The organism is Agrobacterium sp. 5Ca39 (assembly GCF_055382365.1).
Genome location: NZ_AP026437.1, coordinates 990,344 through 1,048,014, shown reverse-complemented (window position 1 = coordinate 1,048,014; position 57,671 = coordinate 990,344). Strand labels below are relative to the sequence as shown.

Annotated in this window: 49 protein-coding genes (2 of these 49 running past the window's edge); 8 read left to right on the top strand and 41 right to left on the bottom strand. The window is 59.9% G+C overall.

Going from position 1 to position 57,671, the window contains the following annotated elements; all coding sequences use genetic code 11:
* The 12 genes from ACZ47E_RS18435 to ACZ47E_RS18380 form a co-directional block, all read right to left on the bottom strand.
* On the bottom strand, positions 1-1,567 hold the 5' portion of the coding sequence (locus tag ACZ47E_RS18435) for an ABC transporter ATP-binding protein (protein ID WP_108081335.1). Its footprint begins 245 nt before the window's first position; 1,567 of the gene's 1,812 nt are visible here — the first part of the coding sequence; it begins with the start codon at positions 1,565-1,567; its stop codon lies beyond the left edge, outside the window.
* Positions 1,568-1,571: 4 nt separating this feature from the next.
* A complete protein-coding gene (locus ACZ47E_RS18430) occupies positions 1,572-3,356 on the bottom strand; it encodes a gamma-glutamyltransferase family protein (RefSeq protein WP_112552828.1) in 1,785 nt (594 codons plus the stop codon).
* A gap of 21 nt (positions 3,357-3,377) precedes the next feature.
* A complete protein-coding gene (locus tag ACZ47E_RS18425; RefSeq protein ID WP_162699385.1) occupies positions 3,378-4,250 on the bottom strand; it encodes an ABC transporter permease in 873 nt (290 codons plus the stop codon).
* A 12-nt stretch (positions 4,251-4,262) separates the two neighbouring features.
* The gene (locus ACZ47E_RS18420; protein ID WP_034497866.1) at positions 4,263-5,210 is read right to left on the bottom strand and encodes an ABC transporter permease; all 948 of its coding nucleotides are present in this window, start codon (positions 5,208-5,210) and stop codon (positions 4,263-4,265) included.
* A 67-nt stretch (positions 5,211-5,277) separates the two neighbouring features.
* Complete coding sequence (locus tag ACZ47E_RS18415) at positions 5,278-6,786, bottom strand: ABC transporter substrate-binding protein (protein WP_034497869.1); 1,509 nt, start codon at positions 6,784-6,786, stop codon at positions 5,278-5,280.
* Positions 6,787-6,863: 77 nt separating this feature from the next.
* Positions 6,864-7,625 carry a FadR/GntR family transcriptional regulator gene (locus ACZ47E_RS18410; RefSeq protein WP_034497871.1) on the bottom strand — a complete coding sequence of 254 codons (762 nt, stop codon included), beginning with the start codon at positions 7,623-7,625 and terminating at the stop codon, positions 6,864-6,866.
* A gap of 153 nt (positions 7,626-7,778) precedes the next feature.
* A complete protein-coding gene (locus ACZ47E_RS18405; RefSeq protein ID WP_034497873.1) occupies positions 7,779-8,666 on the bottom strand; it encodes an aldose 1-epimerase in 888 nt (295 codons plus the stop codon).
* Entirely contained in the window at positions 8,653-9,840 is a 1,188-nt protein-coding gene (locus ACZ47E_RS18400; protein ID WP_022563876.1) for a galactarate dehydratase, read from the bottom strand. Before ACZ47E_RS18400 ends, ACZ47E_RS18405 begins: the two co-directional genes overlap by 14 nt.
* Before the next feature lie 42 nt (positions 9,841-9,882).
* Complete coding sequence (locus ACZ47E_RS18395; protein ID WP_162750297.1) at positions 9,883-11,607, bottom strand: ABC transporter ATP-binding protein; 1,725 nt, start codon at positions 11,605-11,607, stop codon at positions 9,883-9,885.
* Positions 11,608-11,615: 8 nt separating this feature from the next.
* Positions 11,616-12,740, bottom strand: coding sequence for an ABC transporter permease (locus ACZ47E_RS18390; protein ID WP_004444561.1), 1,125 nt, complete (start codon positions 12,738-12,740; stop codon positions 11,616-11,618).
* A gap of 9 nt (positions 12,741-12,749) precedes the next feature.
* Positions 12,750-13,736, bottom strand: a complete 987-nt coding sequence (locus tag ACZ47E_RS18385; RefSeq protein ID WP_003521681.1) for an ABC transporter permease — start codon at positions 13,734-13,736, stop codon at positions 12,750-12,752.
* A 121-nt stretch (positions 13,737-13,857) separates the two neighbouring features.
* Positions 13,858-15,807, bottom strand: coding sequence for an ABC transporter substrate-binding protein (locus ACZ47E_RS18380; RefSeq protein ID WP_464017113.1), 1,950 nt, complete (start codon positions 15,805-15,807; stop codon positions 13,858-13,860).
* Between the two features lie 302 nt (positions 15,808-16,109).
* On the opposite strand from ACZ47E_RS18380, the gene ACZ47E_RS18375 reads away from it, so the two are divergent.
* From ACZ47E_RS18375 to ACZ47E_RS18365, 3 genes are read left to right on the top strand one after another with little or no spacing between them, the layout of a single operon-like run.
* Positions 16,110-16,829 carry a FadR/GntR family transcriptional regulator gene (locus ACZ47E_RS18375; RefSeq protein WP_034497880.1) on the top strand — a complete coding sequence of 240 codons (720 nt, stop codon included), beginning with the start codon at positions 16,110-16,112 and terminating at the stop codon, positions 16,827-16,829.
* A 58-nt stretch (positions 16,830-16,887) separates the two neighbouring features.
* Entirely contained in the window at positions 16,888-17,769 is an 882-nt protein-coding gene (locus ACZ47E_RS18370; protein WP_108081331.1) for an SMP-30/gluconolactonase/LRE family protein, read from the top strand.
* A gap of 31 nt (positions 17,770-17,800) precedes the next feature.
* Positions 17,801-18,697: a dihydrodipicolinate synthase family protein gene (locus tag ACZ47E_RS18365; RefSeq protein ID WP_077987579.1), complete on the top strand. Its 897-nt coding sequence runs from the start codon at positions 17,801-17,803 to the stop codon at positions 18,695-18,697.
* A gap of 135 nt (positions 18,698-18,832) precedes the next feature.
* On the opposite strand, the gene ACZ47E_RS18360 is transcribed toward ACZ47E_RS18365, so the two are convergent.
* From ACZ47E_RS18360 to ACZ47E_RS18325, 8 genes are all read right to left on the bottom strand, one after another.
* Positions 18,833-20,485, bottom strand: a complete 1,653-nt coding sequence (locus ACZ47E_RS18360; protein WP_004444565.1) for an OFA family MFS transporter — start codon at positions 20,483-20,485, stop codon at positions 18,833-18,835.
* Between the two features lie 115 nt (positions 20,486-20,600).
* Positions 20,601-20,945, bottom strand: a complete 345-nt coding sequence (locus tag ACZ47E_RS18355; protein WP_004444566.1) for a formate dehydrogenase subunit delta — start codon at positions 20,943-20,945, stop codon at positions 20,601-20,603.
* 71 nt (positions 20,946-21,016) lie between these two features.
* Positions 21,017-23,899: a formate dehydrogenase subunit alpha gene (gene fdhF, locus ACZ47E_RS18350; RefSeq protein ID WP_108081365.1), complete on the bottom strand. Its 2,883-nt coding sequence runs from the start codon at positions 23,897-23,899 to the stop codon at positions 21,017-21,019.
* A 4-nt stretch (positions 23,900-23,903) separates the two neighbouring features.
* The gene (locus ACZ47E_RS18345) at positions 23,904-25,460 is read right to left on the bottom strand and encodes a formate dehydrogenase beta subunit (RefSeq protein ID WP_035209583.1); all 1,557 of its coding nucleotides are present in this window, start codon (positions 25,458-25,460) and stop codon (positions 23,904-23,906) included.
* Positions 25,457-25,936 (bottom strand): formate dehydrogenase subunit gamma, encoded by a 480-nt coding sequence (locus tag ACZ47E_RS18340; RefSeq protein ID WP_035209580.1) that lies wholly within the window; start codon positions 25,934-25,936, stop codon positions 25,457-25,459. The genes ACZ47E_RS18345 and ACZ47E_RS18340 overlap by 4 nt, the downstream gene beginning before the upstream one ends.
* A 114-nt stretch (positions 25,937-26,050) precedes the next feature.
* Positions 26,051-26,974, bottom strand: coding sequence for a LysR family transcriptional regulator (locus ACZ47E_RS18335; protein ID WP_035209577.1), 924 nt, complete (start codon positions 26,972-26,974; stop codon positions 26,051-26,053).
* A 100-nt stretch (positions 26,975-27,074) separates the two neighbouring features.
* Positions 27,075-27,797 carry an aspartate/glutamate racemase family protein gene (locus ACZ47E_RS18330; protein ID WP_035209643.1) on the bottom strand — a complete coding sequence of 241 codons (723 nt, stop codon included), beginning with the start codon at positions 27,795-27,797 and terminating at the stop codon, positions 27,075-27,077.
* A gap of 19 nt (positions 27,798-27,816) precedes the next feature.
* On the bottom strand, positions 27,817-28,446 hold the full coding sequence (locus ACZ47E_RS18325) for a flavin reductase family protein (RefSeq protein WP_022563864.1): 630 nt from the start codon (positions 28,444-28,446) through the stop codon (positions 27,817-27,819).
* Positions 28,447-28,575: 129 nt separating this feature from the next.
* Between ACZ47E_RS18325 and ACZ47E_RS18320 the strand changes: the two genes are divergently transcribed.
* On the top strand, positions 28,576-29,253 hold the full coding sequence (locus ACZ47E_RS18320; protein WP_006700316.1) for a GntR family transcriptional regulator: 678 nt from the start codon (positions 28,576-28,578) through the stop codon (positions 29,251-29,253).
* Between the two features lie 9 nt (positions 29,254-29,262).
* On the opposite strand, the gene ACZ47E_RS18315 is transcribed toward ACZ47E_RS18320, so the two are convergent.
* The 7 genes from ACZ47E_RS18315 to ACZ47E_RS18285 form a co-directional block, all read right to left on the bottom strand.
* Positions 29,263-30,285 carry an ABC transporter ATP-binding protein gene (locus tag ACZ47E_RS18315; RefSeq protein WP_037092940.1) on the bottom strand — a complete coding sequence of 341 codons (1,023 nt, stop codon included), beginning with the start codon at positions 30,283-30,285 and terminating at the stop codon, positions 29,263-29,265.
* Entirely contained in the window at positions 30,282-31,265 is a 984-nt protein-coding gene (locus tag ACZ47E_RS18310; protein ID WP_108081329.1) for an ABC transporter ATP-binding protein, read from the bottom strand. Before ACZ47E_RS18310 ends, ACZ47E_RS18315 begins: the two co-directional genes overlap by 4 nt.
* The gene (locus ACZ47E_RS18305; RefSeq protein ID WP_112766416.1) at positions 31,258-32,751 is read right to left on the bottom strand and encodes an amidohydrolase family protein; all 1,494 of its coding nucleotides are present in this window, start codon (positions 32,749-32,751) and stop codon (positions 31,258-31,260) included. Before ACZ47E_RS18305 ends, ACZ47E_RS18310 begins: the two co-directional genes overlap by 8 nt.
* The gene (locus ACZ47E_RS18300; RefSeq protein WP_037092945.1) at positions 32,751-33,944 is read right to left on the bottom strand and encodes an amidohydrolase family protein; all 1,194 of its coding nucleotides are present in this window, start codon (positions 33,942-33,944) and stop codon (positions 32,751-32,753) included. Before ACZ47E_RS18300 ends, ACZ47E_RS18305 begins: the two co-directional genes overlap by 1 nt.
* Before the next feature lie 5 nt (positions 33,945-33,949).
* Complete coding sequence (locus ACZ47E_RS18295) at positions 33,950-34,897, bottom strand: ABC transporter permease (RefSeq protein WP_464017112.1); 948 nt, start codon at positions 34,895-34,897, stop codon at positions 33,950-33,952.
* Between the two features lie 18 nt (positions 34,898-34,915).
* Positions 34,916-35,884, bottom strand: a complete 969-nt coding sequence (locus tag ACZ47E_RS18290) for an ABC transporter permease (RefSeq protein ID WP_004444583.1) — start codon at positions 35,882-35,884, stop codon at positions 34,916-34,918.
* A gap of 241 nt (positions 35,885-36,125) precedes the next feature.
* Positions 36,126-37,691: an ABC transporter substrate-binding protein gene (locus ACZ47E_RS18285; RefSeq protein ID WP_464017111.1), complete on the bottom strand. Its 1,566-nt coding sequence runs from the start codon at positions 37,689-37,691 to the stop codon at positions 36,126-36,128.
* Positions 37,692-37,850: 159 nt separating this feature from the next.
* On the opposite strand from ACZ47E_RS18285, the gene ACZ47E_RS18280 reads away from it, so the two are divergent.
* Positions 37,851-39,386 carry an amidohydrolase family protein gene (locus tag ACZ47E_RS18280; RefSeq protein WP_464017110.1) on the top strand — a complete coding sequence of 512 codons (1,536 nt, stop codon included), beginning with the start codon at positions 37,851-37,853 and terminating at the stop codon, positions 39,384-39,386.
* Positions 39,387-39,574: 188 nt separating this feature from the next.
* On the opposite strand, the gene ACZ47E_RS18275 is transcribed toward ACZ47E_RS18280, so the two are convergent.
* From ACZ47E_RS18275 to ACZ47E_RS18245, 7 genes are all read right to left on the bottom strand, one after another.
* A complete protein-coding gene (locus ACZ47E_RS18275) occupies positions 39,575-40,639 on the bottom strand; it encodes a porin (protein WP_044458912.1) in 1,065 nt (354 codons plus the stop codon).
* Between the two features lie 452 nt (positions 40,640-41,091).
* Positions 41,092-43,266 (bottom strand): putative bifunctional diguanylate cyclase/phosphodiesterase, encoded by a 2,175-nt coding sequence (locus tag ACZ47E_RS18270; protein ID WP_108081422.1) that lies wholly within the window; start codon positions 43,264-43,266, stop codon positions 41,092-41,094.
* A 230-nt stretch (positions 43,267-43,496) separates the two neighbouring features.
* Entirely contained in the window at positions 43,497-44,432 is a 936-nt protein-coding gene (locus ACZ47E_RS18265) for a 2-hydroxyacid dehydrogenase (RefSeq protein WP_108081326.1), read from the bottom strand.
* 23 nt (positions 44,433-44,455) lie between these two features.
* A complete protein-coding gene (locus ACZ47E_RS18260; RefSeq protein ID WP_004444596.1) occupies positions 44,456-45,187 on the bottom strand; it encodes an amino acid ABC transporter ATP-binding protein in 732 nt (243 codons plus the stop codon).
* Complete coding sequence (locus tag ACZ47E_RS18255; RefSeq protein WP_044458914.1) at positions 45,168-45,827, bottom strand: amino acid ABC transporter permease; 660 nt, start codon at positions 45,825-45,827, stop codon at positions 45,168-45,170. Before ACZ47E_RS18255 ends, ACZ47E_RS18260 begins: the two co-directional genes overlap by 20 nt.
* Positions 45,824-46,528, bottom strand: coding sequence for an amino acid ABC transporter permease (locus tag ACZ47E_RS18250; protein WP_108081325.1), 705 nt, complete (start codon positions 46,526-46,528; stop codon positions 45,824-45,826). The genes ACZ47E_RS18255 and ACZ47E_RS18250 overlap by 4 nt, the downstream gene beginning before the upstream one ends.
* Before the next feature lie 66 nt (positions 46,529-46,594).
* Positions 46,595-47,398: a transporter substrate-binding domain-containing protein gene (locus ACZ47E_RS18245; protein WP_004444612.1), complete on the bottom strand. Its 804-nt coding sequence runs from the start codon at positions 47,396-47,398 to the stop codon at positions 46,595-46,597.
* A 295-nt stretch (positions 47,399-47,693) separates the two neighbouring features.
* On the opposite strand from ACZ47E_RS18245, the gene ACZ47E_RS18240 reads away from it, so the two are divergent.
* On the top strand, positions 47,694-48,014 hold the full coding sequence (locus ACZ47E_RS18240; protein ID WP_006700306.1) for a hypothetical protein: 321 nt from the start codon (positions 47,694-47,696) through the stop codon (positions 48,012-48,014).
* Between the two features lie 172 nt (positions 48,015-48,186).
* On the top strand, positions 48,187-49,209 hold the full coding sequence (locus ACZ47E_RS18235) for a LacI family DNA-binding transcriptional regulator (protein ID WP_035209565.1): 1,023 nt from the start codon (positions 48,187-48,189) through the stop codon (positions 49,207-49,209).
* A 214-nt stretch (positions 49,210-49,423) separates the two neighbouring features.
* On the opposite strand, the gene ACZ47E_RS18230 is transcribed toward ACZ47E_RS18235, so the two are convergent.
* From ACZ47E_RS18230 to ACZ47E_RS18200, 7 genes are all read right to left on the bottom strand, one after another.
* Complete coding sequence (locus ACZ47E_RS18230; protein ID WP_080823122.1) at positions 49,424-50,452, bottom strand: trans-3-hydroxy-L-proline dehydratase; 1,029 nt, start codon at positions 50,450-50,452, stop codon at positions 49,424-49,426.
* Positions 50,453-50,462: 10 nt separating this feature from the next.
* Complete coding sequence (lhpI, locus tag ACZ47E_RS18225; protein WP_108081324.1) at positions 50,463-52,157, bottom strand: cis-3-hydroxy-L-proline dehydratase; 1,695 nt, start codon at positions 52,155-52,157, stop codon at positions 50,463-50,465.
* Positions 52,158-52,268: 111 nt separating this feature from the next.
* Positions 52,269-53,510, bottom strand: a complete 1,242-nt coding sequence (locus ACZ47E_RS18220; protein ID WP_112766415.1) for an NAD(P)/FAD-dependent oxidoreductase — start codon at positions 53,508-53,510, stop codon at positions 52,269-52,271.
* The gene (locus tag ACZ47E_RS18215; protein ID WP_004444624.1) at positions 53,510-54,232 is read right to left on the bottom strand and encodes an amino acid ABC transporter ATP-binding protein; all 723 of its coding nucleotides are present in this window, start codon (positions 54,230-54,232) and stop codon (positions 53,510-53,512) included. Before ACZ47E_RS18215 ends, ACZ47E_RS18220 begins: the two co-directional genes overlap by 1 nt.
* Positions 54,225-54,878 (bottom strand): amino acid ABC transporter permease, encoded by a 654-nt coding sequence (locus tag ACZ47E_RS18210; RefSeq protein ID WP_006700301.1) that lies wholly within the window; start codon positions 54,876-54,878, stop codon positions 54,225-54,227. Before ACZ47E_RS18210 ends, ACZ47E_RS18215 begins: the two co-directional genes overlap by 8 nt.
* 12 nt (positions 54,879-54,890) lie before the next feature.
* Complete coding sequence (locus tag ACZ47E_RS18205) at positions 54,891-55,556, bottom strand: amino acid ABC transporter permease (RefSeq protein ID WP_004444628.1); 666 nt, start codon at positions 55,554-55,556, stop codon at positions 54,891-54,893.
* Between the two features lie 69 nt (positions 55,557-55,625).
* Entirely contained in the window at positions 55,626-56,432 is an 807-nt protein-coding gene (locus ACZ47E_RS18200; RefSeq protein WP_004444630.1) for an ABC transporter substrate-binding protein, read from the bottom strand.
* Positions 56,433-56,876: 444 nt separating this feature from the next.
* Here ACZ47E_RS18200 and ACZ47E_RS18195 point away from each other — a divergent pair, with 444 nt between their 5' ends.
* A protein-coding gene (locus tag ACZ47E_RS18195; protein ID WP_037092545.1) for an Ldh family oxidoreductase crosses the window boundary here: on the top strand, positions 56,877-57,671 show its 5' portion. Its footprint extends 243 nt past the window's final position; only the first 795 of its 1,038 coding nucleotides appear in the window; it begins with the start codon at positions 56,877-56,879; the stop codon falls past the right edge of the window.

Sequence of the window (57,671 nt, the reverse complement as noted above, 5' to 3'; positions counted from 1 at the left end):
CACGATGGCTGACACGCTCCACCACTGCCATGTCATGCGAGATGAACAGAAAGGCGAGGTTGAGGCTCTGTTGCAGGTCGAGCAGCAGGTTGCACACCTGCGCCTTGATCGAGACATCGAGCGCCGACACACTTTCGTCGGCGACGATAACCTTCGGATCGAGGGCGAGCGCACGGGCAATGGCGATGCGCTGGCGCTGGCCGCCCGAAAATTCATGGGGGTAGCGATTGGCCATGTCGGCTGAAAGCCCGACCTTTTCGAGAAGATCGGCGGTCTTTTCCTTCGCCTGTTTCGCGGTGCCCAATTTATGCTTGATGAAGGGTTCGGAAATTGCCGTACCCACCGTCATGCGCGGATTGAGCGAGGAGAACGGGTCCTGAAAGATCATCTGCACGGATTTGCGCATGTTGCGGAGCCCGACCGTATCGAGACGCATCACATCATAACCATCGAGTGACACATCGCCGGACGACGGCTCCACAAGCCGCATGATCGAGCGGCCGGTGGTGGATTTGCCGCAGCCGGATTCGCCCACAAGCGACAACGTTTCACCCTGAAAGAGATCGAAGGAGACGTTTTCAACGGCGTGAACCGCACCCGTCTGGCGCGCCAGCAGGCCGGACCGGATGGGAAAACGCGTCACGAGGTTCTTCACCGACAGGACCGGCGTCTGACCGCTCGCAACGGTCTCCGCCACCTCCTGAGGCTCGGCCGAAAGACCGGTCTTCATGTCGAGCACGGGAAAACGCGTCGGCCATTGCCGGTCACGCATCGAGCCGAGCTTCGGCACCGCCGAAAGCAGCGCCCGTGTATAGGGATGCTTGCCGCGTTTGAATATCTCCTCGGTCGGCCCGGTCTCGACCTCGTCGCCGCGATACATCACGATCGTCCGGTCGGCGATTTCGGCCACGACGCCCATGTCATGCGTGATGAAGAGCACCGACATGCCCTCCTCTTCCTGCAGCAGTTTTATCAGGTCGAGGATCTGGCCCTGGATGGTCACGTCGAGCGCCGTCGTCGGCTCGTCGGCGATCAGCAGTTTCGGTCGTGAGGCGAGCGCCATGGCGATCATCACGCGCTGGCGCATGCCGCCTGAAAACTGGTGCGGATATTCGTCGAAACGGCCCGCCGCGTTGGGAATTCGGACCTTTTCCAGAAGCCGCACCGTCTCGGCCCGCGCCTCGTGTTTCGAAAGCCCCTTATGGCGAATGAGAACTTCCGAAATCTGACGGCCGATGGTGAAGATCGGATTGAGCGACGTCATCGGCTCCTGAAAGATCATCGAGATATCGTTGCCGCGTACACCGCGCATTTCCTTTTCGGAAAGCGAAAGCAGATCGCGGCCGTTAAGGAGCACCTCGCCTTCTATCCGGCTGGAGGCCGGGGCAAGCAGGCGCATCAGCGACAGCGACGTCACGGATTTGCCGGAACCGGATTCCCCGACAATGGCGACGGTTTCACCGGGCGCGACATCAAAGGAGACATCACGCACGACACTCTTCCATGCGCCATCGACAAGGAAGGAGGTGGTGAGGTTGCGGACGGAGAGGACTGGTTTTGTCTCCATGGTTTCACCGTCCTACCGCATAGGCCTGCATCAACCGCGGTGTTGCGGCGGCGCGCAGCAGGCCGTCCGCATCGCGGCGCGCCGCGGTGAGCCGCCCCACCGACCAGGCATCGGCAACGGTAACCCGGTGGCCACGACGGCGAAGCTCGGCGAGCGTTGCCTCGCCCACTGTGCCCTCCACCATGATTTCACCCGGTGAACTGGTGCGCGGATAAAACGAACCCGGAAAATGCGAGGTATGGAACAAGGGCATGTCGATCGACGCCTGCAGGTTCTTGCCGTGGTGGGCATAACGCAGGAAGAAGGGCAGCTGCCACTGGTCCTGCTGGTCGCCACCCGGCGTACCGAAGACCATGGAAGGCCGGCCCTGATGCAGCGCAAGCGAGGGCGTCAATGTGGTGCGCGGGCGTTTACCCGGCGCAAGCGAGGTCGGCAGGCCTTCCTTCAGCCAGAACATCTGGGCGCGGGAATTGAGCGCGAAACCGAGGCCGGGCACTATGGGGGATGACTGCAGCCAGCCGCCCGATGGCGTGGTGGAAACCATGTTGCCCCAGCGGTCGATGACATCGATATGCACGGTGTCACCGCGCTTTTCGGTCAGATGCGACATGGTCGGCTCGTAGACGGTGCCCTTGCCGCTCATTTCCGCCAGCATCGCCATTGTCGCGTCCACCTGCTTTTCGTAACCCGGCACGATGCCTGGGCGCAGCTCCAGCGAGGCCTCGCTGCCAATCAGCGCGCGACGTCCGGCATTATAGCCTTCCGACAGGAGATATTCCGTCGGAATCTGCCCGAATTCCGGATCGCCGTAATAGACTTCGCGGTCAGCAAAGGCGAGCTTCATGGCTTCGACGATGGTGTGGATGAAATCGGGACCGGACGGGTCCATGGCCGCAATGTCGAAGCCCTTCAGCAGCGCAAGCGATTGCAGCAGAACCGGACCCTGCCCCCAGGCTGGCGTCTTGGCAATCGTCCAGTCGTGATAATCGAGCGTCTGCGGCGCTTCCACGGTAGCGCTCCACCCGGCCATATCCTGCGCGGTCAGCACACCCTTGTGCCTTGTGCCGCTGGCATCCATCACCTCTGAAGTGCTGACGTAACTGTCGATGGCTTCCGCAACGAAACCCCGGTAGAAGGCATCGCGCGCCGCCTCGATCTGGTTTTCGCGGCCAGAACGCGCTTCAGCTTCAGTGATGATCCGCTGATAGGTCGCCGCCAGAACAGGATTACGAAAATTGGCGTGGGGCTCCGGTGCGGCCCCGCCCGGCAGCCATGTTTCGTAGGAAGTCGGCCATTCCTTTTCGAAGAAATCGGCTAGCCCCTTGATGGTGGCAGAGACACGCGGCAGCGTCGGATGCCCTTGTTCGGCATAATAGATGGCCGGTTCCAGCACCTCACGAACGGTCATCGTGCCATAGTCGCGCAGCATCAGCATCCAGCCATCGAAGGCGCCGGGAATGACGGTGGCGAGCAGCCCGTCGCCCGGGATGAGTTTCAGACCTTCCGAAGTATAATGTTCAATCGTCGCACCGCTCGGAGCCGGGCCCTGGGCGCAGATGACCTCCACCTTGTCCTTCTGCTTCGAATAAAACACGGCGGGCATATCACCGCCCGGACCGCACAGATGCGGCTCGACGATCTGCAGCACGAAGCCGGTGGCGACGGCGGCGTCGAAGGCATTGCCGCCCTTCTCGAGGATTGCCATGCCAACCGCCGAGGCGATCCAGTGGGTTGAGGTGACGACGCCGAAGGTGCCAAGGATTTCAGGGCGTGTGGTGAAATCAGTCATTCCGATATTCCTTGTAAAAAATCATGCTTCGCGCGGATCGAGCGCATCGCGCAGGCCATCGCCCAGAAGATTGAAACCGATGACGACGAGGAAGATGGCAATGCCGGGCCACATCGTCATCCATGGCGCCTGGCTCAAGAAGTTCTTGGCGGTGTTGAGCATCGAACCCCAGGAAGGTGCGGGCGCCTGCTGGCCAAGGCCGAGGAAGGAAAGGCTCGCCTCCGCGATGATCGCGGTCGCCACCGTCAGCGTCGCCTGCACGATGATCGGGGCAAAGACATTCGGCAGGATGTAGCGGGTCATGATGTCGATGTGGTTGAGGCCGATAGACCTTGCACCCTCGACATAATCCTCCATCTTGACGGCCAGCACCTGCCCGCGCGTCAGCCGCACGAAGATCGGCATGGCGGAAAGGCCGATGGCGATCATCGCATTGGTAAGGCTCGGGCCGAGGAAGGCGGCAAGCGCAATCGCCATGATCAGGAACGGCATGGCCAGCAGCGCTTCGGTAATGCGGGAGATAACCATATCCACCCAGCCGCCAAAATAACCGGAGATCAATCCGAAGGGGACGCCGATCACCACGGCGATCATGACGGAGACGACGCCGGCCATCAGCGAAGCGCGGGCGCCATAGATCATGCGCGAGAGAATATCGCGGCCGAGATCATCCGTGCCGAGCCAATGGGCCGCCGACGGCGCCTTGCGGATGGCCGACCAGCTGGTCGCGACGGGGTCGGCAATCGGCAGTATCGGCGCGGCAATCGCCAGCACGGCGAAAAACACGACGATGATCAAGCCGGCGAGCGCCGACTTGTTGCGCTTCATCTTTTTCCAGGCGCGGCTTTCCTGCCGTGTCGCCGGTATCGAAAGGTTTTGATCCAGAACGGTCATGATATCAGGGCCTTAGATTGTCGCCCTGAGGCGGGGGTTGAGCAGGACATAGGCAATGTCGGCCAGCAGGTTCATGAGGATGAAACCGACGGCGGTGCAAAGCACGATGCCCTGCACGACGGCATAATCACGGGTGAAGACCGCATCCACGGTCATCTTGCCAAAGCCCGGGATCGTGAAAATTTGCTCCGTCAGAACCGCACCGGCCAGCAGTTCGCCGAAGAGCAGCGCCAAGAGCGTGATAACGGGCAGAAGCGCGTTGCGGAAACTGTGAGACAGGATGATTTCGCGCGGGGAAAGCCCCTTGGCGCGGGCGGTGCGGATGTAATCGGAGCTCAACACCGCCACCATCGCCGAACGTGTATGGCGCATCAGCGTCGCCGCCAGTGCATTGCCCAGCACGAAGGCGGGCATGATCATGGTTTCGATGGAGCGGACAGGGTCTACGAAGATCGATTCGTAACCCGATGCCGGCAGCCAGCCGAGTTTCACCGACACCAGCAGAATGAGCATGATGCCGAGCCAGAAATTCGGGATGGACAGGCCGGAAAGCGCCACGATATTGGCCGTGTAGTCAATCCACGTATTCTTCTTGACGGCGGCCAGAATGCCGATGGGAATGCCGATGATCATCGCAAAGAACATCGCCATGACAGCCAGCTGAATGGTCACCGGCAGCTTCTGGCCAATCAGTTCCAGAACCGGCTGGTTCGTGCGTAGCGAAATGCCGAAATCACCCGTCACCACGCCGCCGAGCCAGTTGAGATATTGCATCGGCACGGGGTCGTTGAGGCGATATTTTTCCCGCAGGAATTCAATCGTGGCGGGGTCGCGCTCTTCGCCAGCCATCGCCAGGATGGGATCGCCCGGCAGGAGTTTCTGCAGGGAAAAAACGAAAATGGAAATGATCAGAAGCGTCGGGATCGCGACCAGCAGTCGCTTGCCGATATAAACAGGCATGGCATTGCCCCCGTTTTGGTCCGGTCTTGGCGGCCGCACGGCAAGCCGTGCGGCCTATGCGAAGGGATCAGTCCTTGGAAACGCCGAGAAGACGGATCATGCCGTCAGGCGAAGGCGCCCAGCCCTTGACCTTTTTGGAGATGGCATAGGCATAAGGCTGGTGGCCGAGATAGATGATCGGCATGTCATCGTTGAGGATGACGCTTGCGGCATCGTATTTTTCCTTGCGGACTGCGTCGTCGGTCGAAGCGCGGGCCTCGTTCAGCAGCTTGTCCACTTCAGCATTGCAATATTTCACATCGTTGATGCCGCCCTTGCAGGTGACGAACTGGTGCAGGTTGCCATCGGGATCGATACGTCCCGACCAGTCGGAGCGGCTGAGCTGATAATTGCCGGCAGTCTGTTCGGAAAGAAGCGTGGCAAATTCCGTGGCCTTCAGAGTGACGTTGAAGCCGGCCTCCGCCACCATGGACTGGATGACCTGCATCATCTGCGTCTGCGTGGTGTTGTTGGCATGCTGAAGCTCAACATCCAGGGTCTCGTAACCCGCCTCCTTCATCAACTGCTTGGCCTTGTCGATATCACGCGGCGGAACCGGCAGGTTCTGGTTGAACCAGGGGCTTGTGGGCGGATATGCCTGATTGCCGGCCTTGGAGGTGCCTTCAAAAACAATCTGGCCGATCGCTTCGCGATCGATCGCGTAGGAAAAGGCCTGACGCAGACGCTTGTCCTTGCCGAGCGGATTGTCAGCGCGTGCCCCATTGTTGATGTTGACATACATGGCCATGTAGCCCGGTCCGATGACATCGGCATAGTTCAATTTGGGATCATTCTTGACGGATTCCGCATCGGAAGCCGAAATGCGCTCGGCGATATCGAGATCGCCGGCACGAAGGTTCGCAAGCTTCACGGTCGTATCGGGGATCGGCAGATACACGACCTTGTCGACGAGGATTTTGTCCTTGTCCCAATAGTCAGCAAATTTTTCGAGTACGATGCGATCCTGCTGGATGCGCTCGACAAATTTGAACGGTCCGGCGCAGACTGGCTTGGAACCGAAATTAGCGCCCAATTCCTTCGCCGCTTTCGGTGCGACGATCATGCCGGCGCGGTCGGAAAGCTGTGCCAGCAGGGTAACGTCGGGCGTCTTCAGGGTGAATTTGACTTCCAGCGGCCCGGTCGCCTCGACTTTCTCGACAGACGACAACTCGCTCTTGCGGCGAGATTCCGGCAGCGTCATGTTGCGCTCGATGGTGGCGACAACCGCCGCCGCATCAAGTGTTTCGCCATCGTGGAACTTGACGCCATCGCGGATTTTCATGGTCAGAACCTTGCCGCCTTCGGACCAGGCCCATTCGGTGGCAAGCTGCGGCACGATCTTCATGTCCTGCGAGATATCAACCAGCTTGTCGCACATGGCGGTGTAAACGATGCGGCCGACAAAGGTGCGCGATTGCGCGGGGTCGAGCACATCGGCATCGTCATTGAGGCCGATGCGCAATTCGGACGATAGCGCCGGCGAGGCCAGAAATACGCTTGCCAACAGCGCCACAGTCAATGTCTGGATTTTCTTCATGTTCGTTCCTCTGGTCAGGTTATTTTGACTTTTTGTCATTGGCCGCCCGTAAGGGACGACAGTTTTCATCCGTGGCCTCAAGAGGCCTCAGTCATAGAACTAACAGCTTCGGCCGCATTGCCCTTCCCGACGCCTTCCTCCAGGAAGCCGAGAGACGTGGCGCGGATCAGCCTTTCCTGATGCATGAGAAGATGCTGACGCATGGCTTCACCGGCTCTGGCGGGATCACGGTCGGCGATGGCGTCGACAATGGCCATATGCTGTTCGAAAGACGCCCTGCCGTTTGCGCCGCTGCGCCGGGCAAGCTCCCGTATCGACTGCCAGGCATCATCCTGACGTACGCGGTTGATGACATCGAAGATGGACAGGAAAAGCTTGTTGCCAGCGCTCTGGGCAATCTGGCGATGGAGCGAGCCATCCCATAATTCCTTGGCATCGGCATCCGTGCTCTGGCCGGTTTTTTCGACAAGGGCGCGCATGCGCTCCACCTCGTCCGGCTTGGCGCGCATGGCCGCGAGCTGCGCCAGCTGCGGCTCGATGCGCAGGCGCACTTCCATGATTTCCATGAAATCCGTCCCGGCGACCAGTTCCGTGACCTGGGCGGACCAATCATCCGGTTTTTCACCCACAAAGGTTCCGGCCCCCTGCCGCCGCCATATGAGGCCTTCGGCTTCCAGAACCTCAAGGGCGCGACGAACCGCACGACGGCCGACATTGAAGGTTTCCGCGAAGGCCCGCTCCGTGGGCAGGCGACGGTCTTTCGCAAGATCCTGCGTCTGAACGTACTCCCGCAACTTCGCAAGCGCGTAGTTGGAGTTGTCGTTGGGGTTCACCGTCACGTCGCACCATTTACCGAACCAATCTTACATTGGTTCATTTGGTGAGAAATTTTCGCCGTCGTCAAGCTTATTTTTAAGCGGCAATAACTGACGCTCAAAATATGGGCATGTGGCGTTTTTGAAGGTGAACGGCGGGCGCTGGGCGATTGGGCGCTATAGACGCACCCGCCCCTCCTGAAGATCGATGGAGAGCCTGATGCGCCCCGACAGGCGCTCGCCGGGGCCGACGGTCATCAGACCCTGCCCTTCCCGCTGCGCCTGAGGCAGGCCAAGCGCTCCGGCGGCCATGGAAACGGGCTCAAGACAGAGATAACGTTCCATGCGGTGTACGGCGAGATGGCCGAAAACCGCATCGGCTTCGAGCCGTAGTGAAAACCTGTCGAAGTCGACCTGCGCGCTCGACCAATCGGTGAAATGCAATGTGTATCCCGCTGCGGCGGGAATGGCGGGTTTCGGGCGAGGTGCCGCCGGCTGGCCGGTTGGCACGTTCTGCGCGTCCAGCGGATATTGCAGTTTGGCGTCCGTCCGCGCATCGCAACCGAGCCCGGCCGCCAGATAGGGATGCCAGCCCAGCGACACCGGCGCAGGCACATTAGCGCGATTTGTTATCGACAATTCCACGGTGATGCTGTCGTCTTGCAGCAGGAAAGACTGCTCGGCGCGGAAGGAAAACGGCCACTCTCCGTCAGCCTCGTAGTCCAGTGCCAATACGACCCGATCCGAAGAAAGGTCCGAAATCTCCCACGGCCGGCGGTGAGCCGGGCCATGCATGGCGTCAGGCGCAAGCGCCGGATGCGGCAGCAGGTCATGGCGGATACCCGTATGGACGAAGGACCCGCGATAGAGCCGGTTGTGATAGGGAAACAGCGGGTATGCGCCGGCCCTCGGCCAGTTGAACGGCTCGAAATCCTGCTCCGTTGTCGGCACCAGAATATCACCGTAGTCCGCGTGCCACAGATGGGTCATCCTACCACCCCAAGCAGGGCGCAGGCGGGCATAGAGCCGCCCGCAGGCAACCGTAACCATTTCAGGCGAAGGCATAGGAGCCGTCAGGCCGTTTCGGCACCCGTCTTTGCCAATGAACATAGCCATCTTCCTGCATGGCTTTTTCATCCATCTCGACACCCCAGCCCGGGCGGTCGGGCCTCAGCTCCAGATATCCGTCCTTCGGCAGATAGGGGTCGACGACATAGCGGGTTTCGTCCTCGCGTTTTTCGAGATCGGTGCCGCCATAGACGTAGCATTGCCCTTTCGGCAGCCGGTATTCGAGAATCCGGAAATTCTGCTGGGCAGCGGAAAAATGCACGTTGACGGCGGTGGCGAGCGGTCCCATCGGGTTATGCGGCGCGATGCTGACGAAGTGGGCTTCCGCGAGCGTGGCGATGCGGCGCATCTCCGAAATGCCGCCGACGACGCAGATATCGGGCTGGATGATATCCGCACCCTTTACCTGAAGAAGACGCAGGAACTCATTGCGATTATAAAGGCTTTCACCGGTTGCCAGCGTGCAGTTCAGCCCCTGTTTCAGGTCTCCCCACATCTCGATGTTTTCCGGGCGCAAAGGCTCTTCGAAGAAAAGCGGATCGTAAGGGGCAAGCGCATTGCCAAGCTGGCGGGCGGCCGCTGGCTCGAAAATCTTGGCATGGGCGTCAAAGGCGATGTCGTAGTCCGGCCGCACCGTTTCGCGAAGCGAACGGAAATACTCGGCGGAACTGCGCACCACCTCGCCCCAGCGATGGGCGTGGATATCGAGGCGCCACGGGCTGAGCTTGAAGGCCGTGAAGCCCCAATCCTCGTTGAGACGGTCGAATTCCTCCTTTGCCGCCGGCGCATCCGGAGCGGTGTAGACACCGGCATAGACCTTGATACGGTCGCGCACTTCGCCGCCCAGCAGCTTGTAGACCGGCACGCCCGCCGCCTTGGCCGCTAGGTCCCAGAGGCAATGATCGAGCGCCGAGATCGCCGACAGACCGAGCGCTCCAGGCGGAAAGCGGTTCTGCTGGAGCAGGAGATTATAGAGATACTCCACCCTTGTCGGATCCTGACCGGCGAGGAATCCGTAGAGGTAATCCAGCACCGGCGGCAGGGCGAGATCGGGGCCGTGATTGTAACATTCACCCCAGCCGGTCAAACCGTCATCGGTATCGAGAGCGACGATGACACGGGGGCGGTCCTTGTCGCGGGTGACGAATACCCGCATGCGATCGATTTTCATGCTTCAGTCTTCCTCATGAATTGCAGCGTGCGAGGCCCGGCATCATTGCGCGACGGCCCCGTTCTTGACTTCGGATGGTTCGACGTAGCGGAATCTGCGGGTACGGTCCCGGTCGCGTGGGTCCGGGCGCGGAATGGCGGAAAGAAGCGCCTGCGTATAGGGATGATCCGGCGCGTTGCAGACCTTTTCGGCGTCTCCCACTTCCACCAGCTTGCCGCGATACATCACACCTACGCGGTCACACATATAGCGGATGACGCCGATATCATGACTGATGAAGATATAGGCGAGCCCCAGCTCGTCCTGCAGCCGCATCAAAAGATCCAGCACCTGGAACCGCACCGAAACATCGAGCGCCGAAGTCGCCTCATCCGCCACAATGATACGCGGCTTCAGGGTTATGGCGCGGGCGATGCCGATGCGCTGGCGCTGGCCACCGGAAAAAGCGTGCGGGTAACGCTCACGTCCGGCCGGATCGAGACCCACCTGCTCCATCAGCGCGCAGACACGCTCATCCAACTCCCTGCCCCTGGCAATGCCGTTGACCAGCAACGGCTCGCCGATAACCTGTGCCACGGTCATGCGCGGATTGAGCGAGCCGAACGGGTCCTGGAAAACCATGCGCAGCTCACGCCGTGCGGCTTTCAGCTCGGCGCCTTCTATCCTGGCCAGATCGACCACGCTGCCATCTGCCCGGCGATAGAGCATCGCGCCGCCGGTTGGATCGTAAAGGCGCATGATGGAGCGGCCCATGGTGGTCTTGCCGGAGCCGCTTTCGCCGACGATGCCGAGCGTCTCGCCCGGCAATAGTTTGATCGACACGCCATCCAGCGCCTTCATCTCGCCGAAATGCATGGAAAGGTCATTCACTTCGAGCACCGGCGCGGCCGTGAGATCGAGCGGAGGTCGCGCAAGCCGGATTTCAGCCTTCCGCTCCAGCTTCAGCACGGAGCCGATCAACATGCGGGTATAGGGGTCCTGCGGATTGTGGAATATCTCATCCACGGTTCCATATTCCTTGGCGACCCCATGGTGCATGACCAGCACGTCGTCGGCAATCTGCGCCACCACACCCATATCGTGGGTGATGAACAGCACCGCCATGCCATGCGCCTTTTGCAGCCGCGATATCAGGTCGAGGATTTCGGCCTGTGTCGTCACATCGAGCGCCGTCGTCGGTTCGTCGGCGATCAGAAGCTGCGGTTTGCAGGCCAGCGCCATGGCGATCATCGCACGCTGGCGCATGCCTCCCGAATATTGGAAGGCGTAGCGATCCAGCGCCTTTTCGGGGTTGGGGATTTCCACCTGGCGCAACAGTTCGATGGCCTCGGCGCGCGCCTCACCCTTGCTCATCTTGAGATGCAGCCGCAGGACCTCGGTGATCTGGTCACCAACGGTATGCACGGGTGAAAGCGACGACATCGGCTCCTGAAAGATCATCGCGATATCAGCGCCGCGCACCGAGCGGATGGCACGGCTGCGCGGATCGAGCTTTGCCAGATCCAGAGAGGTGCCGTCGGCGCGGTTGAGGATGATCGACCCGGACGCAATGCGACCGGGACTGTCGATGATCTGCAGGATGGAGCGGGCGGTGACGGATTTGCCGGATCCGCTTTCGCCGACGACGCAGAGGGTCTTGCCGGGATCGATTGAGAAAGACAGGTCGTTGACGGCCCGGAAAACGCCGTTTCTGACCGGAAATTCAGTGACCAGATTGCGGACTTCAAGCAGCGGTTTGGCTGGCTTCATGGAAAGAATGTCGCTCATCCGGGGCCTCACTTGTTATAGGGGTCGGCTGCGTCGCGCAGGCCGTCGCCGAGCAGATTGAGAGCCATGACGGCAATAACGACAGCCACACCGGGCAGGAACAGCCAGGGTGCGGTTGCAATCGAGCGGATATTCTGCGCCTCGCGAAGCAAAACGCCCCAGGAAATCGTCGGCGGCTGCAGACCTAGACCGAGGAAGGACAGCGATGTTTCCGCAAGGATCATCGCCGGAACCGCAAGCGTGACCGAAGCGATAATATGGCTCGAAAAGCTCGGCAGCATATGGCGGAAGATGATGCGCCCTTCCGGCACGCCATCCAGCCGGGCCGCGGCCACGAACTCTTCGGTCCTGAGCGACAGGAACCGGCCGCGCACGACACGGGCGAGCTGCGCCCACCCGGTCAGGGACAGGATGATGGTGATCATCATATATTGCAGCGTCGCAGGCCAGCCCTGCGGAAGGGCGGCGGCCAGCGCCAGCCAGATGGGAATGGTGGGGAGCGACAGCACGAAGTCGATCACACGCTGCATGACGAAATCGATGCGGCCGCCGTAATAACCGGATATGCCACCGAGAACGACGCCGAGCAGCAGCGAGAAGAACACGCCAACAAGACCGATGGACAGGGAGACCTGCGCGCCCTGCACAACGCGACTGAAGACATCGCGCCCGAGACGATCCGCGCCGAAGAGGAAGAGCGGCCGCGTTTTGTCGGTGGATGCCAGCAGATGGAGGTCCGTGGTGAACAGGCCGAACACGGAATATTCGTAACCGCGACCGAAAAGCTGAACCGGGATTTTCTTCGCCGTATCCTCGACGAAGACCGCCGCAAGCGTCTCCGGATTGCGGGTCAGCTTCAGCGGATAATAGTGCAGCCCGAGCGAGAAACCCTCGGTCGTATCGATGAAGTGGACGCGCTGCGGCGGATGGAAGGTGGCGCGGGCATTCTGAAGCACCGGATCGTTAATGGCGAAGAAGCCCGGCACCAGCGCGACGATATACATGGCGATGGTGATGAACAGGGCGGCCATGGCCAGCTTGTGGCGTTTGAACGCCCACCAGATGAGCTGCCACTGCGAAGCGACGGCGGCGCGGTCCTGCCGGGCATTGGTGGTCATGGTAATATCGCTCATGGTGCCCTCCTATTCGAGCCGGATGCGCGGATCGACCAGCGCAAGCAGGATGTCGCTGATCAGCGAACCGATCAGCGTCAGCGCGCAGATCAGCAGCACGAAAGCGCCGGCGAGATACATGTCCTGCGCCATCAGCGACTGCAAAAGCAGCGGCGCGGCCGTCGGCAGATTGAGCACGATGGCGACAACCACGGAGCCCGAAATGAGATTGGGCAACAGCCATGCGATGGTAGAGATGAAGGGATTGAGCGCAATTCTGAGCGGATATTTCGTCAGCAGCTTGAACTCGGACAATCCCTTCGCCCGCGCCGTGGTTACATAGGGCTTGGGCAATTCATCAAGCATATTGGCGCGCATGACGCGGATGAGGCTTGCGGTGGAAGACACGGCAAGGATGGCGACCGGCAGCCAGATATGGGCCATCAGGTCCATCATCTTGGCGATGCTCCACGAGGCGGTCTCATATTCCGCGGAAAACAGCCCGCCGACATCGGCCCCGAACTCTACCGCCGCGACATACATCAGCACCAGCGCCAGCAGGAACGAGGGTATGGAAAGGCCGAAAAAAGAAAAGGCAGTGAAGAGATAGTCGCCTATCGAATATTTGCGCACGGCGGAGAAGACGCCAATGGGAAGCGCGATGGCCCAGGTTGCAAGAAGGCTTGCGATGGCCAGAACCAGCGTCAGTGCCATGCGCTCCCAGATAAGTCCTGAAACCGGCTGCTGCCACTCGAACGAAATGCCGAAATCGCCGCGGCTGACGATGCCCCATATCCATTTCAGATATTGCACGATCATCGGGTCATCGAGGCCGAAACGTTCGCGCAGCTGCGCCGCCGTATTGTGGTCGATGACCTCGTTGGAGGCGGCCAGTGTGGCGATATAGGTCGTCACATAGTCGCCGGGCGGCAGCTGGATCAGGACAAAAGCAAGGAAACTGACGGCAAACAGGGACGGTATCATCCACAGCAGGCGTTTTACGATGAAAAGCAGCATGTCGTTCTCGCAATCACATTGTGCCGCACGCGCCGCCTTCCACTCAGGAGACGGGCTGTGGGTGGTCGAAACAACCTGAGAGGCGTCGCCGCGTTACGGCAGCGACGCCCATGTGGCGTTATCAGCTTGTGAAGGTGAACTGTTGCGGCAGCGCCGGGCCGGGATTGGGCCAGGTCCAGCTGTCGGGTTCCGTTTCCGGCACGTTGCGCAGATTGTTGCGGATGATGCCGAAACCGCCCACCGCAAGGCAGAGGCCGATCGTTTCGAACTCTTCCGCCGCAATGTCGAAGATCTGCTTCATCTTCTCGCCGCGCTTGGCAAGGTCGGCCGTGGAGCGCGCCTCATCGAAAAGCTTGAAGCGCTTTTTCTGGCTTTCTGGCGGCTCCTCGCCCTTCTGGCCGTTGGATGTATACCAGAGCGCCCACGGAATGGCGTAACGCGACCCCTGCGGGTGGAAGGCGAAGAAATCGCGCGGATCGAGCATCGGATCGAGACCGCCGGGACCGGGCCAGACGGCCGCATCATGGGCGTTGTCATCGCCGCGTGTATAATAGAGCGCGCGTTCGATGGTATTGACCTTAATGTCGACGCCGATCTGCGCCCATTGCGCCTTCACCAGCTCCAACGCATCGACCAGATCGGGATAGAGCGTCGGGATAACATCGATGGAGAAGAAGATCGGCTGGCCGTCGGGACGAAGCCGCATGCCGTTGCCGTTCTTCTTGTCGTAACCGGCCTTGTCGAGAAGCGCGTTCGCCTTGTCGGCGTCATATTCGGTGAATTGCCGCGCCAGCTTTTCGTTGTACCAGGGATGTGTCGGGCGTGGCCCGGCCTGATACCCTTCGCTTTGGCCGAAATAAACGATGTCGATGATTTCCTGCCGGTTGAGCGCAATGGACAATGCCTGACGAAAAGACTTATCTGCAAACATCTTGCGCATTGCCGGGTCTTTGTGGGTGATGTTCAGGTAAATCTGGCACTGCTGCGCGGCAGACGGCACCAAAGTCAGCAGGCGGTAGTCACCCTTTTTCATGTTCTGCGACAGGGTCGGCTTGTTGGCGAGAACGCTGATATGGCGCTCCTGAATGTCGATCTTGCCGGAAATGACGTTCAGCATCAGCGATTCGACATCCTGCGAAATGCCGAAATTGATTTCATCGATATAGGGTAACTGGTTACCTTCGGTATCGACCTGCCAGAAGAATGGGTTGCGGGTCATGACCACCCGTGTCGCACCGCCGGAGTAAGGCTCCTTCACCACCCATGGATCAAGCGTCGGCTTGTCGACATTCGACCAGCGGGAGGGAATTTCGATATCCCCGCATTTGGCGCGGAACAGTTCGGTCCAGCTGGAGACGCCCGCCGCCTTCACATCAGCATCAAGCGCCGTGTTGTATTTCGGCAGGAACTTGCTGCAATAGTGTTTGGGAAACAGCGTCGGATGCTGGCCAAGTGGCGTGGCGAGGTTTTCGAGATAAAGCGCATTCGGCGCGGCGAATTTGAACTTTACCGTGAAATCGTCGACTTTTTCGACATCGACCGCCTTGCCGGCCACGGAGAGCTGCGCCGGCGTGGCGCTGTAAAGCTCCTTGTTCTTGATGCAGTCCTCGATGGCGAACACCACGTCATCTGCGGTGAAGGGGTGGCCGTCCGACCATTTTGCGCCCTCCAGCAAATGGAAGGTGAATTGCGAGGCATCGTCGTTGACTTCCCATTTCACCGCAAGGTTCGGCAGAACCTCGGTGAAATCCATGTTCCAGCGAACCAGCCCCTGATTGCCGACCATGCGCAGGATGCCGTTATGGTCCGACGAACCGCGCAGGCTACGGCGCAATGTGCCTCCATAGGTGCCGATTTTCTCGTGCGGCGTCACCACCATCGGATTTTTCGGCAGGCGTTCGGCCAAAGGCGGCAATTTGCCGTCCTTTACCAGCGCCTCCAGTTCCGGCGCCTGCTTGCCGGCAGCAGCCCGCGCCGAGGTCCCGATGACGGAAAGGGCGGCCACGCCGCCAACACCCGCCATAAAGGTTCGGCGCGTTACGCCCAGTGAAAATGCTTCGCCATCGCGCATCGACAATCCTCCCAAAAAATCACCGGCAGCGAGACGGCTTCCACCGAACCGCGACGGCCCTCCCGGCCAGCCAGCACGCCGATCCTCCATCGGCAGGCGCAGACCATATGGGCGTTTTCAGATGATTACAAGTATTGACAGATTTTTACATCTTTTTTATTTGTAGGCCGGTTTTCAGGATCAGGCTTGAAGAAAAAAATCGGTAGGACAGCCCCCTCGCTCACAAAAACCCCGGTATTTCTGTTGCGATTGAAATGCAGGAAACCCATTAACTTCAGCGATTTGCAACGGAAGGGCTGCTGATGGACAATTACAATGCATCTGCCGCCGCTCGAGGCGAGACTCGGCTGAGCGACATCATCTACGAAAAAATCGTCGGCATGATTTCGGACGGGCGGTTTCCCGTGAACGAGCGGCTGCCATCGGAACAGAATCTGGCGTCGCTGTTCGGCGCGTCGCGGCCAGTTGTGCGAGAAGCGCTGGAGCGGCTTCGGAACGACGAGCTTATCGTTTCGCAAAAGGGATCCGGCTCCTATGTACGCCAGCAGCCGGATTCTTCCGTGTTGCAACAGGTGCCGGTCGGCTCGCTGGCCGACGTGCAGCGTTTTTTTGAGTTCAGGGCCGGATTGGAGGCTTCCGCGGCTGAGCTTGCGGCCCGCAACTGGCAGGCCGCGGACAGGTTGCGGATCGAGCAGGCGATTGCCGCGCTGGAACAGTGTCTCGAGCGCAACGATCTCGGTGCTGAGGAAGACTTCGCCCTGCACGAAGCCATCGCGAAGGCGAGCCATAACCAGTTCCACATCACGGTGCGGATCTGGTTCAAACCCCATTTCGCCATCGGCCAGTCGGTGACACGCAGCCTCAGCCTCAAGCGGACGCCGCAGCATGTGCGCGAAGTCCAGAACGAGCACACGGCCATCGTGGAAGCGATTTTTGCGCGACGCGAGCAGGCCGCGCATGACGCGATGAAAGACCACATATTGAAGGCGCGCGCCCGCATGTTTCAGGGCGTCGGCAGTTAGGCCGCACCCTGCAATGTCGAAAATAGAATCATAAGGGGCGGATGAGGGAGAGGAACCAGTGAGTCAGCCGCACATCATAGAACCGAAGCTCCGTTCCCTGATCGATACCCCGCTGAAGGTCGGCGAATCGCCTGCCTGGGACGAGCGAACCGGCGATTTGTGGTTCGTCGATATTCTCGCGCCCGCCATTTTCCGCCTGCATCCCGGCGGAAAACTCGACAGATACGACATGCCCGCCCAGGTCGGCTGTCTCGGCCTTTGCAACAATGGCTTGATCGTGGCGGGCCTCAGGACCGGCGTGCATCTTCTTAATCCCGCGAGCGGCAAGCTCGATCTTCTCTGCGATCCGGACGGCGGGCGGCCCGACAGCCGCCTTAACGACGGAAAAGTCGGCCCGGACGGCCATTTCTGGGTGGGGACCCGCGATGAGGCCGCGATACAGACGGGCAATGCACGCCTCTATCGCGTTGCCCCGAATGGCGGCATCGAACGCATCATCGATGGCGGCATGTTCACTTCGAACGGACTTGCCTGGAGCCCGGACGGCAGACGCATGTACCATTCCGACAGCAGCGGCCTCATGCTTCAGGCGTTCGATTTCGACGCTGCGACCGGCAGGATCGGCCCGGCCGAACGTCTGCACGATTTCGCGCCGGATGAAGGCAGGCCGGACGGTGCGGCGACCGATTGCGAAGGCTGTTACTGGAGCGCCGGCGTTCAGGCGGGACGTCTCAACCGCTTTTCACCGGACGGCGAATTGTTCGAGGTCTACAGGCTGCCGTTCAAGGGGCCGACCATGCCCTGTTTCGGCGGTCCCGACCTCAAGACGATCTACCTTACAAGTCTCGTCACCGAGACGGACGGAATAACCACAGCAGGTACGGTTGTTGCATTCGATGCCCCGGTAGCCGGCACGCCCGTTCACAAATTCTCCATCTGAAGATGACTTTTGATCTTAAGGAACACAGTTGATGACGACATTCGATTTTCGCCAGGCCCTGAAGGGCATCTCCGGCGTTCCGGTAACGGCTTACGATGCAAGCGGCGAAGTGGAGACCGGTGTTACTGCCGAGGTTTACGCACGCGTTGCAACGGCTGGAATCCATAATATCGTCGCGGCAGGCAATACCGGCGAATTCTACGCCTTGACGCCTGCAGAAATTCTGAAGGTCTATGAGGCCGCGATAGAAGGTGTCGGCGGGAAAGCCCCGGTCACGGCGGCTATTGGACGCTCTCAGCGCGAAGCGCTCTCCTTGGCGCGTCAGGCAAAAGAAATGGGCGCATCCGCCGTCATGTCGCATCAGCCAGTCGATCCTTTCGCGGCCCCGCAATCGCAAATCGACTACTTTACCGGCCTCGCTGAAGGCAGCGAACTGCCGCTGGTCGCTTATGTCCGGGCGGACGGCTTTTCGGTCGATGACATGGTACGGCTTGCGAGCCACCCGAATGTCGCCGGCATCAAGTTCGCGACGACCGACATCATGCTTCTGTCGCGCGCGATTGCCGCTTCCGATCCGGACGGCGCTCTATATGTCTGCGGACTGGCTGAAAGCTGGGCGGCTGCCTTCGCGGCGGTTGGTGCGCGCGGCTTCACCTCCGGCCTCGTTAACGTGGCGCCGCAATTTTCGCTGCAGGTTCATGAGGCACTGACCTCGGGCGATTTTACGGCTGCACGGAAGATTGTTAAAAAGATCGAATTGTTCGAGCGGCTGCGCACACAATATCGCAACGGCGCCAATGTGACCGTTGTGAAGGAAGCCATGGACATACTCGGGTTCAAAGTTGGCCCGGTGCGCGCACCGGGACTGGCGCGTCTGGATAAAGAGGACCGTGCGACCCTTGAGGGACTGCTTGCCAGCTGGTCTTGATGGCGCCGCACCGTCCAGCTGCGAATTACGCAAATAACGGGGCGCGGTTCATCTGACGTGATCCGAACCGCGCCGCCTCGCCTTGCTCGATCATGTGCCGGCCAAGAGCCGGCACATGAGTTTTTGGCGGAACGCCTAGCCGAATAGCGCCAGACTGCTTTTTACCGTGACCCACACGCCCCAGAGAAGCGGAATACCAACCGCAGCCCAGGCAAGAGCGGCCTTGGCGTCCAGTCCACCGCGACCGATCCCGAAGGAGCCTGTCGGCCCGGCATTCGCGGCCGCGGTCTTCGCCTGAAGCGCCGCCACCTCCGAATCCGACATGAACCACTTGTCCGAGAGCGGCCGCACGAAGGCGTTGGCCACGAGGCCGATCGCCAGCATGCCTGCCAGAATATACATGGTGCTTGTGTAGAGTGCGGGTCCGGGTGCCACGCCCGCCGCGATCTGCGCCTCGCGGATGTAATTGACGACCACGGGACCGGCGATGCCGGCAGTCGCCCATGCCGTCAGGAGACGGCCGTGGATTGCGCCGACGAACTGCGTGCCGAAGATGTCCGCAAGATAGGCCGGGATGGTGGCGAAACCGCCGCCATACATGGACAGGATGATACCGAAGGCGAGAACGAAAAGAGCCTTGTTGCCCATCGTCGCGAGCGTCGGCGCCAGCGCGTAAAGAATGATGCCGAGAATGAAGAAGCAGAAATAAGTGTTCTTGCGGCCGATCTTGTCTGACATGGAGGCCCAGAAAAAGCGGCCGCCAATGTTAAAGAGCGAAAGAAGGCCGGTGAAGCCGGCAGCAATCGCCGCAATCTGCGCCTTCTGGCCGGCATCGAGATCAGCAAAACCGACACCGGGAAGGCCGATCAGAGAACCCGCAAAAATTTCCTGCAGCATCGGAGAGGCCATGCCGATGACACCGATGCCGGCCGAAACATTCAGGCAGAGCACCGCCCAGATCAGCCAGAACTGTTTCGTCTTATGCGCGTCGCGCAGATGGACGTGTCGCGTGGTGATCATCGCGCTTTTGGCCGCCGGTGCCGTCCATCCTTCCGGGCGCCAGCCTGCAGGCGGAATGCGATATCCGAAGGCGCCGGCCATCATGAAGACGAAGTATATCAACGCCATGACGACGAAGGTCTGCCAGACGCCGACAGAGGTTTCAGTCTTGAAGGTATTCATCAGCAGGTTAGCGAGTGGCGCGCCGATCATCGCGCCACCGCCGAAACCCATGATGGCCATGCCCGTGGCCATGCCTCGACGATCCGGGAACCATTTGATCAGTGTGGACACCGGCGAGATGTAGCCGAGGCCAAGCCCGACGCCACCGATGACACCCGCTCCCAGCCACATCAGCCAGAGTTGATGGGTCATGACGCCAACGGCCGCCACCAGAATGCCGCCGCACCAGCAGCAAGCGGAAACGAAGCCCGCCTTGCGCGGTCCCACCCGTTCCAGCCAGCCGCCCCAGATAGCCGCCGAGCAGCCGAGAAGCACAAAGAAAAGCGTATAGATCCACCCAAGGTCAGCCACACGCCAATTGCATTCGGTGGTAAACAGTGCGCCGACCAGCGTGAGGCTGGAGCAGCTCGGATCCGTCGCTGGCAACGCTTTCGACAGCGGCAGCCAAAATACGCTAAAGCCATAGGCCATGCCTATGCACAAATGAATGGCAAGCGCTGCCGGCGGCACCAGCCAGCGATTGAAACCCGGTCTTGCGATTATTCGTTCGCGGTCCAAAAACCCGGCTTGCGCCGCCTCTCCCGCCGTTGCGCCTGCTACTGCCATTGACACTACCTCCCTCGTGAATGTCTGGACATCTTTCATTCGCCCCGCCAGGCGAATAGCGATGCCGCCGAACGTCCTCCCATGCGGCGGCAAGCTTCATTCATTTCCGCACGCGTCAGACGCGCGTTGTTTCGGGCACGCTCGGCTCCGAAAGGGATTCCCCCGCAATCGGTCCCTTACCGCCCGGTGCGCCCTTTGCGTCTTCGCCCAGCCCTACGGCATCGGCCGCTGGCGCGTCTGGCCTTCTGATCTCTCTGGATGCGGCAATCACGAGCGGTAGAAAATCACCGGCACCGGCGTCCACCATCTCAAAGAAGCGCCGCCGCATGCGCGGTTCCCAGAACTTGTTGATATGGGTGGCAACACCATCGATACGGATATCTTCCGGCTGTGACAGAAAAAACGTCGCAATCTGGTTCGCCATCCTCACCAGTTTTTCGTCCGTGTGATTGAGTAACATGATCTACTCCCCGCGCCAGCTCACGCCCCGACGCCACATGATGAGAAGGCCGGGACAAGCCCGGCCCCCGATTATTCCGCAGCTTCCAGCTTACCGGCGATGCGGCGGGACTGACGCGAAAGCGCATCATATTCTTCCTGCCATTCCGTCGGCCCGTTGGAGGGAGAGACCTGAACCGCCGTCACCTTGTATTCCGGGCAGTTGGTCGCCCAGTCGGAAAAGTCTGTCGTGATGACGTTCGCCTGCGTGCCGGGATGGTGGAAGGTCGTATAGACCACGCCCGGCGCCACACGATCCGTAATCAGCGCTCGCAGCGTCGTATCGCCCGAGCGGCTCGCAAGCTTGATCCAGTCGCCGTCCTTCACGCCGCGCTGTTCGGCGTCATGGGGATGGATTTCCAGACGATCCTCCTCGTGCCAGACGACGTTTTCGGTGCGCCGTGTCTGCGCCCCGACATTGTATTGCGACAGGATGCGGCCGGTGGTGAGCAGCAGTGGAAAACGCGGACCGGTGCGTTCGTCCGTCGCCACATATTCCGTGCGGATGAACTTGCCCTTGCCGCGCACGAAGCCGTCCACATGCATGATCGGCGAACCCTCTGGGAATTTTTCGTTGCAGGGCCACTGCACCGAACCCTTTTCTTCCAGATAGGCATAGGAAACGCTGGCAAAGCTTGGCGTCGTTGCCGCGATTTCGTCCATGATCTCGGAAGGATGTGTGTAATTCCACGAAAGGCCCATGGCCTGCGCCAGCTTCTGGGTCACTTCCCAGTCGGCATAACCGTTCTTCGGCGACATGACCTTGCGCACGCGGTTGATGCGACGCTCGGCGTTGGTGAAGGTGCCATCCTTTTCGAGGAAAGTGGAACCCGGCAGGAACACATGCGCATAATTCGCCGTCTCGTTCAGGAAGAGGTCGTGCACGACAACACATTCCATGGCGGCAAGGCCGGCCGAAACATGCTTGGTATCGGGGTCCGACTGGAGAATGTCCTCGCCCTGAATATAGATGCCCTTGAAGCTGCCATCGACAGCGGCATCCAGCATGTTGGGGATACGTAGGCCCGGCTCGTTGTTGAGCTTCACGCCCCAGAGTTTCTCGAACACATCGCGTGTCGCATCATCGGAGATATGGCGATAGCCCGGCAGCTCGTGCGGGAAAGACCCCATATCGCAGGAGCCCTGCACATTGTTCTGACCGCGCAGCGGATTGACGCCCACCCCGGGACGGCCGATGTTGCCGGTCGCCATGGCAAGATTGGCAATCGCCATGACGGTCGTTGAACCCTGGCTGTGTTCGGTAACGCCAAGACCGTAATAGATCGCGCCATTGCCACCCTTGGCATAAAGCCGGGCCGCCCCGCGCAGATCTTCCGCGGGAACACCGGTGAAACGTTCCGTCTCTTCCGGGCTGTGCTGCGGCTCGGCTACGAAAGCAGCCCAGTCCTCGAATTCCGACCAGTCGCAGCGCTCGCGAATGAATGCCTCGTTGAACAGCCCTTCGGTGACGATCACATGCGCCAGTGCCGTGAGCACCGCAACGTTGGTTCCCGGCAGCAGCGGCAGGTGGAAAGCGGCCTCCACATGTGGCGTGCGCACAAGATCGATACGGCGCGGATCGATGACGATCAGCTTTGCGCCCTGACGTAGCCGCTTCTTCAGTCGCGAACCGAAAACCGGATGGCCGTCGGTCGGATTGGCGCCGATGACAAGCACGACATCGGAATGCTCCACGCTGTCGAAATTTTGCGTGCCGGCAGATGTGCCGAAGGCCTGGCCAAGACCATAACCCGTGGGCGAATGGCAGACGCGGGCGCAGGTATCAACGTTATTGTTGCCGAAACCGGCGCGAATGAGTTTCTGGACGAGGAATGTTTCCTCATTCGTGCAGCGGGACGAGGTGATGCCGCCAATGGACTCTTTCCCATAGGTGCCCTGGATACGCCGGAACTCGGACGCAGCGTGGGAGAAGGCTTCCTCCCAGGTGACTTCCCGCCACGGATCGCTGATCTTTTCGCGAATCATCGGGTTGAGGATACGATCTCTGTGGGTCGCATATCCGTAAGCGAAGCGGCCCTTGACGCAGGAATGGCCACGGTTTGCCTGTCCATCCTTCCACGGCACCATGCGCACCAGCTCTTCACCACGCATTTCCGCCTTGAAGGAGCAACCGACGCCGCAATAGGCGCAGGTGGTGACCATCGAATGTTCCGGCTGGCCAATCTCGATCACCGATTTTTCGGTGAGCGTCGCGGTCGGACAGGCCTGCACGCAGGCACCGCAGGACACGCAGTCGGAATCGAGGAATGCCTCGTGCGCGCCGGGCGATACCCTGCTTTCAAAACCGCGGCCTTCGATCGTGAGCGCGAAGGTGCCCTGCACTTCCTCGCAGGCGCGCACGCAACGGGAACAGACGATGCATTTGGAAGGATCATAGGTGAAATAGGGATTGCTTTCGTCCTTCGGCATAAAGCGGGCATTAAGATCGCCCTCCCCGGTGCGGGCCTTGACGTGATTGTCGCCCTCGTAACCATAACGCACATCGCGAAGGCCCACCGCTCCCGCCATATCCTGCAATTCACAATCGCCATTCGCGGCGCAGGTCAGGCAGTCGAGCGGGTGATCGGAGATATAAAGCTCCATCACGCCCTTGCGGATCTGCTTCAGCCGCTCCGTCTGCGTATGCACGACGAGACCGGCGGCAACAGGCGTGGTGCAGGAGGCGGGGGTGCCGTTGCGGCCCTCCACCTCGATAAGACAGAGCCGGCACGAGCCGAAGGCATCCACCATGTCGGTGGCGCAGAGTTTCGGCACATCGATGCCCGCTTCACGCGAGGCGCGCATGATCGACGTTCCCGCGGGAACAGTTACCTGGCGGCCGTCGATTGTGAGCGTCACCATGTCCGTAGCGTTGGACTTGGGGGTGCCGTAGTCGAATTCAGTTACTAGGGCCATGGTCTTACTCCGCCGCTTCAACACGTGGGGTGGGGGCAAAATCAGCAGGGAAATGCCGGAGCGCGCTCATGACGGGATAGGGCGTGAAACCGCCGAGCGCACAGAGCGAGCCGAATTTCATGGTTTCGCAGAGGTCTTCCAGCAACGCCGTGTTTTTCTCCCGCTCGATTCCGAGCGCGATCTTGTCCACCGTCTCGACACCGCGTGTCGAGCCGATGCGACAGGGTGTGCACTTGCCGCAACTTTCGACGGCGCAGAACTCCAGCGCGAACCGGGCCTGATGCAGCATGTCTGCCGTATCATCGAACACCACGATGCCCGCATGGCCTATCAGGCCACCAGCCGCCGTAAACGCTTCGTAGTCAAAGACCGTGTCGAACAGCGACACCGGGAAATAAGCGCCGAGCGGACCTCCCACCTGCACCGCCTTGACGGGACGGCCGGTGATCGTGCCGCCACCGATATCGTTCACCAGTTGCCCGAGCGTCAAACCGAAGGCGGTTTCGTAAAGCCCGCCATGCTTGAGGTTGCCAGCAAGCTGGATCGGGATGGTGCCGTGCGAACGGCCGACACCGAAATCGCGATAAAACGCCGCGCCACGATCCATGATGACCGGAATGGAAGCGAGCGAAATCACATTGTTGACGACCGTCGGCTTACCGAACAGGCCCTGCAGGGCGGGTAGCGGCGGCTTGGCGCGCACCGTGCCGCGTTTGCCTTCAAGGCTGTTCAGGAGTGAGGTCTCCTCGCCGCAGACATAGGCGCCGGCGCCCATGCGCACTTCCATGTCGAACGCACGGCCTGACCCAAGGACGGAGGACCCGAGAATACCCTCACGCCTTGCGATCTCAATCGCCTTTTCCATGACCCTGATGGCGTAGGGATATTCCGAGCGGGTATAGATGAAGCCCCTGGTCGCGCCGACAGCGAGGCCGGCAATCGCCATGCCTTCGATCAGCACGAAGGGATCGCCCTCCATGATCATCCGGTCGGCGAAAGTGCCGCTGTCGCCCTCATCCGCATTACAGACGATGTATTTCTGGTCTGCCACCGCATCGGCAACGGTCTTCCATTTGATGCCGGTGGGGAAACCAGCGCCGCCGCGTCCGCGCAGGCCGCTCTGGGTCACCTCCGCAACGATATCCAGCGGGGCCATCGCAACAGCTTTTTCAAGACCCTTCATGCCTTGATAGGTGCGGTAATCCTCCAGCGACAATGGATCGGTGACGCCACATCGGGCAAATGTCAGACGCGTCTGGCTTTTCAGGAACGGAATGTCCTTTGTCAGCCCGAGACAGAGGCGATGGGCCCCACCGGTCAGAAAATTTGCGTCAAAAAGTGAGGCGACGTCGCTTGCCTTGACGGGGCCATAGGCGATACGGCCATGCTCGGTGCGCACTTCAACCAGCACTTCAAGCCAGAGCATACCGCGCGAGCCGTTGCGGACAATCTCGACCTCAAGATTACGGCCAGCGGCCTCACGGGCGATGGCATCGGCAACGCGGTTTGCGCCAACGGCAAGAGCGGCGGAATCGCCGGGAACAAAAACGGTGACACTCATCGGCGTGCCTCCGCCAGAATCTCGACAAGACAGTCCTCATCAAGACGGGCATGGACTTCGCCATCCAGCATCAGGGCCGGTGCCTGAGCGCAGAGCCCGAGACAGAAGACCGGCTCAAGCGTGACGGAACCGTCGGGCGCGGTTTCGTGCCAGTCGAGGCCGAGGCGGCTCTTGATGGTTTGCGCAAGAGGCTCACCACCCATCGACTGGCAAGCCTCGGCGCGACAGAGCTTTAAGACATGGCGACCATGCGGATGATCACGGAAATCGGGGTAGAAGGTGACGACGCCATGAACCTCGGCGCGCGATACGTTCAGCGCGGATGCGATGATCTGCTTGGCGCTTTCCGGGATATAGCCGAATTCTTCCTGCATTGCGTGCAGGATGGGCAGCAAAGGCCCCTCCAGATGGAGAAATTCATCAATGATGGCGGAAACACGCGCCGCCTCATCTACGGCAACCGCTCGAATATTCATAAGCCAGTCCTCCCAAACCGACAGGGGCAGGGATGACGAGCGGGATATAGTCAATCCTTTCGCAGCCCTGCGGTGCCTGAAAGAATGTCGAGATCGGCGGGATCAGGTCAATAATCAGTTTCCGTCATTTGATAGGAAATTCCTATCAAATGCCTTCTCGGCGGCCCTTTGGCGAGCCTCGTGAAGCAGCGCGGAGACAAGCGGAGTGTGTGGTTCCCGGTGGGTGGCAATCAGGCCCACGAGGTGTTCGGGGTCCGGATCAGTAATCGGGATTATCCTGATCTGCCTAGGAAAACCGAACGATTCCGCGAGGTTACGCGGCATTATTGAAGCCCATTGTCCGGTGCGGATATGAGAAAAAAGCACGATCATCGAGTTGGATTCGAGCGTCGGCTTGGCCTCCACGCCAGCTTCGGCCATGTGCCGGTTGATGATGCGCCTGTTCTGCATGTCCGGAGTTAATAGACAAAGCCTAAGACTGGAAACCTGTTGCCAGGTAACGCTTTCCTGATCGGCAAGTGGCGTTCCGGCAGCCGCGATGAGGTGATAACGCTCGGAATAGAGCGGCACGGTGGTCACGCGTCCGAGCGGCTCATTGTCGAGGTAACTGATTCCCGCGTCGATCTCGAGGTTTTCAATCTGGCTCAAAACCTGCAGCGAGGTGCGGGACGTGACGGAAAAAGTCACATCGGGATGGCGCGCCTGGAAGGATTCGGTCAATCGCGGCACCATGGCAAGCGCGGTCGGAATGACGGCCAGACGTATATGTCCGGCAAGGCCCCTACGGGCCGCGCGCATTTCCTCACGCATGGTGCGTGTATCGCCAACGATACGACGCGCCCATTCCAGCACACGCTGGCCTTCCGGCGTCAGCCCCTGATACCGCGCTGAACGCACCACGAGAACGACGCCCAACTGATCCTCCAACTGCCGGATTGCCGCCGACAGGCTGGGCTGGGAGACACCACATTCCTCCGCCGCCCGGCCGAAATGTTCAGCCCGCGCCAATGCAATGAAAAATTCCAGCTTGTCGATCATACGCTCTCCCCCGCGGCGCGCCCGCTTGACCGGTGTGCGCGGGAGAACACTAGAACGTGGCGCAAGCGCCCGCAAATGGCCGCAGGCATTTTCCTGCAAACTAGGCGCAGGCGACGAGGGCCGGCCCCTTCACCCGCGGATAGTCGTAAGCATTGACCTTCGAGGTATTGTAACCGGCGCCAACGAGAGCTTCGGCAAGCTTGATCGCTGCCGTCACACCATCGATGACCGGAACACCCGTGGCGTCGCGCAGCCGGTCGCAGAGCGAGGACATGCCCGCGCAGCCGAGAATGATCGCTTCTGCCGCATCCTCCCGCTTGGCGGCCTCGATTTCGCGCCGAAGCAGCGCTTCCGCGACCTCTGGATCCTCCTCAAGGCCAAGAACCGGCAGGTTGATTGCCCGGACCTTCCGGCAATGCCGTTGCGCGCCGTATTCCTCCACCAGATCTTCGATGATCGCGATGGAACGCGGCAGCGTCGTGATGATCGAGAAGCGGCGGCTGATCGTCATCGCCACCTGCACGGCGGCCTGGCAGATGCCGATGACGGGTCCACGCGCCACTTCGCGTGCGGCGTGAAGGCCCGGATCGTCGAAACAGGCGATCACATAGGCGTCCACGCCCAGCGCCTCGCCCTTACGGATTTCCGCGAGCAGCCCGGGAACGGCCATGGCCTCATCCGCCTGCCCTTCGATGCTGACGGGGGTATCGTCAGGATTTGCCGCGGAGACGTGGGTCTCCTTCTGCTTGACCCTTAGCGCGCTATCGAGAGCCTGCGCGGTCATGGAGGCGGTGGAATTGGGATTGATCAAACGAATATGCATCACGCATCCTGAAAAGCTGTCACTTGCCGTCAGGCGCGGTGAAATCGGTGATTGGTGGCGCCTTCAAAACAAACTGGCGGTCCGAGGTAATGTAGTTGTCGGCGTGAAGCCGGGCGATCGGCTGGTAGCGATCGGCATCGACATAACGTCCCTCCTCATCGAGGCATTCATTATGGACATGCATATGAACCACTTCGCCCAGCACCAGCGTGCGGCGGGGGTAATCGATCAGTCGCTCCACCCGGCACTCGAAGGCGCAGGGCGATTGCGCGGCATAACTCGCATCGATCTTGCTGCAGGGCATGGCCGTAAGCTTGGCCATCGACATCTCGTCAACTTCATTGTCGAAGCCGAGACCGCAGATCAGCATCTGCTCCGAAAGCGACATATCGACCATATTGACGACGAACTCGCCAGTGCGGCGGATATTCACCATCGTATCCTTTTCCTCGCCGCTCACCTTCGGCTGAATGCCGAGGACCACGATGGGCGGATCATGCGAAAAGACGTTGAAGAAGCTCATCGGCGCTGCATTGTTATGGCCCGCTTCCGAGCGGGTCGTCACGAGTGCGATCGGCCGTGGACCGATAAAATTCGTCAGAAGGCGGTAGCGGCTCTGGGGCTCAAGCGCGCTGAAATCGAATTCCATGATCGGCATCCTAATTTAGTCTACAATTATCTCTCATATTGTTGACAATGCTGCAACCAAAATCCCGTTGATACGGTTGACTTTTTCATTCACATCACGCTTCTCTAGGGCGATTGGGGAGTATGTCGAATGAGCGAGCAGGCCGGCCCGTCCACGCAGCAGATTGTCGAGAAAGTATGGCTTTCGATCGCCGAACGCCGGCTGCGTCCGGGTGTGCAGCTGAAAGAAGAGCAACTGGCGACAATCTTTGGCGTCAGCCGTGCCAGAATCCGCCAGGCCTTGTCCGTTCTCGAACGTGACGGACTGGTGACCATAGTTCCCAATCGCGGTGCTTTCGTCTCCAAACCGTCGGTCGAGGAAGCCCGCGACGTCTTCTTCGTGCGCCGTACCGTCGAGCAATGCGTTGTCGAAAGACTTTGCAAATCCGCCACCAAGACCGATCTCAAAAAGCTACGCGACCACGTGGCCAAAGAGCGCGTGGCCAATGCCAAAAACGTCACGACCGACATCATCAAGCTTTCCGGCGGGTTCCACCTTCTGCTTGCGGAAACGCTCGGTTCCGACTTTCTCTTTACCACCATGCGCGACCTCATTTCCCGCTCGTCGCTGATAACAGCCGTTTACCGTAACACGGATCGCTTCAACTGCGGCCCGGACGAACATGCGGAAATCGTCGATGCGATCGCCAACAATGATCCGTCGCGGGCCATCCACCTGATGACCCACCACCTCGAGCATGTGGAAGCGGAGCTCGATCTCAGCGAAATCCGCGACCTTTCCCACGACCTGCGCGCCGCGCTCGGCTGATTTTTCCGCTCAGGCGCGATGTCGCTCGCCCGCCCATTGCGTGTCATCTTCGACCAGATGACAGGCAACCCGCGTGCCGTTGGCAAGGCTCTTCACCTTAGGCACTTCTGCCGAACATTGCGCCGTTGCGAGCGGACAACGCGGGTGAAACGCGCAACCCGAAGGCGGCTTCAAAGGGCTTGGCACTTCACCGGCAACAATCTCCCGGTCCCGCTGCGGCGCCTTGATATTAGGGATCGTCTGGAGAAGCAGCCGGGTATAGGGATGGCGCGGATTGGCGAAAAGCTCTTCCGTATCCCCCTCCTCCACAATCCGGCCGAGATACATCACCGCGATACGGTCTGACATGTGACGAACAACGCTCATGTCGTGGCTGATGAAGAGATAGGTGAGGCCGAGTTCATCCTGCAGGCGGCGCATGAGGTTCAGCACCTGCGCCTGCACCGAAACGTCGAGCGCCGATGTCGGCTCATCGCAGACGAGGAATTCCGGTTCACTCGCCAATGCACGGGCAATGGAGATGCGCTGGCGTTGGCCGCCGGAAAATTCATGCGGAAACTTTTCGCCGTCAGAGGCCGACAGCCCCACAGTCTTCAGAAGCTCCTCCACCCTATCCATCGTCTCAGCCTTGGTCGCGCGCAGCTTCAATTCGCGGATCGGTTCGGCGATGATGTTCTTCACCCGCCAGCGCGGATTGAGCGAGGCATAGGGATCCTGAAAGATCATCTGTGCCGACAGCGGTTTACCCTTGCCGCCTGCCGCGAAACGAAACTCGCCGGCACTTGGCCGAAAAAGTCCCGTTACCAGGCGGGCAACAGTAGATTTGCCACAACCGCTTTCACCGACGATACTGAGACAGCCGCCGGCCGGAACGGAAAAATCGATATCGTTGACGGCCTGCACGAACTGCCGTGGTTTGCGCTCGATGATGCGATTGAGCAGCGGGGCCGAAACGTCGAAGGTTTTCGTCAGGCCCTTCACCGTCAAGGCCGGCTTGCTCAATGCTGCCTTTTGAGATGCGGATTGTGTCATGCTGTGCCTCCTGCATTCAGCCAGCACGCACTGGCGCCGTTGCAGACGGTTTCGAGTTCAGGCCTTTCCCGCCGACAGCGTGGCCCGGCGAATCCACAGCGTGGATTAAACGCGCATCCGGGCGGGATCGCGTCGAGACGCGGCATCGCGCCGTCGATCTGGTTCAGCCGCTCCACCCGTGCGCCAAGTGACGGGATGGAGGCCATCAGGCCCTGCGTATAGGGGTGGCGCGGTTCGTGCAGCACCTGCTCGACCGGGCCCACCTCGATCAGCCGGCCGGCATAAAGCACCGCCACACGGTCGGCAGCCTCGGCAATGACGCCCATGTCGTGGGTGACGAGCATGACCGCCGTCTGCTTTTCCTTGCACAGCCGCCGCAGCAGCGAAATGATCTGCGCCTGGATCGAGACATCGAGCGCCGTCGTCGGCTCATCGGCAATGATGAGTTTCGGAGAGGCGGCGAGCGCCAGCGCAATGACGACACGCTGGCGCATGCCGCCAGAAAACTGGTGCGGATAATGATCGACACGATCCGCAGGTGATGGAATGCCGACATCCTTCAACAGTTGAACGGCCCGTGCGCGTGCATCCGCTTTCGACAGCGGCAGGTGCTGGCGGATCGTCTCGACAAGCTGCGCACCGACCGTAAAGAGTGGATTGAGCGAGGTTAGCGGGTCCTGAAAGATCGCACCGATCTCACGACCGCGAATGCTTTCCATCGCCCGGTCATCCAGTTGATCGATACGGCGCGACCCGAGCCATATTTCGCCATCGGCAATGTGGCCGGGCTTCTCGAGCAGGCCCTGTATGGCAAGGCCCGTCATGGATTTGCCGGCACCGGATTCACCGACAACACCCAGGATTTCACCGGGCCGGATCGAAAGGCTGATATCGGAAAGCGCAGTAACGGTGCCTCGACGGCCAGGAAACTCGACCTTGAGATTGCGGACATCGATAACCGATTGGTTCATGTCAACCATGCTGGGCGACCTCCACCGGATAGCTCGGAGGGAAGATTTCGGAGACGGGCGGATTTGCCCAGCTCCGTTCGGGATATTTTGCAATCAGGCGATCGAACTGCGCCTGCGCCTGTTCACGGGCACGCCGCATGTCGATACGGGCGACCTGCCTTTCACGCATGGAAAGACGGCCGTCGACAAAAACGGCCCGCGTGACCTTGCCCGAACCGCCGGTCACCAGCGTGGTGATCGGATCGATGCTCGGCGCCATGACGGTATCGTCGAGGTCAAAGACAGCAATGTCTGCCCTTGCGCCCGGGGAAAGATGGCCAAGGTCAGATCGTCCAAGAGCCCGCGCGCCGCCAAGTGTGGCCGCATCGAAGAGATCGGCACAGCGGATCTGGTCCGGAGCACCGTCATTGATGCGGCAGGTGATCAGTCCTAGGAGCAAATTCATCAACATGTCGGCCGGGGCCGTATCCGTTCCCATCGCGATATTGATGCCGCGTTTGCGGCAGGAGGAGAAGGATGAGAGCGTGCTGCCACCACGGCTCGAAACCAGCGGACAGTGGACGATGGAGACGCCGTTTTCCGCATAGAGCGCCAGATCTTCTTCCGTCGCATTGGTGGCGTGCGGCGCAATTAGCCTTTCGCTGAGCAGCCCGGCCTTGGCGAGCCAGACTGGCGCGGTCGAGCCGTGAAGCTTGCGAACCGTATCGACCTCCATGACGCCCTGCGCCATATGGAGACGGAACTTGCAGCCGAGTTCGCGGGCCGCTGCGTCGGTGCGCTCAATCAGCGCCAGAGTGGAGGTTTCCACGCGGTCCGGCGCCAGCATGCCGCGCACCAGATCGCCGTGCCTTCCACTCTGCTTTTCGATGAAGGCGATTGCGTCGGCGAGGCCCTGAAAACCACGCTCCTCATCAAAAACAGGCACCATGCGGCCCGGTTCTTCCAGCACCATGCCGCCTGAACGGAAGGCGGGGCTGAGATAAACGCGCAAACCAAGTTCTCCGGCGGCATCGGCGGCCGCCTCGAATTCCGCCACGGTCTCCCCCCATTCGCGATAGAACAGCGATGCGATGGGGGCTGCCGTGGTGATGCCATTGAGGAGCAACTGCCCGAAGGCGAAACGCTTCTGGAAGGCAAGCTCTTCCGGGGAATACATTTCGTAAGGACCAGCCTCAACATAGGAGCGCGGCCAGACACGACCCTTCGCCCAGCCCGGATGATGATCAATGCCGAGGATCGTCGTATCGAGATCGGAAAGCGCATCGAGATCGATCAGGCCGGGGCTGACGAGCGCATTGCCAAAATCGATACGCCGGGCGACCTCTCCCGGAAACCGATGCCCGACAAAGACGATTTCGCCGTTTTCGAAGACAACCTCGCCGTTTTTCAGAAGGCGGTGCGATCCATCCTTGTGCCCGACAACCCAGCTGGCTGTCAGCAACGTTCGCCCTTGCGGCCTTTCGCCCAATTGCAACGCATTGAGAACATCGCTCATTACGGCGCCTCCACGATGGCTTTGCCGTTTCTCGCGGTAACCCGCCCGCCTTTGACCACCAGCGGCCGAGGCGCGATATCGACAACGGCTTGCGCCAGCGTTTCACCGGTCAGGAGCGTGAAGTCGGCGGCACAGCCGATCTCCATGCCGTAATCCTCGAGACCCATGACATCGGCGCCACCCTTGGAAACGACATGGAGCACATGCGCAAGTTCGATATCCGAGCGCAGACCGTTTTTCATGCCGATGATCTTGGCGCGATCCAGCATGTCCGGCTGTCCCCACGGACCCCATGTGTCGCGGATGCCATCACAGCCGCCGCCAACGCGCACACCCGCCTCCTTGAGGCGCATGATCGACGGCACGCTTGCCGATGGCGCACCCGTGGTCAGGATGGCGACATCAAGCCGCGCAATCTCGTCGATCAGCCTGCCAACGCGCAGATAGTCGTTCATGCCAAGGGCAAAGGCGTGGCTGATGGCAACGTTGCCCTGCATGCCGTTTGCCCGGATGCGCTCGAAGATGAGCTCCATCGTGAAGGCGCCGAGGTCGGCGGCTTCGTGCAGATGAATATCGATCGGCACGCCGTGTTTTGTCGCCAGTTGAAAAAGAATGTCCAGCTGGCCCTTCGGATCGCGGTCAATTCCGCAGGGATCGATGCCGCCGAGCACCTCGCAGCCTTGCTTCAACGCCTCATCGAGAAGCTCCACCGTGCCGGGCATGACCATGACGCCGGATTGCGGGAAGGCGACGACCTCGATGTCGATGATGCCATTAAGCTTCTCACGGGTTTCCCATATGCCCTCTACCAGTTTCAGGCCATGGGTGGGGTCGATATCGACATGGCTGCGAATATGGGTGCCGCCATTGGCCGCAAGGCCGATCGCATGGCGCATGGACTGGCGATGCGGATCGATGCCGATCTGAACGCGGTTTTCCCGCTCGAAATCGATCCGCTCGCGCAGGATGGCAGCACGGTTGTTGACGTGCCAGGGCATGCCCCACGTCGTCTTGTCCAGATGCGTATGGGCATCGATAAGACCGGGAACGGCAATTGCTCCCTTGCCGTCCTCAACCGGCATGCCGGGTTCGGCGTCAAATGTTCCGAAACCTGAAATCTTGCCGTTCCTGATCAAAATATCGCAGGCTTCGCCCGCCATGGGCCGTACGTTGCGCAGAAGAAGATCGTGCATGGAGCTCACCTCAGTTTCGGATTGAGCGCATCGCGCAGCCAGTCACCCAGAAGGTTGACGGTGACGACGAGCAGGCAGAGTTGGAAGACAGGGAACAGCACGATCCACCAGGAGCCGGAGAACAGGAACTGGTTGCCGATACGGATCAGCGTGCCGAGCGACGGCTGGCTTGGTGGCATGCCAATGCCAAGGAAGGACAGCGTCGCTTCCGTCAGGATCGCCATGCCGAAATTCAGCGTGGCGGCAACCATGATCGGCGTTAACGTATTGGGCAGGATATGCGCCGCCATGATGCGGCGGGCGGGCACGCCGATCAGCTTAGCGGCCTGAACATAGTCCTTGCCGGTTTCTACAATCGCCTGTGCACGGACCGTTCGCGCATATTGCACCCAGGCGGAGAGCGCGATGGCGAGAATGAGCACGGCGGATGCACCGACCTCACGCAGATTGTCGGGCAGCATTTGCCGCACGACTGTCGACACGAGGATGGCAACCAGAATGGTCGGGATGGACAGCGTGATGTCACCGATGCGCATCAGGACGCCATCGGCAAAACCGCCGAAGTACCCCGCCACCAGACCTGCCGTCATGCCGATGACGAGCGAAAGCAGCACGGAGGCGACACCGATGACGATAGAGATGCGTGTGCCGTAGAGAATGGCCGAGAGCATGTCGCGTCCCTGCGTATCCGTTCCAAGCAGAAATGGCCATTCGCCGCCCTCCTGCCAGATCGGCGGCAGCTCGGCCTTCCACATGTCCAGCGATGCACCGTCATAGGGATTCTGGGGCGCAATCCACGGCGCGAAGACAGCTGCGAGGATCAGGATTGCGAGAATGAGCGCGCTGATCTTGGCCGATTTACTGCGGCTGAACGACCAGTAGAGGTCGCTATCGCGCATGCGGCTGAAAAGTGACCGACGGGCGGTTTTTTCCGTTTGCGAAAGGTCTGTCATGAAACTGGCTCCCTTCGGTCAGCGCGCGGTGCGCAGACGCGGATCGATGACGGCATAGGCGATATCGACGAACGTGTTGAGGACAACGAAGATGAAGGAGATGATGCAGAGATAGGCCGCCATGACGGGGATATCGAGGAAGGTAACCGCCTGAATGAACAGCATGCCCATGCCCGGCCACTGAAACACCGTTTCCGTGATGAGCGCGAAGGCGATGAGCGAACCCACATTCATCGTCGTCAGTGTCACCACCGGCATCAGACAGTTGCGCAGCGCATGACGGAAGTAGATCCGCCAGCGCGGAATGCCGCGGGCCCGTGCGAACTTCACGAAATCGGACCGCAGAACTTCAAGCATTTCAGCCCGCACCAGACGCATGACGAGGGTGATCTGATAAAGCGAAAGCGCGATAGCCGGAAGAATGAGCGCAGCACGCCCGGACGAGGTCAAAAGCCCGGTTGACCACCAGCCGAGCTGAACGACATCGCCACGGCCGAAGGCCGGTGCCCAGCCGAGGGAAACGGAAAAGACAAGAATGAGAAGAATGCCGACAACGAAGCTTGGCAGGGACACCCCGACGATCGACAGGAACTGCAGACCTTCCGTGTACCACTTCCCGCGCCGGATCGCCGTCAGAACACCCAGAGGCAGGCCGACGACCAGAGAGATCACGGTGGCAACCAGCACCAGCTCAAGGGTCGCGGGGAACCTTTCCGCGATCAGCGGCAGCACCTGCTGGCCGTTGCGGTAGGAAACGCCGAAATTGCCCTCCGCCGCGTCTTTGACGAACCGCAGATATTGGGTCGGCAGGCTGTCATTGAGGCCGAGCCTCTCACGCAGGGCTGCACGATCCTCCTGCGACGTCTGTTCGCCGACCATCAGCTCGACGGGATCACCCGCCAGCCGAAAGATGAGAAAGGCGATAAGCGCAACGGAAAGCATGACCAGCACGGCATTTCCCAAACGCTTGATGATGAATACCAGCATTGTTACCTCTCGGACGCGAGCCTGAGCCGCGCAGGCTTTCAGGTTCGATCATTCTCTTCCAGAGATGGGCAAAGGTTACGCGGCGTGTAGGAACCACGAACACAGTGCAACTTTGTCGACAATTTTTGACACGGTTTCGTTCGGCTTCACATCCAGTCAAATGAACTGGCGCGTGCTCGAATATCTGCTGAAACAGTCAAGGCGCTCGGTCCAGTGACCGGCGCCTCGCTTGCTGTCCGTCTTATTTGTCGAGCTGGGTCAGCCAATGGCGTGGCTTGTTGTCAGCGCGGAAGTCGACGCTTTTGACCTTGGCCAGCATAGCCCACGCAATCGGCTGCTGATGCAGCGGAACGAGCATGGTCTCGTCCTTGGCGATTTTCAGCGCAGCTTCTTCGAGCGCCAGGCGTTTCGTATTGTCCTGCTCCTGCGCCGCCTGCGCAACAAGCTTGTCGATCTCGGGATTGGACCAGCCGCCATAGTTGGAGACGCCCATCGCGCCCTTGCGGGTCGAGAGGATCTGCGACAGCATCGAGAAGGCGTCAAGAGTCGGCTCGTTTGCCCAGCTGAGGTTGAAGACGTCAGCCTTGCCGCCATTGCGCTTAGGTGACTGCACGGAACGTGGCGCAATATCGATGGTCGGCTGGAAACCGCCACGCTTCAACATGTTGGCAACGCCCGAGCAGATATCCTCTTCGTTGACGCTCTCGTCATTCATGCAGGTATAGGTGAAGGCAAGGTTCTTCATGCCCGCATCGGCAAGCAGCTTCTGCGCCTTGGCCGGATCGGCCGGCTCGAACGTGTCCAGCGATTTGGCATAACCAGCGATCTCAGGTGCGATCAGCGAGCCGGACGGTCTTGCAAGACCACGCATGACTTTTTTGTTGATCAGGTCACGATCGATGGAGGCTTCGAAGGCCTGACGAACGCGCAGATCATTAAAGGGGTTCGGCTGACCGTTTTCCAGTTTTTCGCGGCGGTTGAAGCCAATGAAAAGCGTGCGAAGCTCGGTGCGCTTCTTGACCGTGATATTGGGCGAGGATTCCAGACGCGGCAAATCCTGGATCGGGGCGGAGTCGATCAGGTCGATTTCACCTGACAGCAGTGCCGCGACTCGTGTTGCCGCAGATGCGATTGGCACGAATTCGATGCGGTCGAGATTGTGCTTCTTCTGGTCCCACCAGCCTTCATTGGCAACGAGAACAGTCTTGCTGTCGGGAACGCGGCTTTCGAGCTTGAACGGGCCTGTGCCATTGGTGTGCATGGTGGTGTAGCCATCGACCTTCGACGCGAAGTCGGTAGGCTTCTCGCTATTGTTATCTTTCAACCACTTGGCGTTAAAAATGAAGATATTGGTTATGTCGTTCAGAAAGAGAGAAGTCGGCGCGTTGACATCGAGGTCCACCGTGTAGTCGTCAACTTTTTTGACGCCAGCGTAAATCGGGATATTGCCCCGCAGCGGCGACGTCGCGTCCGAAGCGCGCGTGAAGGATGCGACGACATCATCGGCGGTGAAGTCTGCGCCGTCATGAAATTTCACGCCCTTGCGAAGGGTAAAGCGCCAGGTCTTTCCATCAATCAGCTTCCACTCGGTGGCGAGTGCCGGCTCGATCTGGAAGTCCGGTCCGTAGCGGACGAGACCCTCGTAGATATGATTGAGAAAAGCGAGGTTGGATGTGGACGGGACCGAATAGGGATCGAGCGAATAGAGATCGGCGCGACCGCCCCAGCGAAGGGTCTCCGCGCTGGCGGGAACGGCAATGGCGGCAGCAGCCATGGCCGCCAGGACAAAACTTCTGACACGGGACATTTGATCCCCCCTTTTTATTGATCGTTGGAAACCGGCACGGGTCCGGTCAGGCAGAAGGAGTATTGTTTCGCTGAGGCTTATTGTCAATAATATTGTTGACAATTATCGTACTCAAAATCGCAAGTTTTTGAATACGAGTTTAAGCGAGGAGGAGAGAATATGACAGGCTTTCTGCTGCGGCACGGAACGATCGTTACGGTCGACAAGGGGCGGCGCGTTATTGAGAACGGGGCACTGGCGATAGAAGGCGACAGAATTGTCGACATCGGCACTGTGGATGAACTTGACCCCCGCCACAGTGATAAGGCGGTTATCGACTGCAGGGGAAAGCTTCTCATTCCTGGCCTGATCGATGCCCATGGCCACGCGGGCCACGCCCTTCTTCGCAGCATCGCAGCGGACACCAATGCGATGTGGATGAAAATCATCACCCCGACCTATTACCACTACGTCACCCGCGACTACTGGTATGCCGACGGGCTGATTTCCGGCATTGAACGGCTGCGCGCCGGGGTGACGACCGGGGCCAGCATCATCACTTCGATGCCACGCGCGGATGACCCCGTCTTCGCCATCAACCACGCCCGCGCCTATAGCGAACTCGGCCTTCGCGAAATCATCTGCGTCGGGCCGTCAGGCCTCCCATGGCCTCATCCGGTCACACGGTGGGAGAGCGGTCTACCGGAACGTCGCGACGTTAGCTTCGACGAGATGATGGATGGCAGCGAAGCGGTGATCGAAGCATTGCACGGCAGCGCCGATGGCCGCATCAGCGTTTTCCTGACGCCTTTCACCATCGCACCGTCGGTCGAACCCTCCAATGCATCTACGCCGGACCAGGCAGTGAAACTGACAGAGGGTGACAGAATGCAGGCCCGCCGGATACGCGAGATGGCGCGCAAGACCGGTGTCAGGCTTCATTCCGACGCCTTTGCCGGGCAAATTCGCATGGCGTTTCAGGACAAGGAAAATGCCCTGCTTGGCCCTGACATTCACCTTCAGCATTGCTGGGGTATCTCCCACGACGAAATAGACATACTGGCCGAGACAGGCACATGCGTGACCCATGCGCCGCCGGGCCGCGCAACTCCCATCATGGAAATGATGTCAAAAGGGATTCGTGTCGCCATCACCACCGATGGCGCAGCTCCAAGCCGCCATTTCGACATGTTGCAGACGGCGCGCCTGGCACAATTTACGCAGCATCTCCTGCACAATCACGACCGCTACCTGCTTCCGCCGGGCAAGATCTTAGAGATGATCACGATCGATGCCGCCCACGCTATCGGCATGGAGGACGAGATCGGTTCGCTCGAGATCGGCAAGAAGGCTGATGTCGTCATCATAGACATGCGGAAGCCGCATCTCATGCCCATGTGGATGCCGGTCCACCGTCTGGTCCATCAGGTTCTTGGAAGCGATGTCGATACCGTCTTTGTAGACGGTAAATTGCTGATGGAAAATGGCCGGGTACTGACATCAGATGTAGACGCCGCCATTTCCTTCGGCAAACAGGAAGCCATGGCACTGGCAGAACGGGCGGGTCTGAAAGCACACATGCACGATCCGGGCTGGGGCTGCCTGTTGCGCACGTTCGACGAACCCGTGCTCCCTCCCCGTCCGCCGGCGGATGCGAGATACCGCGCCGCCGACCAAGGGCCTGTTCAGGATCACAAATCGACGCGGGATCACTAATCGACTGGGGTCGGCAAGGTCCCTTGGACTTCTTGCCAACATCACGACAAAGACTCCCCGGCCAGGAGAGGACCGGGGAGCAAACCTGACATCATGTCAGGAACTTTGACTGGAGCTAGCACTCACCCGTTCAAGAAACGGGGTGGATCTGAGTTGTCTAACCCGGTTATGCTTTTTGTCAGGCTCTGTTAGAACGAACGCTCGAGACGAACGAAACCGGTCCAGCTGTCGCCACCACCGTTTACGCCCTTCTTTCCATCGACGTCCTGATAGGTGACCGCAACCTTGGTGGAGAGACCAGAGGTGATCTTGTAACCAGCAGCGACGCCAGCGCGCCATGCATCGCGGCTGCCAACGAAGTCGTTGTTAGCGCCGATGTCGATCGTGCCGAAATACTGGAAGCCGGGGGTGATGGTCAGCTTGTCAGTTGCCTTGATGGCGTATTCAGCAGCAACAGTCCACTCGGACTCTTCGTAGTAGTAGTTGGCGCCGGAAGCCCAAGCACCGGAGATGCCGAGCGTGCCGGGACCGATGTCAGCAGTGATGATTGCACGGATTGCACCGTTTTCCTGGTTCGTGTCGTAACCGCCAAGCAGGTTGGCCTTAACGCCGCCGATCTTTGCGCCGATGATGGCGCTGATGCCAACATCGTTCGTGTTGGTCTGGAACTTGCCGCCCTTCGTAACGCCGAGTTCGGAAGTGCCCTTACGCGAACCTTCGAGCTCTTCAACAGCGGCACCCACGTAGAATGAGCCGGCGTCGTAGGTGTAACGGATAGCATTCAGACGGGTGCGGTTGGAGCTGAGCTGGTCATACTCACCGGAGAGACCGTCGTCCCACCAGTTGTAGTAGAAACCGACTTTCAGGCCGCTGAGTTCGATGAAAGCCTGATCAAGAACGAAGTTGCGGTCAGTATCGTTGTCGGCCTGACCGCGCAGACCGATGTAGCCACGCAGGGCGCCGAGTTCTGTGTCGGTGCGGGTGTCAATGTTGAACTGGGCGCGGGTGAAAGAGTCCCAGTCAGATGTACCGGACTGGTTGCGACCAAAGTCGGTCTGGAAACGAACGTAACCGTCGAACTTCAGGCAGGTTTCGGTGCCGGGGATGTAAAAGAAGCCGGTGCCGAAAGCATCGCAGACGCGAACATATTCCATGGGCTCGGGCTCAGCGGCGACGATGGCGTCAGCGGCCTGTGCGCCGGATACTGCTGCGAGAGCCGCAGCGGAGCCGATCAAAAGGCTCTTGATGTTCATTTGTAATCTCCAGTCAAAAATTTTTCAACGAATGCGCAAATTTGTGGGCTGGTCTTTTCCCTGCCGCCCGCTTCCCTGCGCTGATCAGCAAATGACAGAAATCGCGGGGGAGTCGCAATTCAAATCTCCGGATTTAAAATACAACACGATGACGCAATCACACTAAGTAGTAAAATTACAACAAATATAAAGTTTAAAATATATAAATACACTTATATACACTTGCAAAATAGGCTTTATTGTATATTTAATTTCCGATGATATTCTAATATGACGAAATTAGTAACAATATTTCTGCGGCATGAGCCCAACAGCTCACCTTGAATAACAACGGTGATGTGACAATGGCCGAGGCTGGTGCAGTGAGTGCGCGAGGCGGCGATACCCGACCCGAAACTCGCGCGTGGTGCTTCAATTCCGTTCGGATGACGCAGCGGGCGGTGGATCGGCGATTACAGCGGTTGGCTGGAAGAACCGGTTGCAAACGTGGGCATCGCCTTCAGCATGCCCTCGATCTCGCCAGCCGCCACGGGGCGGCCGAAATAGTAACCTTGCCCGTAGGGACAACCGGCAGCGCGCAGAAAGTCAGCCTGCTCGGCCGTTTCCACGCCTTCGGCAATGACATCGATGCCCAGTGAACCGGCAAGCTGGATCATGATCGAAACAATGGCGCTGTCTTTGGTTTTTGCCGGCAGATGCGTGAGGAACGAGCGGTCGATCTTCATGCACGAAAGAGGGAATGTCTTGAGCATGCCAAGGCAGGAATAGCCGATGCCGAAGTCATCCAGTGCCAGGCTGACGCCCATCTGCTTGATGGCGCGCATGATGCGCACTGACGTGTCGACATCCTGAATGATGAGCGTCTCGGTAATCTCGATTTCCAGCAGCGAAGGTGCAAGGCCGGTTTCCTTCAGCACCGAACTGATCTGGTCCGCCAAGCCGCCCTGGAACTGCCGGGGGGAGATATTGACTGCCATTTTGACAGGCGACAATCCAGCAGCCATCCAGTCTCGCGCCTGACGGCACGCTTTTTTCAGAATGCTCTCCCCAAGCTCCACGATGAGGCCGGTTTCTTCCGCAAGGCCGATGAATTCCGAAGGCCCAAGCAGTCCCTCCGCCGGGTGCTGCCAGCGCACCAGCGCCTCCACCCCGCTGATTCCGCCGGTAAGTAGATCGACCTGCGGCTGGAAATGCAGGATGAATTCATCCCGTTCCACGGCCCTGCGCAATTCCTCGATACGCGTGACCTTCTTTCTCAAATCGTCTGCCATGCGCGGCGAGAAAGTAGCGATACCGTCCCGACCATTATGTTTCGCCTGATACATGGCAAGATCGGCAGCGGCGACGATCTCCGCCGTGGTTTCCCCATGTTCCGGAAAAAACGCCACGCCGATGCTGGATGTCGCCTTGATATCATAATTGCCGATGCGCAGCGGCTGTGAGACCGCAGCCTGGATGCTCCGAAGCCGGTTTTCGAAACCGTCACGCTGCTTCTCCAGAATGACGACGAACTCATCCCCACCCACCCGCAACACGAGATCGTTTCGACCCAGGGTCCCTGCAATGCGCGCCGCCGTCTTCGAAAGCAGCGCATCGCCGACGCTGTGGCCCAGCGTGTCGTTGATCTGCTTGAAATTGTCGAGGTCGAGAAAGCAGACGGCGATCGTCCGCCTGGCTTTTGCCGCGGCCGCAAGAACTTCCGGCAGTCGTGTATCGAGAAAACGGCGATTGGGGAGCCGGGTCAGCATGTCGTGATCAGCCAGAAAGGCGATATGTTCGGCCGCACGTTTGCGGTCGATCGCGAGCCCCGCCATGCGTGCAGCCGCACCGATAAATTCCACCAGTGCCGGATCTGGCTGGCGGGCCGCGAGCATGCACCAGACAAAACCGTGCGCCTTGCCGTCGCTGGCGGGAATATCGAAGCTGAAGGCAGTGTTATCGGCAGGGGAAGTGATGATGTCAGGATCGCTGACCGAGGAAATCAGCGCCGTCAGCCCCGCATGCGGAGCGAGTGCCGGCGATACATAAACCGAAGGTTCACCCGTAGCGGCGTCGAACACCCGTACGGCACAGGCAAGCCCCGTGGCGAGATTTTCAATCGCCTTGACGAATTCCTCGAGGAAATCCTCGATACGCGCCGCCGCGACAATCATTTCGAGAATGCGCGCCTGCGTCTGCAGCAGTCTTTCGGAAGCCTTTTTCTGGGTTATGTCCCTAGAAGCGCCGACCACCCCGATGATGTTGCCGGACTTGTCCCGCAGCGGCACGCGCGACATCATCAGCCAGCGGTCGATATCGCCACGCATGGCCCGCTCTTCGTAACCGAGATCCGGTTCTCCCGTGCGCATCACCCGTGCCTCGGTGTCGGGAATGCCCGCCCGCTGTGCTGCTTCGCCGTGAATATCGTAATCGGTGAGGCCAATCAGCTCCTCCACCGTGTCAAAACCATTTTCCTTGACGATTGCGCGGTTCGCAAACAGGAAACGACCTTCCAGATCCTTGGCATAGATAAAATCCGGCACGTGGTCGATCATCGCTTCCAACAACACATGCCGGTCGGATGGATTACTATTTTCATCTGTTGGGGTAGAGGCAGATGGCCCTGTTTCGCGCTTTTTTCGCGATATCCGGTTCTGCACGGGTGTCTTCGGGCCCTTGGAACGCACCTATCCGCCTCATCACTTTATAAGAGAGCAGAATAGTAGGATTATACATATTATATAAATATGAACGAGGGGCGGAGATAGGGTGGCCGATAGCCGTCTGTACGCTTGCGGCGATGAAATAGCGCCTGTCTCAGGGAAACGGCGCGGATAGAAGCCGCGCCGCAAGAATTCTGGCATCCAGCAAGGGCCCGTCACACCACCGGCGTCGGCAGCTCCCTGCCGGCAAAATGCGCGTCGAGATTGGCAAGAACGAGGTCTGCCATGGCCCGTCGCGTCTGATGCGTGCCGCTGCCGATATGTGGGGCGAGCGTGACGGTTTCGAAAGCAAACAGCGCTTCCGGCACACGCGGTTCATCCTCGAAGACATCAAGCGCAGCACCTGCGATCACGCCATTCGAAAGTGCCTCAATGAGCGCCTTCTCATCCACCAACGAGCCGCGAGCCACGTTGACAAGCACACCCTGCGGGCCAAGCGCGTTCAGAACCTCGGCGCTGACGATATGACGCGTTTCGGCGGTGGCCGCTGCGGCGATGATCAGCACGTCACAATTAGCGGCCAGAGCTTCGATGCTGTCATAATAATCATAGGCGACATCGCGACGATTTCTCGCGGTGTAGGAGATATGCGCATCGAAACCTTCGAGCCTCCTGGCAATCGCCTGACCGATGCGGCCGAAACCGAATATGCCATAGCGACGACCGGCCACGCGGGTGGAAAGGCCCATGTCGCCCTTCAGCCATTGCCCGGTGCGGACATATTGGTCTGCCTGCGGCAGCCTGCGCGCCTGCGCCAGAATAAGGCCCAGAGCAAGATCCGCGACATCGGCCGTCAACACGTCAGGCGTATTGGAAACACGAAAGCCGCGCCGCTTCGCTTCAGCCAGATCGACCTTGTCGAAGCCGACGCCGTTGATGGCAACGATTTCAAGCTTTGGTAACGCTGCACCAATATCCGCTGGCAGGCCGATATGACCGCCGGTGACGACGCCGCGGATCGTGCCGCCTTTTTCAGCAAGGAAGGCGGCCCTGTCTGACACTTCGAACAGGCGATGCACGGTGAAGCGCTGCGCAAGTTCTTCCTCCAGTGCCGGGATGAGCGGGCACAGCTGCACGATTTCAGTGGTCATGGATTTTCCTTTGTGCCTGTGAACTACTTCACATCGGCCTTGACGAATTGCCGGAGTTCCGGCGTTTGCGGATTGGCGAAGAGTTCGGACGAGCGGCCCTGCTCCCAGATCTTGCCCTTGTGCATGAAGATCGTTTCGGTCGCCACACGCCGCGCAAAGGCCATCTCATGCGTCACGAGGATCATGGTCATGCCGTCTCTGGCGAGGTTTTCCATGACAGTCAGCACTTCTTCGGTGAGTTCCGGATCGAGCGCAGACGTCACCTCGTCGAACAGCATTACCTTCGGCCGCATGGCAAGCGAGCGGGCAATCGCCACACGCTGCTGCTGGCCGCCGGACAGCTGGTCCGGATAGGAATCGAATTTCTCCGAAAGACCGACGAGCTGCAGAACCTCACGGGCGATATCCTTGGTTTCCGATTTTGCCACGTCCTTGACGATGCGCGGCGCAAGCATGATGTTTTCACCCACCGTCAGATGCGGGAACAGATTATAGCTCTGGAACACGATGCCGACATCGGTGCGCAGCTTCCGCAGGGCCTTGGCGTCTTCGCCGATCGCATGACCGGCGATTTCGATGCGGCCGGAATTGATCTTTTCCAGCCCGTTCATGCAACGCAGAAGCGTGCTCTTGCCCGAGCCCGAGCGGCCGATGAGGGCGAAGACTTCACCACGGCCGACCGTCAGCGACACGCCTTTGAGGACTTCCAGAGCGCCAAAGCTCTTGTGAACGTTTTCAACGATTACTTCCGGCATGAAGCCTCCTTTCCAGCCAACGCGACAGCTGGGATAACGGGTAGCAGACGATGAAATAAAGAATGGCCACCGCGACGAAGACGCGGAACGGCTGGAACGTGGCATTGTTGATGAGCTGCCCCGCTCTTGCCAGTTCGACGAAACCGATGATCGATGCGATGGACGTGTTCTTGACGACCTGGACGGCAAAACCGACGGTCGGCGGTAGCGAAATTCGGATCGCCTGCGGCAGGATGACGTAGCGATATTGCTGGGCCCGGGTGAGAGCGAGCGACTCCGACGCTTCCCATTGCTGTTTCGGCACCGCCTGGATGCAACCGCGCCAGATTTCCGCGAGGTAACCCGATGTATAGATGGTCATCGAGGCACCGGCGGCAAAAAGTGGCGGCAGTTCCAGCCCGGCAAGGCTGAGGCCGTAATAGGACAGGAACAGGATCATCAGCACCGGAATGCCCTGGATCACCTGAATGTAGGTGCCGGCGGCAATGCGCAGCGCCTTGAAATTCGAGGTGCGGGCGAGCGCCACGAAGAAGCCAACGATACCGCCGCCGATTAGCGCAATGATCGTCAGAAGCACGGTCCATTGCAGGGCGGTCAGCAGGAAGCCGAATTCGTTCCAGCCGAAAGTTCTAAGGGTCATGACTGCACCTCCGGCAAAGCGGTCATCGTCTTGCGGGCCACGCGGCGACCGAACAGCCACATGCCGACAAGGGCAAGGATGAGCCGCAGGCTGAGCGCCAGCGCCAGATAGATGAGCGTGACGACGATGTAGACCTCGAAGGAGCGATAGGTCTGCGATTCCACGAAGGCTGCAGCGGCGGCAAGCTCATGGGTGGAGATGGCCGAGCATATGCTCGATGCCAGCATCATCAGCACGAACTGGCTGCAGAGCGATGGATAGACCTTGGCAATGGCGGGCACGATAATGACGTGACGATAAATCTGGTACTTGGTGAAGCCCAGAGCCTCACCCGCCTCGATCTGCGACTTGTGCACCGCCTCGATGCCGGCGCGGATGATCTCCGTCGAATAGGCGGCAAGATTGATCGTCATGCCGATCAGCGCCGCCGTATCCGCCCCGACGCGAAAGCCGAGACCCGGCAGGCCGAAATAGACGATGAACAGCTGCACGAGGAACGGCGTGTTGCGGATGACTTCGACATAAGCATCCACGATGATGCGGACGATGCCACCATTGATGGAGCGCAATGAAGCGAGAAGAATGCCGAAAGCGCAGCCGAACACGATGGAAAGGACCGACAGTTTGATCGTCAGCCATATGCCGTTCAGAATTTCATTCTGATATTGGGCGAGCGCGCCGAATTGGAATGTATAGGACATGCGTCACTCCGTTGACATTTCCCGGCCCGCCGAACGTATTCCCGGCGGGCGCGTTGAAAGGCTCAATCAGAAGCTTGGCAATTGCGGCAGCGGGCGACCGGTCCACTTGACCGAGATGCGGTCGAGATCGCCGGACATCTTCATCAGGTAAATGGAGGTGTTCAGCCACTGGCGCAGCTCGAAATCCTCAAGCTTGGTCGCCATGGAATTGCCCTGCTGGAAGAAGGTGAATCCGACCTGGAGACCGGCTTCCGGGCGCTGCTTGATGATTGCTTCACCAACCGTGGACGGCAGGGCGACGGCATCCACCTGACCCGCAAGCAAAGCTTGGGCGCTGGTGGAATCGTCTTCGTAAACGACGATTTCGAGACCTTCGACGTTGGCCTTGCGCAGCGCGGTTTCCTGTGAGGAACCGCGGTTGACCGACACGCGCTTGCCCTTGAGGCTGTCGAGATTTTCGAATTTCTGGTCCTTGCCGGAGATGATATCCATATTGAAGGCGCTGTATGGCTGCGTGAACATCACAGTCTTGGCGCGTTCGCCGGTCGGCGCGAGCGTCGCAACGAGGAAATCGACCTTGCCGGTCTGAAGGGCCGGAATACGCGCTGGAGGCGTCAGCGGCACCAGTTCCACCGGCAGCGACAGGTAGGAACCGATGAGATTGGCGACATCGACGTCATAACCGGAAGGGTTTCCCTTTTCATCCACCATGCCCATCGGCGGCGCGCCCGTGAGGACACCGATCTTGACCTTGCCGCGCGCCGTGATCTCGCTGAGCGAGACGGCATGGGCGGACGTTGTGGCCGCAAGCGAAGCTGCGGCAACGCCAACAGCAACGGTCATGTTTTTCAGAAATCTGGATATGCTCATGGTTTCTCCTCCAACCCAAATAGTAGCTGCCCAATGCAGAACAGCGGCCTTCGCCAACCGAAAAATGTTCTCGATAACATTTCTAGGCGCTTGACTGAAAACTCCTCCCAAGAAACTGTGAAAACACAAAACCAGATGAATTTCTCATGAAATTCAATAGGTTATTATGATTGTCGATTTTCCTCTCTTCGACGCCGCTTCACGTTCTTGGCAGGATCAATAATGCATGTTATCGGTATCATTGCAAGTCCGATCTACAGAACTGTTTCGGTCGGCATTCATTTCGGGAGGAAACATGTACACACGCTCGGCAATTTTCGAAGGCAGGATTCACGCAGGCCGGGAGGAGGAGTTTTTTCGCATCGTCGAGGAAAAATTACTGCCTGTCTGGAAGCGCATGCCGAATGCGCAGGCGGTGCGAGTGATGCGTACGGAGCGCACGGACCCGGACGCGGCCCAGATCATCATGGTGCAGGAAATCGACTATCCGTCGATGGAGGCCGTGGAGGAAGCGCTGGTCTCGCCGGTCCGGCTGGAAGGCCGGGTACTGACGGATGAGATGATGAGCATGTGTGACGGGCGTTTCTACCATCTGGTCTATAGCCGCGTCGCATAAATCCGGTGCACGTCGCATTGATCTGCAATCATACGGCGTGCTTTCCCTTGGTATCTTCGTGTATGTCTTGTCGTGAACCGGTCTTCATTCAGCCGGATTGTAACTGGGGAGACATGCTTTGGTGGAGCGCACGCCTTTGGCCGCAGCGTTAGTCACGTCAAAAAAAGCAACCATGAGCGACGTCTCAAAACTTGCGGGCGTCTCCAAGATGACCGTCTCGCGGGTGCTGGCCGATCCCGCTCTGGTGTCCGAGGAGACGCGCCAGAGGGTGATGAAGGCCATTGAGAAGCTTGGTTATGTGCCTGACCGAATCGCCGGTTCGCTTTCTTCTCGCCGCACCAATTTCATCACCGCCATCCTGCCGACACTCACCAACTCAAACTTCGCCGACAGCGCTCAAGGCCTGGCCAATGCGCTACGCGCCGCCGATTACCAATTGCTGATCGGTTACACCATGTACGACCTGCAGGAAGAAGAGCGCGTCATCCGCACCATGATGGAGCGCCGTCCCGACGCGATTGTCGTCGCCGGCACGGTTCATACCAAGATGGCAAGCGAAGTGTTGATGCGCGCCGGTATCCCGATCGTTGAAATCTGGGACGTACCCGAACATCCGATCGACCACGCTGTCGGTTTCTCCAATTACGAAGTGGGAAGAACCGCCGCCAAACACCTGATATCGCTTGGATTCACGCGCATAGGCGCACTTGGCTCCCGAGCCGATGGCGACGTTAAGGACTGGCGCGGCGAAAGCCGCCTGCTCGGTTTCGGGGCGGCGCTGCGCGAAGCCGGCATCGCCGATGATCTCATCATCCGCGAGGGCAGCGCGCCGGTCTCATACGATCACGGCGCGAAAACGCTGGGCTCCCTGTTGGCCAAGGCGCCCGATGTCGAAGCCATCTTCGCCGTGTCGGATATTTCCGCCGTCGGTGCGCTTATGGAATGTCATCGCCGCGGCATTCATGTACCAGATCAGATTTCCATTCTCGGCTTCGGAGATTTCGATATCGGCCGGCAATGTTATCCCGCGATTTCGACTATCCGGGTCGATGCGCAGATGATCGGCCGCAAGGCCGGCGAACTGCTGCTTTCGATATTGGAGGCAGAAAAGGATGCCGCTGTTCCCGAGGGTGCGCGGGTGGATGTTGGCTTCGAGCTGATCGTGCGGGAGACGACGAAGCGGTTGGGTCGGTGAAGCTTTAGCCCTGTTGGAACGAGCGGGTACCGCTTCTTTCTTCTCCCCGCCGGGGAGAAGTCCGCGGCAGCGGGATGAGGGGGCAAGCTCTCCGTCTCTCGCGGATTTACCCCCTCATCCGACCCTTCGGGCCACCTTCTACCCGGCGGGGAGAAGAAATATGCCGCACCGCTGTGGCGTACTCACCATTCCACCCGAGTGACCTGTAACGCTCTTACCTCGCACCCCAGGTATCCGTCAGACGATACCCTTCCGGCCATGGATCCGACGGATCGAGCATGTGCTGGTGTATTCCGGTGATCCAGCCGCGGCCGGATATTTCCGGCAGGATGGCCGGTCGGTCGCCGACTGTTGTGGTTCCGAGGATACGGCCCGTGAAGGTAGAGCCGATCAGCGACACCGCCGTCAGCGTTTCCCCTTCCTTCATTTCGCCGCGTGCATGCAGCACGGCCATACGGGCCGAAAGCGCCGTGCCGGTGGGGGAGCGGTCCACCTTGCCCGGCTGGATGGCGACGGCCGCCCCTGCCCGCAGGCCTTCGGCCGTGCGTTCCACCTTGCCGGCGAACAGGCAGAAGGAAAAATGCCGCCAGTCCGGGTTTTCGGGATGATCGAAACCCAGCGCCTTGTTGGCGGCGTTGGTGATGCGCACGCCGAGGCGGGCAATCTCGTGCGCCTCTTCCGGTTTCAGGCTGAAACCCATTGCTTCGGCATCGACGATGACGAAACTGTCGCCGCCGTAGGCCGTATCCACTTTGAGCTTTCCAAGGCCTTCGACCTGGAGTTCGGCATCAAGCTTCGCGGCGAAGCTTGGCAGGTTCTGCACGAAAATACGCTCGGCCTTGCCGTTGCGGCATTCGGCACGCACCTTCACCAGCCCGCCGGGAGCTTCCAGCAGCATATGGGTTTCCGGCTCCTGCATCGGCACGATACCGCCATCGAGAAGGACGGTGGACACGCAGATGGAGTTAGACCCGGACATGGGCGGCGTATCCTCCGGCTCCATGATGATGAAGGCGGCATCCGCATCAGGATGTTTCGGCGGAACCAGCAGATTGACGTGGCGGAATACGCCGCCGCGCGGCTCATTCAGCACGAAGTTGCGCAGCGTCTCGTCACGGGCGATGAAACGGCTCTGTTCCCAGATCGTTTCGCCTGGTGGCGGCTTGACGCCACCGACAATCACATCCCCCACCTCGCCTTCCGCATGGGCGGAAATGACATGAACGGTCTTGATACTGCGCATTGAATTCTCCTCAGGAAAGCCAGGCGGGAAGACGGGAAGCGGCACGGCCGGTCAACGCGCTCTCGACGCAATCGGCAAGGCTGCCGAAGCGCACCGCGCGGCCGCTGAGGCCGGGTCCGTAATGGGCGTATTTGCCGGAATTGGTCATCAAGGCGCGCGTCTTCGTCGGGAAGACCGGCTCGGAAATTGAACACCAGCAGAGATCAGGCAGCACCTGTACGCCACAGTCCTTCAATTTCTGCAGCGTGCCGTCCTGCGCAGCTGCATCGATGACCTGCTGGCCGGCTGTGACGATGACGGCGACATCCGCACGGCGCCTGCGACCGTCGAAAACTGCCGCAAGGGCGCGGCACTCCTCCAGCGACGCGTGGGGACTACCGATGGCGACCAGTTGCACCTCCTCCGGTCCCTCGTTCAGCAGCGACCACCCGGCCGCCATATCGGCAAGCGAAATGCTGACCGTGTCGGCCGTTTCCAGAGGCGCAATGCCGGCTTCCGGCGTAACGCCCTCGATATGTAGCATGGGCGCTGCGGAGGTGGTGCCGAAGGCAGCGCAGAGCGCTTTCAAATCATCCCGCGATGGTTTCGCAGCCCCAAGTCCGCGCAGCAGCGGTATGCAATCGGGGGCCGCCTTGCCGGCGAGATAACCGACGAGCGGCCAGAACGCATCGTCTATCCCTTGCGGCAGCACCACGTCCACGATGCGCTGGGGCCGGCGATTTCCCTCCAGGTAAACACCCGAAAGCGGCGCCCTGCCCGTCATCGCGATACATAGATCGAGGAAATCGGGATGTTTGGCAGTGCGTGCACCAAGCACCGTATTGGCAAAAATTACCGCGTTCGATTCCGCCCAGGCAATCGATTCACCCGAGCCCGGCGCGCTGTCGAGCAGGTAAGGCGAACAGGTGAAGGTGGGCCGACAGCCCATGCGCACATAAGCATCCGCCAGTCTGGCCGCCGGATCGCCGAAATCATCCGGCACGCCCTGTGCCCGCCAGTTGGCCTTGTCCACCGAAATGGCGTTCATGGTCGTCGGCACCCGGACCCTGCCACCCATCTCAGCCATTTTTTCCGCGAAGGTGAGATTGGCGGGGCTGGCATAGATGCAGCCGTCAATATGGCCCTGTGTGACATTGACGAGCGCGGAAGCGCCCTGCTGGGCTGCCATGGCGACGATGATGCGCATGGCCTGGCGCACGGCGATGCCGTCGCGCCCTTCCAGCATCGCGCGGTCGTCACCCGTGAGATCGAGACGGGCAGTCGCGGGATGCGCTATGGCAAGCGAAAGGCCATCGGCCTCGATGCTGTTTTCATCGATGCGAACATGGGCCGCGCGGGAAAAGCGGGCAAAATTTTCGGGGTCGAGACGGACGACCGGCAGCGCCCGCTCGAACATTTCCGCCGCGACAAGTGCGCCCAAGGTCAGCACATCCTCCGCCTCGCAGAAAACGAGAGCGGATGGCGCCCGGCCCGTTAGAATAAGGTCGAGCAGAACGCCAGACCCGGTGCACGAGCCCCGGCTGGTCGGCATGAAGAGCACGCCGCCGGTTAGACTGACGCCGTGCAGCGGGTGATGCACGTCGATCACCCTGCCGGTGGCGGGATCGACACCGCCCCAGAAACTCAGCGCTTCCGTCGTGGCGATCACGGGGCCTTCGGCCGCACCGGTAAGAATGCTGCGGGCTTGCGGAACGGCAGAAGACATCGAAAATCTCCCTAAGGCATTTCCAGTAAAAGCGCGTCGCGCTTTGCGCCCCGGTAAATGCGTGAAAAAGTGCTAGAGAATTTTTGCGTTTCGGGGAAAAGCCGAAATCCTCTAGAAACGTTGCGGCGAAAAAGCGCTCGTGTCGATGGCGGGTTTTTGCCCCGTCAGAATGTCGGCGACGATGCGCGCCGTACCCGCAGATTGCGTCAGTCCCAGATGTCCGTGGCCAAAGGCGTAGACCACCCGCGCCGTGTGTCGCGCATGCCCAATGGCCGGCAGGCTGTCCGGCAGCGAGGGGCGAAAGCCCATCCACTGCTTGCCGCCTTCGGTTTTCAGGCCCGGCAGGAAGGCTTTCGCCTTGGCCAGCAGCGCTTCGGATCGGGCAAAATTGGCCGGAAGCTCCAGCCCGCCCAACTCGACCGCACCGCCGACGCGGATGCCGGAGGAAAGCCGGGTAACGACGAAACCATGGCCGCCGAAGGTCACCTGCGTCCGCAGATCGAATGCGCCTGAAGGCAGGGTTGTATTATAGCCCCGTTCCGTTTCCAGCGGAATTTTTTCCCCGAGCGAACGGGCAATGCGGTGCGAAAAGGCGCCTGCCGCCAGTACCACCCGGCCTGCCTTGCGCGTGCGGCCGTCATGGCTAATCACCTCGACCCCATCCTCCAACGGCCGGAGCGAGGCGATATCGAGGCATTCGATACGCCCGCCCATGGTGCGAAAATGGTCGGCCAGCGCCAGCGTGTAAAGCCTGGGATCGGCAATGGAATACCAGCCAGGCGTGAACGTGCCGCAGATGAAGCGCGGTGCGATGCCGGGCTGTATCTCGGCCATCTGCTCTGCGTTCAGATGCCGGAACTCGATACCGTGGCGCTCACGCGCCTTCCAGCCGCCGAGTGACGCTTCGAATTCCGCATCGCTTTCATAGACCTGGAGGTTGCCTTCCTTGCGCAGCATGGCAATGGTGTCGGTCTTTCTGAGGAACGGCTCCAGTTCGGCCCTGGAAAGGTCCATCAGTGCCGTCTGCGCTGCAGTTGAGTGCTCCACCTTCGAGGCGGCGCAGGCCCGCCAGAACCGGAACATCCAAGGCGCGATCGTCAGCGCATAGGCCGGCGGCACGCTGAGCGGCCCAAGCGGATCGAGCAGCCACTTCGGCGCCTTCCAGAGAATGCCGGGCGACGCGAGCGGCAGGATATCGGTGAAGGCGAAGGCGCCGGCGTTGCCGGCAGAAGCGCCCGCCGCCGGTCCCTCACGGTCGATCACCGTGACCGAAAGACCGCGGCCCTGCGCCGCGATTGCCGCCGAGAGGCCGACAACGCCGGCCCCGATGACGATGACATCATTTGCAGGCATTACCGAACGCTCGCCAGGAACTTCTGCGTCTCGGGATGCTGTGGTGCGCCGAACAACTGATCTGGCGTGCCGATCTCGGCCATCACGCCCTGATGGAAGAAGGCCACGCGGTTCGAGACGTCACGGGCGAAAGCCATTTCGTGCGTGACGCAGATCATCGTCATGCCCTCATCCGCCAGCATCTTCAGCGTGTCGAGCACCTCGCCGACCAGCATCGGATCAAGCGCCGAGGTAACTTCATCGAACAGCATGTATTCCGGCGACATCGCAAGTGCGCGGGCGATCGCCATGCGCTGCTGCTGGCCACCTGACATGCGGTTCGGATAGACCTTCAGCTTTTCGGCAAGGCCGACGTGGGTCAATTGCTTGACCGCAATTTCTTCGGCCTTCTCTTTCGAAATACCGAGCACCTTGCGCGGCGCCAGCATGACGTTTTCAAGCACCGTCAGATGCGGAAAGGCGTTCCACTGCTGGAAGACGATTCCGACCTTGCGGCGCAGCTTGTTGAGGTCGGTCGACTTTGCATGCACCTCGGTGCCATCGATGACGATCTTGCCGCTGTCGATCGGCTCGAGGCCGTTGATGCAGGTGAGCAGCGTCGACTTGCCGGAACCGGAGCCGCCGATGATGGTGACGACCTCGCCCTTGTTGACGGTGAGGTTGATCCCTTTCAGAACCTCCAGCGGGCCGAAGGATTTGCGGACGTTTTCGATCTCAATCATTGGGGGACCACCGTCTTTCGAGATACCCGCCAAAACGGGCGATGGGGAAGCTGATAAGGAAGTAGATGGCGCCGCAGATCATCAGGATGGTCAGCGGTTCCTGCAGGCGGGTCACGAGAATCTGCGAGGCACGCAGAAGCTCAATGAGCCCGAGCCAAAGGACGAGCGCTGAATCCTTCATGACACCCAGCGTCAGGCCGATCCAGGCAGGCAGCGAAACGCGCGTGGCAAGCGGCAGAACAATGTACCGCATGTCCTGCGACCAGGTCATACCGAGCGACCGGCAGGCGCGGCGGGTGTTCGAGGGCACCGCTTCGATGCCGCCACGCACGATTTCCGTGCAATAGGCCGCGGTATAAAGCGACAGAACCACGCAGGAGGTCGTAAAGGGTGGCCAGCCGAGCTTTGCTATCGACTGGAAGGCATTGCCGAGAACCAGCTGGATAAGCAGCGGCACGGAACGGAAGACATCCAGAACGAAGGTGAGCGGCAGGGCCCAGTAAGGCCCGAGCTGGAAGCGGAGGACGCCGAAGATGATCCCCATGATGGTGCCTGCCGTGACGGCGACGGCGGTGACGGCAAGCGTCATGCCGGCACCCTTGGCCAGGAAGGCGAGATCACTCCAGGTGAGAGCGGTTTCAAACATGGCTCACCTCTCTCAGTAACGGAACAGACGCGCGGCCAGCAATCTGGCGGCGAGCGTGACGATCTTGGCGATCACGTAATAGATGACCGCGGCGAGCGCGAAAAATTCGAAGGTGCGGAACGAACGTGCGTTCAAGGCCTGCGTGACACCGGCGAGATCCGTGTTCATGCCGACCGTGACGCCGAGCGAGGTCATGAGGATTGCCCAGACCATCTGGTTCGTGGCAGGCAGGAAAGCAACCCGCAGCATCTGCGGCAGGATGATCAGCCTGAAGGTCTGCATCGAGGTCATGCCGAGCGAGCGGCCCGAACGCGTCTGCGTATCCGGAATGGCCTTCAGCGCGCCACGGAAATTTTCCGCGAGATAACCGGCATTATTGAAGGCGATGCCAACCAGAAGCGCGGTATAGGGGCTCAGATGAATGCCGAAATTGCCGAGCCCGAAATGGGCCATGTAGATCTGGAACAGCGCCGGCGTATTGCGGGCTATTTCCACCCAGACCGAGGCGAAGGCGCCGAGGATACGGTTGCCCGAAAGCCGGAACAACGTCAGCACGATGGCGCAGGACACGCCGATGACCATCGACAGGATGGCGATCTGCAGCGTCACCACCGCACCGTCCAGAAGCTGCGGCAAAGCCTTCAGCGCCTGATTCCAGTGAAATGTGTAGTTGAACATAACCGTCTCACCTTTCAGAAACGATCGACGGCGCGATCATTCGACCGCGCCGTTTCCGAAAAGTCCTGATCAGCGATAAACGCCGTTGACGGTGAGCGAAGGCACTTCCCCGCCAACCCATTTTTTGTAGAGCTCGGCGTAGCGGCCGGTGCGAACCTGCTGATTGATGAAGAGGTTCAGGTAGTTGATGAAGCCGTATTCATCCCGGTTGGTGAAGAGCGCGACGTAATCGATGTCGTAAGGCGCCTTGCCGACCACCGAGATACCGGCGAACTTGCCGCTCTTGACGTTGGACTGCGCAACGGTCGACGTGGAAACGGTGGCATCGATCTGCCCCTGGCTCAGGGCAAGGAACACATCAGCCTGGGTCTGGTAAGGACGGAATTCGCCGACGCCCCACTCCTTGACCGACTTTTCAAGCGCAATGGCTTCGAACGTGCCGGCGGTTGCGCCGACCGTCTTGCCCTTCATGTCCTCGAAGGACTTGACGCCGGACTTGTCGTTGGCGGTAACGGCCATTTCGAAGGCAAAGTAAGGCACGGTCATGCCAACCGTTTTGGCGCGCTCCAGCGTATCGGAGGTCGAAGCGACACCGACGTCGACGCGGCCGGACATCAGTGCCGGAATACGCTCGGGGAACGGCGTCTCGACGATTTCAGCCGTAACGCCGAGCGCCTTGGCGAGGTCGTTGCAATAATCGACATCGAAACCGATAGGATTGTTGGCGTCATCACGCGCGCCCATGGGCGGGAAGTCGAGCACAACCGCGCAACGCAGCGTGCCAGACGAGATGATGTCGTCAAGCTTGTCGGCCTTGGCCGGGGTGATAGCGGAAGTGGCGGCCAGCAGGCCGGCGAAAATGACCGATTTTTTCATTCTTGATTTGCTCCCAGAATTGGTCTGCCCTTGAAGGCGCGGTCACTATTTCCCCGTGGGGCTGAGAAATCAATAGAAAAATACAATGAGTATACAAAAAGAATTTTTTGCATCTGCGAACTGATGAGGTGTCGCGGATGATTACGCGAGCCGGCGCGGGGGAGCGAACAAGGTGGGCGAAACATTCAGCCTCCTTCATGCCGTTGCTTGTCACAGGAATCTAGCCAGCCCAAATCTTTGGGCCGAGAGAGGCTTTCCGATGCGCAGACGCGCGTCGACTGCAATCCTGTGACAAGCACAGGAATGAGGGCTTGAGGTATCTTCGTGTTTGAGACGGTGGCCTTCTGCTGTGACTGAGCTTCATCGAAAAGACACGTTGCAATACTCACACCTTTGTATACTTTATGTATTCAAAATGTGCGAGCCCGACATCGGAGGATAATGATGAGCGACACCACCACCTTGACCATTGAAGAGCTTTCGACGCGGGTCGAGGCGATTTTCAGCAAGGCGGGCCTCAATAAGGTGCAGTCGGGCGCATTGGCACGCGTCATCACCGCCGGTGAGCGCGATGCCTGCAAATCGCACGGCATTTACCGTATCGAAGGCGCCCTCCGCACCGTCAAGGCCGGCAAGGTGAATCCGGATGCGATACCTGAAGTGGCCGAAGACGACGGCTCGGCCGTCGTCAAGGTCAATGCGCATGGCGGCTTTGCCAACCCCGCCTTCGAACTTGGTCTGCCGGTTCTGGTGGAGCGGGCGAGACGCTCGGGCATCGCAGCACTCGTCGTCAATGACTGCACGCATTTCTCGGCGCTCTGGCCGGAAGTCGAAGGGCTGACCGAAAACGGTCTCGCCGGGCTGGTCATGTGCCCGAGCTATTCCACCGTCGCGCCCACCGGCGGAACCAAGCCTCTGCTTGGTACCAACCCCTTCGCCTTCGGTTGGCCGCGCAAGGACACCTCCCCTTATGTCTTCGATTTCGCGACGTCGGTTGCGGCCCGCGGTGAAATCGAACTACACCGGCGGGCCGGAAAGCCCCTGCCGGAAGGCTGGGCTCTGGACGCCGACGGCAAGCCGACGACCGACCCAGAGGCGGCCCTTGCCGGTTCCATGCTGCCATTTGGCGGCCACAAGGGATCGGCCATCGGCACCATGATCGAGCTTCTCGCCGGCATCATGATCGGCGATCTCACTAGCCCCGAAGCGCTCGAATTTCTCGGCACCACCACGCTTGCC

What these genes read in the sequence shown, in the direction of transcription:
- ACZ47E_RS18430 (WP_112552828.1), bottom strand. Translation starts at nt 3,356, where the DNA reads ATGACTGATTTCACCACACGCCCTGAAATCCTTGGCACCTTCGGCGTC.
- ACZ47E_RS18425 (WP_162699385.1), bottom strand. Translation starts at nt 4,250, where the DNA reads ATGACCGTTCTGGATCAAAACCTTTCGATACCGGCGACACGGCAGGAA.
- ACZ47E_RS18420 (WP_034497866.1), bottom strand. Translation starts at nt 5,210, where the DNA reads ATGCCTGTTTATATCGGCAAGCGACTGCTGGTCGCGATCCCGACGCTT.
- ACZ47E_RS18415 (WP_034497869.1), bottom strand. Translation starts at nt 6,786, where the DNA reads ATGAAGAAAATCCAGACATTGACTGTGGCGCTGTTGGCAAGCGTATTT.
- ACZ47E_RS18405 (WP_034497873.1), bottom strand. Translation starts at nt 8,666, where the DNA reads ATGCCTTCGCCTGAAATGGTTACGGTTGCCTGCGGGCGGCTCTATGCC.
- ACZ47E_RS18400 (WP_022563876.1), bottom strand. Translation starts at nt 9,840, where the DNA reads ATGAAAATCGATCGCATGCGGGTATTCGTCACCCGCGACAAGGACCGC.
- ACZ47E_RS18395 (WP_162750297.1), bottom strand. Translation starts at nt 11,607, where the DNA reads ATGAGCGACATTCTTTCCATGAAGCCAGCCAAACCGCTGCTTGAAGTC.
- ACZ47E_RS18390 (WP_004444561.1), bottom strand. Translation starts at nt 12,740, where the DNA reads ATGAGCGATATTACCATGACCACCAATGCCCGGCAGGACCGCGCCGCC.
- ACZ47E_RS18385 (WP_003521681.1), bottom strand. Translation starts at nt 13,736, where the DNA reads ATGCTGCTTTTCATCGTAAAACGCCTGCTGTGGATGATACCGTCCCTG.
- ACZ47E_RS18380 (WP_464017113.1), bottom strand. Translation starts at nt 15,807, where the DNA reads ATGCGCGATGGCGAAGCATTTTCACTGGGCGTAACGCGCCGAACCTTT.
- ACZ47E_RS18375 (WP_034497880.1), top strand. Translation starts at nt 16,110, where the DNA reads ATGGACAATTACAATGCATCTGCCGCCGCTCGAGGCGAGACTCGGCTG.
- ACZ47E_RS18365 (WP_077987579.1), top strand. Translation starts at nt 17,801, where the DNA reads ATGACGACATTCGATTTTCGCCAGGCCCTGAAGGGCATCTCCGGCGTT.
- ACZ47E_RS18360 (WP_004444565.1), bottom strand. Translation starts at nt 20,485, where the DNA reads ATGGCAGTAGCAGGCGCAACGGCGGGAGAGGCGGCGCAAGCCGGGTTT.
- ACZ47E_RS18355 (WP_004444566.1), bottom strand. Translation starts at nt 20,945, where the DNA reads ATGTTACTCAATCACACGGACGAAAAACTGGTGAGGATGGCGAACCAG.
- fdhF (WP_108081365.1), bottom strand. Translation starts at nt 23,899, where the DNA reads ATGGCCCTAGTAACTGAATTCGACTACGGCACCCCCAAGTCCAACGCT.
- ACZ47E_RS18345 (WP_035209583.1), bottom strand. Translation starts at nt 25,460, where the DNA reads ATGAGTGTCACCGTTTTTGTTCCCGGCGATTCCGCCGCTCTTGCCGTT.
- ACZ47E_RS18340 (WP_035209580.1), bottom strand. Translation starts at nt 25,936, where the DNA reads ATGAATATTCGAGCGGTTGCCGTAGATGAGGCGGCGCGTGTTTCCGCC.
- ACZ47E_RS18335 (WP_035209577.1), bottom strand. Translation starts at nt 26,974, where the DNA reads ATGATCGACAAGCTGGAATTTTTCATTGCATTGGCGCGGGCTGAACAT.
- ACZ47E_RS18330 (WP_035209643.1), bottom strand. Translation starts at nt 27,797, where the DNA reads ATGCATATTCGTTTGATCAATCCCAATTCCACCGCCTCCATGACCGCG.
- ACZ47E_RS18325 (WP_022563864.1), bottom strand. Translation starts at nt 28,446, where the DNA reads ATGGAATTCGATTTCAGCGCGCTTGAGCCCCAGAGCCGCTACCGCCTT.
- ACZ47E_RS18320 (WP_006700316.1), top strand. Translation starts at nt 28,576, where the DNA reads ATGAGCGAGCAGGCCGGCCCGTCCACGCAGCAGATTGTCGAGAAAGTA.
- ACZ47E_RS18315 (WP_037092940.1), bottom strand. Translation starts at nt 30,285, where the DNA reads ATGACACAATCCGCATCTCAAAAGGCAGCATTGAGCAAGCCGGCCTTG.
- ACZ47E_RS18310 (WP_108081329.1), bottom strand. Translation starts at nt 31,265, where the DNA reads ATGGTTGACATGAACCAATCGGTTATCGATGTCCGCAATCTCAAGGTC.
- ACZ47E_RS18305 (WP_112766416.1), bottom strand. Translation starts at nt 32,751, where the DNA reads ATGAGCGATGTTCTCAATGCGTTGCAATTGGGCGAAAGGCCGCAAGGG.
- ACZ47E_RS18300 (WP_037092945.1), bottom strand. Translation starts at nt 33,944, where the DNA reads ATGCACGATCTTCTTCTGCGCAACGTACGGCCCATGGCGGGCGAAGCC.
- ACZ47E_RS18295 (WP_464017112.1), bottom strand. Translation starts at nt 34,897, where the DNA reads ATGACAGACCTTTCGCAAACGGAAAAAACCGCCCGTCGGTCACTTTTC.
- ACZ47E_RS18290 (WP_004444583.1), bottom strand. Translation starts at nt 35,884, where the DNA reads ATGCTGGTATTCATCATCAAGCGTTTGGGAAATGCCGTGCTGGTCATG.
- ACZ47E_RS18285 (WP_464017111.1), bottom strand. Translation starts at nt 37,691, where the DNA reads ATGTCCCGTGTCAGAAGTTTTGTCCTGGCGGCCATGGCTGCTGCCGCC.
- ACZ47E_RS18280 (WP_464017110.1), top strand. Translation starts at nt 37,851, where the DNA reads ATGACAGGCTTTCTGCTGCGGCACGGAACGATCGTTACGGTCGACAAG.
- ACZ47E_RS18275 (WP_044458912.1), bottom strand. Translation starts at nt 40,639, where the DNA reads ATGAACATCAAGAGCCTTTTGATCGGCTCCGCTGCGGCTCTCGCAGCA.
- ACZ47E_RS18265 (WP_108081326.1), bottom strand. Translation starts at nt 44,432, where the DNA reads ATGACCACTGAAATCGTGCAGCTGTGCCCGCTCATCCCGGCACTGGAG.
- ACZ47E_RS18260 (WP_004444596.1), bottom strand. Translation starts at nt 45,187, where the DNA reads ATGCCGGAAGTAATCGTTGAAAACGTTCACAAGAGCTTTGGCGCTCTG.
- ACZ47E_RS18255 (WP_044458914.1), bottom strand. Translation starts at nt 45,827, where the DNA reads ATGACCCTTAGAACTTTCGGCTGGAACGAATTCGGCTTCCTGCTGACC.
- ACZ47E_RS18250 (WP_108081325.1), bottom strand. Translation starts at nt 46,528, where the DNA reads ATGTCCTATACATTCCAATTCGGCGCGCTCGCCCAATATCAGAATGAA.
- ACZ47E_RS18245 (WP_004444612.1), bottom strand. Translation starts at nt 47,398, where the DNA reads ATGAGCATATCCAGATTTCTGAAAAACATGACCGTTGCTGTTGGCGTT.
- ACZ47E_RS18240 (WP_006700306.1), top strand. Translation starts at nt 47,694, where the DNA reads ATGTACACACGCTCGGCAATTTTCGAAGGCAGGATTCACGCAGGCCGG.
- ACZ47E_RS18235 (WP_035209565.1), top strand. Translation starts at nt 48,187, where the DNA reads ATGAGCGACGTCTCAAAACTTGCGGGCGTCTCCAAGATGACCGTCTCG.
- ACZ47E_RS18230 (WP_080823122.1), bottom strand. Translation starts at nt 50,452, where the DNA reads ATGCGCAGTATCAAGACCGTTCATGTCATTTCCGCCCATGCGGAAGGC.
- lhpI (WP_108081324.1), bottom strand. Translation starts at nt 52,157, where the DNA reads ATGTCTTCTGCCGTTCCGCAAGCCCGCAGCATTCTTACCGGTGCGGCC.
- ACZ47E_RS18220 (WP_112766415.1), bottom strand. Translation starts at nt 53,510, where the DNA reads ATGCCTGCAAATGATGTCATCGTCATCGGGGCCGGCGTTGTCGGCCTC.
- ACZ47E_RS18215 (WP_004444624.1), bottom strand. Translation starts at nt 54,232, where the DNA reads ATGATTGAGATCGAAAACGTCCGCAAATCCTTCGGCCCGCTGGAGGTT.
- ACZ47E_RS18210 (WP_006700301.1), bottom strand. Translation starts at nt 54,878, where the DNA reads ATGTTTGAAACCGCTCTCACCTGGAGTGATCTCGCCTTCCTGGCCAAG.
- ACZ47E_RS18205 (WP_004444628.1), bottom strand. Translation starts at nt 55,556, where the DNA reads ATGTTCAACTACACATTTCACTGGAATCAGGCGCTGAAGGCTTTGCCG.
- ACZ47E_RS18200 (WP_004444630.1), bottom strand. Translation starts at nt 56,432, where the DNA reads ATGAAAAAATCGGTCATTTTCGCCGGCCTGCTGGCCGCCACTTCCGCT.